The sequence below is a fragment of the Citrobacter sp. Cpo012 genome (assembly GCF_030333015.1).
GTDB lineage: Bacteria > Pseudomonadota > Gammaproteobacteria > Enterobacterales > Enterobacteriaceae > Citrobacter > Citrobacter portucalensis.
Map to the genome: position 1 here is coordinate 460,093 of NZ_JAOWGR010000036.1, position 57,671 is coordinate 517,763.

General features: G+C 51.7%; 51 protein-coding genes, 2 pseudogenes and 1 riboswitch (2 of these 54 only partly in view). Of the genes and pseudogenes, 22 read left to right on the top strand and 31 right to left on the bottom strand.

Translation table 11 applies throughout. The features are described from left to right. A protein-coding gene (locus OGX90_RS08925) for a fimbrial biogenesis outer membrane usher protein (protein WP_167820118.1) crosses the window boundary here: on the top strand, window positions 1-588 show its 3' portion. It extends 1,893 nt beyond the left edge of the window; 588 of the gene's 2,481 nt are visible here — the last part of the coding sequence; the start codon falls outside the window, past its left edge; its stop codon occupies window positions 586-588. Window positions 589-598: 10 nt separating this feature from the next. After that, window positions 599-1,594, top strand: coding sequence for a hypothetical protein (locus tag OGX90_RS08930; protein WP_071444795.1), 996 nt, complete (start codon window positions 599-601; stop codon window positions 1,592-1,594). A gap of 65 nt (window positions 1,595-1,659) precedes the next feature. Here OGX90_RS08930 and OGX90_RS08935 read toward each other — a convergent pair whose 3' ends face one another. Then, window positions 1,660-1,992, bottom strand: a complete 333-nt coding sequence (locus tag OGX90_RS08935) for an RcnB family protein (RefSeq protein WP_003834436.1) — start codon at window positions 1,990-1,992, stop codon at window positions 1,660-1,662. A gap of 234 nt (window positions 1,993-2,226) precedes the next feature. Next, window positions 2,227-2,323: riboswitch (TPP riboswitch) on the top strand. A 31-nt stretch (window positions 2,324-2,354) separates the two neighbouring features. Here OGX90_RS08935 and thiM point away from each other — a divergent pair. Genes thiM through OGX90_RS08950 form a run of 3 tightly spaced genes read left to right on the top strand, consistent with a single transcriptional unit; the run spans window position 2,355 to window position 4,729 of the window. Continuing rightward, complete coding sequence (gene thiM / locus OGX90_RS08940; RefSeq protein WP_234096343.1) at window positions 2,355-3,143, top strand: hydroxyethylthiazole kinase; 789 nt, start codon at window positions 2,355-2,357, stop codon at window positions 3,141-3,143. Further along, on the top strand, window positions 3,140-3,940 hold the full coding sequence (gene thiD, locus OGX90_RS08945; protein WP_103014214.1) for a bifunctional hydroxymethylpyrimidine kinase/phosphomethylpyrimidine kinase: 801 nt from the start codon (window positions 3,140-3,142) through the stop codon (window positions 3,938-3,940). Before thiM ends, thiD begins: the two co-directional genes overlap by 4 nt. A 42-nt stretch (window positions 3,941-3,982) precedes the next feature. Beyond that, a complete protein-coding gene (locus OGX90_RS08950; RefSeq protein ID WP_008785236.1) occupies window positions 3,983-4,729 on the top strand; it encodes a GntR family transcriptional regulator in 747 nt (248 codons plus the stop codon). Here the strand turns inward: OGX90_RS08950 and OGX90_RS08955 are convergent. The 3 genes from OGX90_RS08955 to OGX90_RS08965 are packed head-to-tail and all read right to left on the bottom strand — an operon-like array spanning window position 4,703 to window position 7,943. Continuing rightward, entirely contained in the window at window positions 4,703-5,668 is a 966-nt protein-coding gene (locus tag OGX90_RS08955) for a PfkB family carbohydrate kinase (RefSeq protein WP_008785235.1), read from the bottom strand. The genes OGX90_RS08950 and OGX90_RS08955 overlap by 27 nt on opposite strands. Next, on the bottom strand, window positions 5,665-6,669 hold the full coding sequence (locus tag OGX90_RS08960; RefSeq protein ID WP_008785234.1) for an ADP-ribosylglycohydrolase family protein: 1,005 nt from the start codon (window positions 6,667-6,669) through the stop codon (window positions 5,665-5,667). Before OGX90_RS08960 ends, OGX90_RS08955 begins: the two co-directional genes overlap by 4 nt. Further along, window positions 6,666-7,943, bottom strand: a complete 1,278-nt coding sequence (locus OGX90_RS08965; protein ID WP_008785233.1) for a nucleoside permease — start codon at window positions 7,941-7,943, stop codon at window positions 6,666-6,668. Before OGX90_RS08965 ends, OGX90_RS08960 begins: the two co-directional genes overlap by 4 nt. A 252-nt stretch (window positions 7,944-8,195) precedes the next feature. Here OGX90_RS08965 and fbaB point away from each other — a divergent pair. After that, window positions 8,196-9,235, top strand: a pseudogene (gene fbaB / locus OGX90_RS08970) (class I fructose-bisphosphate aldolase). Between the two features lie 20 nt (window positions 9,236-9,255). Here fbaB and yegS read toward each other — a convergent pair. From yegS to OGX90_RS09005, 7 genes are all read right to left on the bottom strand, one after another. Then, window positions 9,256-10,155 (bottom strand): lipid kinase YegS, encoded by a 900-nt coding sequence (gene yegS, locus OGX90_RS08975; protein WP_181641072.1) that lies wholly within the window; start codon window positions 10,153-10,155, stop codon window positions 9,256-9,258. A gap of 131 nt (window positions 10,156-10,286) precedes the next feature. Continuing rightward, window positions 10,287-11,018, bottom strand: coding sequence for an arginine ABC transporter substrate-binding protein ArtJ (artJ, locus tag OGX90_RS08980; protein ID WP_003027308.1), 732 nt, complete (start codon window positions 11,016-11,018; stop codon window positions 10,287-10,289). Between the two features lie 261 nt (window positions 11,019-11,279). Beyond that, the gene (artM, locus tag OGX90_RS08985; RefSeq protein WP_003840185.1) at window positions 11,280-11,948 is read right to left on the bottom strand and encodes an arginine ABC transporter permease ArtM; all 669 of its coding nucleotides are present in this window, start codon (window positions 11,946-11,948) and stop codon (window positions 11,280-11,282) included. After that, complete coding sequence (gene artQ / locus OGX90_RS08990; protein WP_003027301.1) at window positions 11,948-12,664, bottom strand: arginine ABC transporter permease ArtQ; 717 nt, start codon at window positions 12,662-12,664, stop codon at window positions 11,948-11,950. The genes artM and artQ overlap by 1 nt, the downstream gene beginning before the upstream one ends. A gap of 6 nt (window positions 12,665-12,670) precedes the next feature. Next, window positions 12,671-13,402 carry an arginine ABC transporter substrate-binding protein ArtI gene (gene artI / locus OGX90_RS08995; protein ID WP_003027298.1) on the bottom strand — a complete coding sequence of 244 codons (732 nt, stop codon included), beginning with the start codon at window positions 13,400-13,402 and terminating at the stop codon, window positions 12,671-12,673. Between the two features lie 16 nt (window positions 13,403-13,418). Beyond that, window positions 13,419-14,147, bottom strand: coding sequence for an arginine ABC transporter ATP-binding protein ArtP (gene artP / locus OGX90_RS09000; protein WP_003027295.1), 729 nt, complete (start codon window positions 14,145-14,147; stop codon window positions 13,419-13,421). A gap of 225 nt (window positions 14,148-14,372) precedes the next feature. Continuing rightward, window positions 14,373-14,888, bottom strand: coding sequence for a lipoprotein (locus OGX90_RS09005; protein ID WP_003834409.1), 516 nt, complete (start codon window positions 14,886-14,888; stop codon window positions 14,373-14,375). 520 nt (window positions 14,889-15,408) lie between these two features. Between OGX90_RS09005 and cspG the strand changes: the two genes are divergently transcribed. The 4 genes from cspG to OGX90_RS09025 all read left to right on the top strand — a co-directional run bounded on the left by cspG (window position 15,409) and on the right by OGX90_RS09025 (window position 17,175). Continuing rightward, window positions 15,409-15,621, top strand: a complete 213-nt coding sequence (cspG, locus tag OGX90_RS09010; RefSeq protein ID WP_020996661.1) for a cold shock protein CspG — start codon at window positions 15,409-15,411, stop codon at window positions 15,619-15,621. Window positions 15,622-15,631: 10 nt separating this feature from the next. After that, window positions 15,632-15,820, top strand: coding sequence for a cold shock small protein YmcF (gene ymcF / locus OGX90_RS09015; RefSeq protein ID WP_071692589.1), 189 nt, complete (start codon window positions 15,632-15,634; stop codon window positions 15,818-15,820). A 204-nt stretch (window positions 15,821-16,024) separates the two neighbouring features. After that, the gene (locus OGX90_RS09020) at window positions 16,025-16,348 is read left to right on the top strand and encodes a heavy metal-binding domain-containing protein (protein WP_102190525.1); all 324 of its coding nucleotides are present in this window, start codon (window positions 16,025-16,027) and stop codon (window positions 16,346-16,348) included. Continuing rightward, complete coding sequence (locus tag OGX90_RS09025) at window positions 16,345-17,175, top strand: N-acetylmuramoyl-L-alanine amidase (RefSeq protein ID WP_032943958.1); 831 nt, start codon at window positions 16,345-16,347, stop codon at window positions 17,173-17,175. Before OGX90_RS09020 ends, OGX90_RS09025 begins: the two co-directional genes overlap by 4 nt. A gap of 100 nt (window positions 17,176-17,275) precedes the next feature. On the opposite strand, the gene OGX90_RS09030 is transcribed toward OGX90_RS09025, so the two are convergent. The 4 genes from OGX90_RS09030 to poxB all read right to left on the bottom strand — a co-directional run bounded on the left by OGX90_RS09030 (window position 17,276) and on the right by poxB (window position 22,703). After that, a complete protein-coding gene (locus tag OGX90_RS09030; RefSeq protein WP_060683559.1) occupies window positions 17,276-18,289 on the bottom strand; it encodes a 3-beta-hydroxysteroid dehydrogenase in 1,014 nt (337 codons plus the stop codon). A gap of 97 nt (window positions 18,290-18,386) precedes the next feature. After that, window positions 18,387-19,817, bottom strand: a complete 1,431-nt coding sequence (locus OGX90_RS09035; RefSeq protein WP_048216410.1) for an SDR family oxidoreductase — start codon at window positions 19,815-19,817, stop codon at window positions 18,387-18,389. Window positions 19,818-19,827: 10 nt separating this feature from the next. Continuing rightward, window positions 19,828-20,829: a low-specificity L-threonine aldolase gene (ltaE, locus tag OGX90_RS09040; RefSeq protein WP_079934522.1), complete on the bottom strand. Its 1,002-nt coding sequence runs from the start codon at window positions 20,827-20,829 to the stop codon at window positions 19,828-19,830. 155 nt (window positions 20,830-20,984) lie between these two features. After that, a complete protein-coding gene (gene poxB / locus OGX90_RS09045) occupies window positions 20,985-22,703 on the bottom strand; it encodes a ubiquinone-dependent pyruvate dehydrogenase (RefSeq protein WP_032943955.1) in 1,719 nt (572 codons plus the stop codon). 153 nt (window positions 22,704-22,856) lie between these two features. Here poxB and OGX90_RS09050 point away from each other — a divergent pair, with 153 nt between their 5' ends. Then, entirely contained in the window at window positions 22,857-23,291 is a 435-nt protein-coding gene (locus OGX90_RS09050; RefSeq protein ID WP_003834302.1) for a DoxX family protein, read from the top strand. A 74-nt stretch (window positions 23,292-23,365) separates the two neighbouring features. Here OGX90_RS09050 and OGX90_RS09055 read toward each other — a convergent pair whose 3' ends face one another. From OGX90_RS09055 to aqpZ, 5 genes are all read right to left on the bottom strand, one after another. Beyond that, complete coding sequence (locus OGX90_RS09055) at window positions 23,366-24,979, bottom strand: FAD-NAD(P)-binding protein (protein WP_286623569.1); 1,614 nt, start codon at window positions 24,977-24,979, stop codon at window positions 23,366-23,368. A 179-nt stretch (window positions 24,980-25,158) separates the two neighbouring features. Continuing rightward, window positions 25,159-26,127, bottom strand: coding sequence for an NADH oxidoreductase (hcr, locus tag OGX90_RS09060; RefSeq protein ID WP_234692137.1), 969 nt, complete (start codon window positions 26,125-26,127; stop codon window positions 25,159-25,161). 10 nt (window positions 26,128-26,137) lie between these two features. Next, on the bottom strand, window positions 26,138-27,790 hold the full coding sequence (gene hcp / locus OGX90_RS09065) for a hydroxylamine reductase (RefSeq protein ID WP_008785224.1): 1,653 nt from the start codon (window positions 27,788-27,790) through the stop codon (window positions 26,138-26,140). 155 nt (window positions 27,791-27,945) lie between these two features. Further along, complete coding sequence (locus tag OGX90_RS09070; protein ID WP_103014216.1) at window positions 27,946-28,845, bottom strand: LysO family transporter; 900 nt, start codon at window positions 28,843-28,845, stop codon at window positions 27,946-27,948. 268 nt (window positions 28,846-29,113) lie between these two features. Next, window positions 29,114-29,809: an aquaporin Z gene (gene aqpZ / locus OGX90_RS09075; protein ID WP_003840208.1), complete on the bottom strand. Its 696-nt coding sequence runs from the start codon at window positions 29,807-29,809 to the stop codon at window positions 29,114-29,116. 371 nt (window positions 29,810-30,180) lie between these two features. On the opposite strand from aqpZ, the gene OGX90_RS09080 reads away from it, so the two are divergent. After that, window positions 30,181-31,839: an ATP-dependent endonuclease gene (locus OGX90_RS09080; RefSeq protein WP_003834292.1), complete on the top strand. Its 1,659-nt coding sequence runs from the start codon at window positions 30,181-30,183 to the stop codon at window positions 31,837-31,839. On the opposite strand, the gene OGX90_RS09085 is transcribed toward OGX90_RS09080, so the two are convergent. Next, window positions 31,836-32,783: a VirK/YbjX family protein gene (locus OGX90_RS09085; protein ID WP_234692135.1), complete on the bottom strand. Its 948-nt coding sequence runs from the start codon at window positions 32,781-32,783 to the stop codon at window positions 31,836-31,838. The genes OGX90_RS09080 and OGX90_RS09085 overlap by 4 nt on opposite strands. Window positions 32,784-32,942: 159 nt before the next feature. On the opposite strand from OGX90_RS09085, the gene macA reads away from it, so the two are divergent. Continuing rightward, complete coding sequence (gene macA / locus OGX90_RS09090; RefSeq protein ID WP_008785219.1) at window positions 32,943-34,058, top strand: macrolide transporter subunit MacA; 1,116 nt, start codon at window positions 32,943-32,945, stop codon at window positions 34,056-34,058. Further along, window positions 34,055-36,001: a macrolide ABC transporter ATP-binding protein/permease MacB gene (macB, locus tag OGX90_RS09095; protein ID WP_048215946.1), complete on the top strand. Its 1,947-nt coding sequence runs from the start codon at window positions 34,055-34,057 to the stop codon at window positions 35,999-36,001. Before macA ends, macB begins: the two co-directional genes overlap by 4 nt. Window positions 36,002-36,075: 74 nt before the next feature. Here macB and cspD read toward each other — a convergent pair whose 3' ends face one another. After that, window positions 36,076-36,300 carry a cold shock-like protein CspD gene (gene cspD / locus OGX90_RS09100; protein WP_003036813.1) on the bottom strand — a complete coding sequence of 75 codons (225 nt, stop codon included), beginning with the start codon at window positions 36,298-36,300 and terminating at the stop codon, window positions 36,076-36,078. Window positions 36,301-36,623: 323 nt separating this feature from the next. Between cspD and clpS the strand changes: the two genes are divergently transcribed. Together clpS and clpA are read left to right on the top strand one after the other, a co-directional pair. After that, the gene (gene clpS / locus OGX90_RS09105) at window positions 36,624-36,944 is read left to right on the top strand and encodes an ATP-dependent Clp protease adapter ClpS (RefSeq protein ID WP_003036810.1); all 321 of its coding nucleotides are present in this window, start codon (window positions 36,624-36,626) and stop codon (window positions 36,942-36,944) included. Between the two features lie 30 nt (window positions 36,945-36,974). Beyond that, window positions 36,975-39,251, top strand: coding sequence for an ATP-dependent Clp protease ATP-binding subunit ClpA (gene clpA / locus OGX90_RS09110; RefSeq protein ID WP_003036804.1), 2,277 nt, complete (start codon window positions 36,975-36,977; stop codon window positions 39,249-39,251). A gap of 268 nt (window positions 39,252-39,519) precedes the next feature. Here the strand turns inward: clpA and trhP are convergent, their stop codons facing one another. The 8 genes from trhP to OGX90_RS09150 form a co-directional block, all read right to left on the bottom strand. Continuing rightward, entirely contained in the window at window positions 39,520-40,881 is a 1,362-nt protein-coding gene (gene trhP, locus OGX90_RS09115) for a prephenate-dependent tRNA uridine(34) hydroxylase TrhP (protein WP_111465355.1), read from the bottom strand. A gap of 159 nt (window positions 40,882-41,040) precedes the next feature. Next, window positions 41,041-41,373, bottom strand: a complete 333-nt coding sequence (locus OGX90_RS09120) for a YegP family protein (RefSeq protein WP_048224506.1) — start codon at window positions 41,371-41,373, stop codon at window positions 41,041-41,043. A gap of 128 nt (window positions 41,374-41,501) precedes the next feature. Then, complete coding sequence (gene baeR / locus OGX90_RS09125) at window positions 41,502-42,224, bottom strand: envelope stress response regulator BaeR (protein ID WP_100272146.1); 723 nt, start codon at window positions 42,222-42,224, stop codon at window positions 41,502-41,504. Next, complete coding sequence (gene baeS / locus OGX90_RS09130) at window positions 42,221-43,624, bottom strand: envelope stress sensor histidine kinase BaeS (protein WP_234102673.1); 1,404 nt, start codon at window positions 43,622-43,624, stop codon at window positions 42,221-42,223. Before baeS ends, baeR begins: the two co-directional genes overlap by 4 nt. Beyond that, window positions 43,624-45,036 (bottom strand): MFS transporter, encoded by a 1,413-nt coding sequence (locus OGX90_RS09135; protein ID WP_003834276.1) that lies wholly within the window; start codon window positions 45,034-45,036, stop codon window positions 43,624-43,626. The genes baeS and OGX90_RS09135 overlap by 1 nt, the downstream gene beginning before the upstream one ends. Next, a complete protein-coding gene (gene mdtC / locus OGX90_RS09140) occupies window positions 45,033-48,113 on the bottom strand; it encodes a multidrug efflux RND transporter permease subunit MdtC (RefSeq protein WP_284884106.1) in 3,081 nt (1,026 codons plus the stop codon). Before mdtC ends, OGX90_RS09135 begins: the two co-directional genes overlap by 4 nt. After that, complete coding sequence (locus tag OGX90_RS09145; RefSeq protein WP_286623578.1) at window positions 48,114-51,236, bottom strand: MdtB/MuxB family multidrug efflux RND transporter permease subunit; 3,123 nt, start codon at window positions 51,234-51,236, stop codon at window positions 48,114-48,116. It abuts the gene before it with no gap. Continuing rightward, window positions 51,236-52,483 carry an MdtA/MuxA family multidrug efflux RND transporter periplasmic adaptor subunit gene (locus tag OGX90_RS09150; RefSeq protein ID WP_020996658.1) on the bottom strand — a complete coding sequence of 416 codons (1,248 nt, stop codon included), beginning with the start codon at window positions 52,481-52,483 and terminating at the stop codon, window positions 51,236-51,238. The genes OGX90_RS09145 and OGX90_RS09150 overlap by 1 nt, the downstream gene beginning before the upstream one ends. Before the next feature lie 279 nt (window positions 52,484-52,762). Between OGX90_RS09150 and OGX90_RS09155 the strand changes: the two genes are divergently transcribed. Beyond that, complete coding sequence (locus OGX90_RS09155) at window positions 52,763-52,822, top strand: type I toxin-antitoxin system Ibs family toxin (RefSeq protein ID WP_106672390.1); 60 nt, start codon at window positions 52,763-52,765, stop codon at window positions 52,820-52,822. A 99-nt stretch (window positions 52,823-52,921) separates the two neighbouring features. Here OGX90_RS09155 and yegD read toward each other — a convergent pair. Beyond that, window positions 52,922-53,611, bottom strand: a pseudogene (gene yegD / locus OGX90_RS09160) (molecular chaperone); the annotation flags it as partial. A 43-nt stretch (window positions 53,612-53,654) separates the two neighbouring features. On the opposite strand from yegD, the gene OGX90_RS09165 reads away from it, so the two are divergent. From OGX90_RS09165 to OGX90_RS09185, 5 genes are all read left to right on the top strand, one after another. After that, window positions 53,655-55,241: a recombinase family protein gene (locus tag OGX90_RS09165; RefSeq protein ID WP_286623580.1), complete on the top strand. Its 1,587-nt coding sequence runs from the start codon at window positions 53,655-53,657 to the stop codon at window positions 55,239-55,241. Between the two features lie 262 nt (window positions 55,242-55,503). Beyond that, window positions 55,504-55,680 (top strand): hypothetical protein, encoded by a 177-nt coding sequence (locus tag OGX90_RS09170; protein WP_155675080.1) that lies wholly within the window; start codon window positions 55,504-55,506, stop codon window positions 55,678-55,680. Window positions 55,681-55,868: 188 nt separating this feature from the next. Further along, on the top strand, window positions 55,869-56,027 hold the full coding sequence (locus OGX90_RS09175) for a hypothetical protein (protein WP_191215589.1): 159 nt from the start codon (window positions 55,869-55,871) through the stop codon (window positions 56,025-56,027). Between the two features lie 112 nt (window positions 56,028-56,139). Beyond that, complete coding sequence (locus tag OGX90_RS09180; RefSeq protein WP_191215590.1) at window positions 56,140-56,406, top strand: hypothetical protein; 267 nt, start codon at window positions 56,140-56,142, stop codon at window positions 56,404-56,406. 45 nt (window positions 56,407-56,451) lie between these two features. Further along, window positions 56,452-57,671: the 5' portion of a DEAD/DEAH box helicase gene (locus OGX90_RS09185; protein WP_286623583.1), read on the top strand. It continues 718 nt past the right edge of the window; only the first 1,220 of its 1,938 coding nucleotides appear in the window; it begins with the start codon at window positions 56,452-56,454; its stop codon lies off the right edge, out of view.

Consider the following 57,671-nt stretch of genomic DNA (forward strand, 5'->3'; position numbering starts at 1 on the left):
ACGCTAAACGGCAGCTACAGCCAGTCGTCTAAATATACGCAAGCTGGCGGCAGCATTTCGGGGGGCCTTGTGGCCTGGTCTGGTGGTGTGAATTTAGCCAATCGATTATCAGAAACGTTTGCTGTAATGCATGCACCGGGTCTGGAAGGGGCGTATGTAAATGGGCAAAAATACCGTACCACCAACCGTAATGGTATGGTGGTCTACGATGGGTTGACGCCTTATCGTGAAAACCACTTGATGCTGGATGTTTCTAATACTAACAGCGAAACCGATCTGCAAGGGAATCGGCGTAATACAGCCCCACATCGGGGAGCAGTCGTTCTGGCGAAGTTTGATACTGACCAACGTAAACCTTGGTATATTCGGGCGTTCCGTCCTGATGGTTCACCGCTGACGTTTGGTTATGAAGTAGAAGATATTCATGGACACAATATTGGCGTGGTCGGCCAGGGAAGCCAGCTCTTTATTCGCACTAATAAAGTGCCATCAGAGATAAAAGTAGCTGTCGATAAACAACAGGGACTTTCATGCTCAATCACTTTCGGCAAAACGATTGATGAAAGTAAAGCTTATATTTGTCGGTGAAGGAAGTATTATGAAATTATTTATTTTAACTATTATTTTTTTTAGTTTTAACTCTTTCGCTAATTGCTATATTTCCGATGGTGGAACTGAGTTTGTAGAAAAGAGTGAAACATTAACTCTTTCATCAATGAATAATAATAAATTCGTTTTAAGAGATTTTGGGTTCAAGAAAACACCTATGTGTCGAAATATCTGGAATGCTGGTGTTGATACAGTATTTGATATTGAATTTCCTCCTTCGCCTTATTTCAAGGTCGAGGGTGCAAATGGTCGGTTTATTTACCTAAAAGCAAACTATCCTAGTTCGCCAAAGGAGGTGCCGTATAGCGTAAGTATTTGGGAATTAAGCTATATATCGCAGGATATTAATAAAATAAATAATCAGGTATTAACATTTTCATTTGATGTTATTTCCAGTGACGATCAAATTCCTACAAATGTTAAAAATTTGTCTGAAGGTTTTCAGGTAAAATTTGTGCCTAAAATAAGCTCTCAATCTGGTGCCACACCAAATACAGGACATGCGTATGTTTTTACATTAAAACCTGATATAAGAATGGTCATGAAAACATGTAAGTTTTCTGATGGTGTACTTAACGCTCCAGATGTTACTATTAGGGATTTGAGAGGGAAAGCACAAAGTTTTTTAAGATTAACAAAAACAGCTGGTGAAGTTGCTTTCATTTGCAATGCAGGGTTGTCCTCCAATTCATTTCGATATCATTTCGAATCAAATAATGTAGATGGTAGTATACTGAAAAATGAAGACGAAAAAATATCTACAGGCGCGGGTGATGTCGGATTTGAGATTTCATTGGATGGTGCTGATAGGATAAATTTTGATGATGGTCGTAGTAAAAACTATAATCTTTTAAATTTTAAAGATATTAATTATCTTGAGCAAAAAATCGATCTCGTTTTGTATGGAAAATATGTGGCATATAGTAACGACATTCGTATGGGAAGCGTAAGGAGTTTGGTAAGAGTAGTCGTGGAATATTACTAATTATCTTAGAGTAGTATAATTTTAAATATGCGCTCTCATTTAATTGAAAGCGCGATATCTCTATATTAACGATGATAAAAAATCTCGCCGTCGTAGGCCTTAATGATCTTAGCATCGGCATCGTTGACCAGCACGTATGCGCCGCCCATGTAGGTCCAGTGGGTGCCTGCTGTCGGTGCGGGCAGGTTGCGCAGATTCCACTGTTTAATGGTGTATTCTTCGGTGAGATACAGTGGTGGAACCTTGTCACCGGGTTTGAAATGGGTGAAGTCAGCAATAAAGCTGCTCAGTTCATACTTATCGATACCGGTGGGGGCAGCTGTTGCAGCTGGTGCGGCCCAGACGACGCTGCTTGCAAGCAGAAGTGCACCCAGCAACATTTTATTCTTCATACCCATCCTCTCTACCTCTTCGGGTCATCAAAATCAGTCATGTATCATTCCTGGCATACCGGATGTCTGACAAGCACTATTTTGTGATCACTCCAGTCATTTCGTAAAAAGTGTAAATGAAAGTACAGAATTGCAGCAACCTTGACCAGTAGTTTCACTGCGGGAGTGGGGAGTGCGCCAATTTACATCGTTAAGCACAGACAGTATCCTGTTGCTGAAACCAACATATTACATTTGCGTTTCAACGACTCGGGGTGCCCTTCCTGGTGAAGGCTGAGAAATACCCGTACCACCTGATCTGGATAATGCCAGCGTAGGGAAGTCTGACACTGCTCGTGTCCCTTCTTCGCGCGGGCAGGAGCTGAACCATGCAGCCTGACCTGCACAGCCGCGCGCTCGCGGCTCACACTTTGCACCAATTTAGAATCTTATCCCCGCTCACACACTGTATGACCAATGAGGTCGTGCAAGGCTTTACTGCCAATACATTACTGGCGCTGGGCGCATCGCCTGCGATGGTTATCGAGCCTGAAGAAGCCAGCCGATTCGCCGCCATTGCCAGTGCGTTGCTGGTTAATGTCGGCACCTTAACTCGGGAACGGGCCGCGGCGATGCGTGCCGCAGTTGAGCATGCTCAGAATGCTAAAACCCCGTGGACGCTCGATCCCGTTGCCGTAGGCGCGCTTGAGTTTCGCCGCCGCTTCTGCCTGGAATTATTGTCACTACAGCCTGCTGCTATTCGTGGCAACGCTTCGGAAATACTTGCTCTGGCCGGCATGAACGGTGGGGGACGCGGCGTGGATACAACCGATACGGCTGTCGCTGCGCTTTCGGCAGCGCAGGCGCTGGCTCGTCAGATTGGGACCATTGTCGTGGTGACCGGCGAAGTGGATTACGTCACCGATGGTCAGCGTACCGTTTGCGTGGACGGTGGTGACCCGTTGATGACTCGCGTGGTGGGCACCGGATGTGCTCTTTCAGCGGTTGTTGCGGCCAGTTGCGCTTTACGTGGTGACCGACTTGATAACGTCGCCTCCGCCTGTAGCTGGATGAAACAGGCCGGGCAAATCGCCACCGGGCAATCAAACGGACCGGGTAGCTTTGTCCCGGCATTTCTCGACGCCCTCTATAACCTGAACGCCCAGGAGCAAGCATGAAACGGATTAACGCATTAACGATCGCCGGAACCGACCCAAGCGGTGGCGCGGGTATTCAGGCTGATTTAAAAACCTTCTCGGCGCTGGGCGCTTACGGCTGTTCCGTTATCACGGCGCTGGTGGCGCAAAATACGCGTGGGGTGCAGTCGGTGTATCGCATTGAACCTGATTTTGTCGCCGCGCAGTTGGATTCTGTGTTCAATGATGTGCGTATTGATACGACTAAAATCGGTATGTTGGCTGAGACGGACATTGTCGAAGCTGTTGCCGAACGTTTACGTCGCCATCGGGTACAAAATGTGGTGCTGGACACGGTGATGTTGGCGAAAAGCGGCGATCCGTTGCTGTCGCCCTCGGCGGTAGAAACGTTGCGTACCCGTTTGCTGCCGCAGGTTTCGATTATAACCCCTAATTTACCCGAAGCTGCTGCACTACTCGGGGCATCGCATGCGCAAACTGAGCAGGAGATGTTAGAACAGGGAAGGGCACTACGGGCGCTGGGCTGCGAGGCAGTGTTGATGAAGGGCGGTCATCTGGATAATGCGCAAAGCCCCGACTGGCTCTTTACGCGCGATGGTGAGCAGCGTTTTACCGCACCAAGGGTGATGACCAAAAACACCCATGGCACCGGTTGTACGCTATCGGCGGCGTTGGCAGCCCTGCGTCCGCGCCATAACAGCTGGGCCGATACCGTACAGGAAGCCAAACTGTGGCTTTCAGCGGCGCTGGCACAGGCCGACACGCTGGAAGTTGGCGAAGGAATCGGTCCGGTGCATCATTTCCACGCGTGGTGGTAATGGGTATACTGGCTGCAGAAACGGCGGCCAGGAAAAAGATAAATGGAACAAGCGCATACCCAGCTTATCGCACAACTGAATGAACGTATTTCAGCGGCGGATAACACGCCGCTGTATATGAAATTTGCGCAGACGGTGAAGAATGCTGTGCGCAGTGGGATCCTGGAGCACGGCAATATCCTGCCCGGCGAGCGCGACCTCAGCCAGTTGACCGGCGTTTCTCGGATTACGGTACGTAAGGCGATGCAGGCCCTGGAAGAAGAAGGTGTAGTAACACGTGCCCGCGGTTACGGAACGCAAATTAACAATATCTTCGAGTATTCGCTTAAAGAAGCGCGCGGTTTTTCTCAGCAGGTGGTGTTGCGCGGTAAAAAACCGGATACGTTGTGGGTTAACAAAAGAATTGTGCCTTGCCCGGAAGAGGTGGCACAGCAGTTGGCTGTTGTCGCAGGGAGTGATGTTTTCCTGCTCAAACGCATTCGTTACGTTGACGAAGACGCAGTCTCTATTGAAGAGTCCTGGGTACCCGCACATCTAATTCATGACGTGGATGCCATCGGTGTTTCGCTGTATGACTATTTTCGTAGCCAGCATATTTTCCCGCAGCGTACGCGCTCACGTGTTAGCGCCAGAATGCCTGACGCAGAGTTCCAGGCGCACATTCAAATGGATAGCAAAGTGCCGGTACTGGTGATCAAGCAGGTAGCGCTTGACCAGCAGCAACGGCCTATTGAATACAGCATCAGTTACTGTCGTAGCGATCTATACGTTTTTGTGTGCGAGGAGTAGCTCCTCGCGTGACGGGGCGCAATCGCCGCCGCGATGCCCAACTACCCAGGACGCCACCGCGTTACCTAACAGCACTGAGTCGGCCAGCGTCCAGCCAGATGCCAGCCCAGCCAGCATGCCGCCAGCGTGGCTGTCACCTGCGCCGATAGTATCAACGACCGCCGTTGCAAATGCCGGTACGCAGCCGGATGTCTGTGCGCTGAAATACCATGCGCCGTCTTTATCGTGCCGCACGACCACCGGTGCGGTGAAACGCTGCACCCATTCTGCGCCAAAACCTTCCACATCCTGACTTAATGCAAACCGCTCGGCAGCAATTTCCGCCTCTTGGCGATTGAGGGAAACCAGCGGACGACAGGCCATAATTCTTGCCAGTAAGGGCTCGGGAATGTCGCCGATGCGCGGGCCAAAATCGATAAACGGTGTCACCTCTTCCAGACCTTCCAGCCACTGCACCAGCAATTCACCGCACGGGGACGCTAGCTGATAACCCGAAAGATACACCAGGCTATGACGCGGGATATCCAGCTGTGCCAGCCAGGCGGCATTCCACTGATTCTCAACGCCGCTAAAAGACATAAAGGTACGCTCGCCATCCGGCTCCACCAGCGCCAGACACCAGCCGTTATCGCCTTCGGCATTGTCGATCCGGCTGTGCAGTCCCTCTTTTGCCATCCGGTTGCGGATAATGTCGGCCCACACTCCCTGGCCCAGTGGTAGAGCATTGCAGGCATCGATACCTAAACGCTTAAGCGTGACGGCGATATTGAGTGCACAGCCGCCAACGTTAACACCTTGCTGCTTGAGCTCTATGTCACAGCCGCGCCAGGGGAGGGCATACGCATCGGCAATGACATCAATCACCGCCGCACCCACCACCGTTACTGGCCGCTGTGTACGTAACTGCGAGAGAAGTTGTTGCAGATGCGTGTTGCTCATAGCGCCTCCCGCTGCTCGCGCAGTCGCATTAACCCGTTGGCGTAGTGGGTAAAGTCCAGCTGATTCACCGCGTCCAATTCCTGCTTCAATGCCGGGTTGATCGCGCTCACGCCGTGTAATGCACCACAAATGGCGGTTGCCATCGCCCCGATGGTGTCAGTATCGCCGCCGAGGTTAGCGCACAAAATGGCGCAGCGGTTAGGATCGGTCTGTGCCAGCTCAACCATGGCGATAGCGCAAGGAACGGACTCAATGGTGCTGGTTCCTGCCCCCACAACCTGATACAACTGCTCGCTGGCGGACTCGACGCCGTCGGCGTTACGGACGATTTTCAGCGCCAGTTCAAGGCGTGCACAAAGCGATGCGCTAAAGGTGGTGATTCGTTTTTGCTGCGCATGCAGGGCAATGGCAGGTAGCGCGTCGGCAATCTCTGACCATTTTCCTCCGTCGATGGCGCGCGATACCGCCCACGCGACGACAACGGCTCCCGCGATAGCCAGATCCGATTTATGCGTTGGGCTGGAGGCCAGTGCCACATCATCGATAAAGGCATCAAGATCGCGGGCGGGCAGCAGGCATCCCAGCGGGGAAACGCGCATTGCCGCGCCATTGGTCACGCCGTTGTTTTCCAGTTCGGCGACCGGTTTACCGTCACGAATAGCTTTCAACGCAATTTTCGAGGTCGGGCCGAGCACGTTTTTATTAAAAGCATCAAACTGCTCGGCCCAGGCCAGAATATTGCGACCAATAACGTCTGGCACAATTTCGCCGTCGCACTCAAGCAGGGCATCTGCCAGACACAGTGCCATGGACGTGTCATCAGTGAACTCCGCCTGGTTAAAATAGCAGGCGGCATTATTTTCCGCAGGGCCGGGCAAAAAACGGTCTATCCAACCGAAGTGTGCTTTAACCCGGGTTCTTGGCCACAGTTCCGACGGCATACCCATCGCATCCCCTAACGCCTGCCCATAAAGAGCACCGAGAATACGTTCTGCTTTCATTTTACTTCCCCTTGTTTCAACGCTACATCGCGATCGTCCACCTTAATGGCGGTGATTTCTTTGTCTGATTCGCGAAAGAAAATCATAAACATCACGGCAATGACGGCAATCATGACCGCGCCAAATCCCCACATGCCAGCCCAGTTAAAGGTGAGACCATTAACCGGTTCCTGATAAGCAAACATTTTTTCCATCATTACGCCGCCCAGACGGTAACCGAGCAGGCTGCCGAACCCCTGACAGCAGAGGGTGATAAGCCCTTGCGCTGCGGTGCGCATGTGGACCGGCGCTTTTTTATCGACATAGATGTAAGCCGTGACGTAATAGAAGTCGTAACTGACGCCGTGCAGCAGAATGCCGAGAAACAGCAGGGCGTAAGTGAAATATTCTTCCGCACCGCCGTAAACGAAAAATCCGTAGCGGATCGCCGCAGTAATAAGACCAAGCAACAATACCTTTTTAATGCCAAAGCGTTTGGTGAAAAACGGTAGCGCCAGCATGAAGAAGATTTCAGAGAATTGGCCCAGTGTCATCCAGCCGGTGGCGTTTTTCATTCCGACTTCTGTCAGGTAGCCGTTGGCAAAGATGTAATAGAACGCCAGTGGCATCGCAAACAGGAAAGAGCAAAAGAAGAAGACGAGGAAGTTCTTATCGCGCAGCAGGATCAGCGCATCCAGACCCAGCATAACTTTGAAATCCATTTTGCCGGTACTTTTTGGCGGCGTATCCGGTAAAAAGAAGGCAAAAACGCCTAACAATGCGGAGCTTCCGGCAGTGATAAGCAGGGGAATATTGGTCGGTGAGATGTCGTTATAGCCAAGCATTTGCGGTAAGAAACCGCAGGCCAAACCGGAGGCAATCCAGCCAATGGTGCCCATCACGCGGATGCGCGGGAAATCACGTTCAACATCCGGTACGTTGGCAAAAGCAATACTGTTGGTCAGCGCAATCGTCGGCATATAGGTCAACGAATAGGCCAGTAACAGAGGGAAGAATCCGCTAAAGGTGGTTTGCTGGGCGGCGAAGTACATCAGAATAGCGCCGACGAACATCAACACCGCCAGCACTTTTTGCGCGGAGAAAAAGCGGTCAGTGATTGAACCGACCAGAATGGGCGACAGGATCGCCGCAATGGCGGTGCAGGCGTAGGACCAGCCGATCTCACCGGCACTAAAGCCACTTTTACTCAGCCACAGCCACAGTGGTACAAACCAGGCGCCCCAGATAAACCACTCTACAAACATCATGAACGACAGCTTAACTGTAGTTTTCATCTTTAAATCCTTCATGACAGGTAAGGTACGCGCTGATAGTACCATTCAATAATACCTTTAAAATACCTTTGAGATTAAACTTTGACCGTCTTAACATTATTTTTTCCTGAATCGAGCCAGCAGAAGTTGCTGAAAAGTGCGCTAAAGATGGAAAAAAAGCGCAGTCGGTACCAGGCTTAATGCTGCCCGCAAAAAGGCGGGTCAGGACAATCCATATTCCGGTTTTAAACCGGAACTTACGGGAGCATAGCTATGACTGATATTGCGCAGTTGCTTGGCAAAGATGCCGACAGCCTTTTACAGCATCGTTGTATGACCATTCCTTCTGACCAACTTTACCTGCCTGGACATGATTACGTCGATCGCGTGATGGTGGATAACAACCGGCCGCCTGCCGTGCTGCGTAATATGCAGACGCTGTATAACACGGGGCGACTTGCCGGGACAGGGTATCGGTGGATCAGGGGGTAGAGCATTCTGCTGGGGCTTCGTTTGCAGCTAACCCGCTGTACTTTGATCCGAAGAATATTGTGGAGTTGGCTATCGAAGCAGGGTGCAACTGCGTGGCATCGACTTACGGTGTGCTGGCTTCTGTCTCCCGCCGCTACGCGCACCGTATCCCGTTCCTCGTTAAAATTAACCACAACGAAACGCTCAGCTATCCGAATACCTTTGACCAGACGCTGTATGCCAGCGTAGAGCAGGCGTTCAATATGGGTGCGGTTGCGGTAGGGGCAACCATCTATTTCGGTTCTGAGGAATCTCGCCGCCAGATTGAAGAGATTTCAGCAGCGTTTGAGCGCGCCCATGAGTTGGGTATGGTTACCGTGCTGTGGGCGTATCTGCGTAACTCCGCGTTTAAAAAAGATGGCGTGGATTACCATGTTTCCGCCGATCTTACCGGGCAGGCTAACCATCTGGCTGCCACTATCGGAGCGGATATCGTTAAGCAGAAAATGGCGGAAAATAACGGCGGGTATAAAGCGGTTAATTTTGGCTACACCGACGATCGCGTCTATACCAAGTTGACCAGCGAGAATCCAATTGACCTGGTGCGTTACCAACTGGCGAACTGTTATATGGGACGTGCCGGGTTAATTAACTCTGGCGGGGCGGCCGGCGGCGATACCGACCTGAGCGATGCAGTGCGTACGGCGGTTATTAACAAACGTGCAGGTGGTATGGGGCTGATTCTGGGGCGTAAAGCGTTCAAGAAAACCATGGCCGACGGCGTTAAGTTGATTAACGCCGTACAGGACGTTTATCTAGACAGCAAAGTCACTATTGCCTGATCCCTCGGATCGTCGTTGGGTTAGCGCAATAGCGGACAACCCGGCGGCAGTCTGCAACGTAGCGCAGCGGGCAGGATTTCAATATGAAACTCTTGTCCGCTGAGTGGTTCACCATCGAGATTAAAGGTAATTTCGTGTGGGGCGCGGATATCAAACCACGACGATGCGCCGTCAATAATGTTAGGGTTGTCTTCGGATTGCGTTAACGCCGAAAGCAGTCCTGGCAGTAGTTCCTCGCCGGTAAAAATGCGCAGTTGCAGCAGGCCGTCGTTGATCAGCGCCGTCGGGCAAAGCTGTTGCCCACCACCGGCCTGGCGACCGTTACCGATACCAATCACCAGCGCCTTACCCTGCCAGTGAAAATCCTCCCCACGAATGTCACAGATGTCGGGCTTGAGCGTATCCATGCGCATTAATCCGTGAATAAAATACGATACACCGCCCAGTGCGGCCTTGAGTTTTTCCGGCGTTTCGGTGGTGATGCGAGTGCCAAACCCGCCGGTAGCCATGTTGATAAAACAGGTTTTATCGTTGACCTGTACCATATCGATCGCAGTCGCATTTGCAGCGATAGCCAGCTTTAACGCCTTTTCAAGGTCATCGGGTATACCAACGCTGGTGGCAAAGTCATTCGCCGTTCCCAACGGTAAAATACCCAGCGCTGGAATATTGCCACCCTGCGACTGAATCAGCGCTGTCGAAACTTCGTTGATGGTGCCGTCACCGCCGCCGGCTATCACCGTAGCAACGCCTAGCTGACGAGCTTCATCAACGTAGCGTTGGGCATCGCCTTTTTCCCAGGTCACGCGAACATGGATTTCCACGCCTTCATCGCGAAGCTTCGCAATGGCATCACGCAGGGGGAGATTATCAGCACTTTTTCCATTGAGGATCAGTAAACTGGCAGGGAACGCTATCATCCGTTTGCCTCACTTTTTTTCGTTTTAACAAGTGTATGCCAGGAAAGCGTTTATGGCGTAAGAACTGACTGAAAGCGCAGGCGAAGAGATAAAAAAAGCCGCAGAGCGCGGCTTTTCAGATTGGGCAGACGTTACTGCGGGAACCACTGATCGCTGATTTTCTGGTACGTGCCGTCAGCTTTGATTGCCGCCAGCGCGCTGTTCAGTTTTTCCAGCAGGGCTTTGTTATCTGGGCGAACCGCGATGCCAAGGCCAGTACCGAAGTATTGCGGATCGGTTACTTTGTCTGTGGCTACGCCTAACTGCGGGTTGGTTTTCAGCCATTCGTTAACCACAGCGGTATCGCCAAATACGCCATCAATACGGCCATTTTTCAGGTCGATAATCGCATTCTGATAGCTATCGTAGGCCACGGTTTTCACCTCAGGATGTTTGTCCTGCAGGTATTTCTGATGGGTGGTGCCGTTTTCCATACCGATGCGCTTACCTTTCAGGTCGGCAAAGGTTTTATAGGTGTCTTTTTTCGCAATCACCAGCGCGGAGTTGGCATAGTAAGGCTGAGTAAATGCAACCTGCTTGCTACGCTCAGGTGTGATATCCATTCCGGAAATTACCGCATCATATTTCTTGAATTTCAGCGCGGGGATCAGGCTGTCGAAAGCGTGATTGGTGAAAGTACATTCTGCCTGCATTTGTTTGCACAGCGCCGTTGCCAGGTCGATGTCAAAACCGACAATTTTATTGCTCGCGTCCAGTGATTCAAATGGCGGATACGTGGCTGATACACCGAAACTAATTTTATCAGCAGCTGAGGCGCCAGCGGCGAAAGTAGCAAGTAATGCGGCCAGTACTAACTTTTTCATGGTGGAACTCCCGTCTGTCAATCTTATGATTATTACCGTGTCTGCGGCGTGGAGTAACAATGCCATTTTATGAATTTATATGCAATAAAAATGATTAAGTATTTTTTACAGTATAAAAAAAGACGGACAATTTAGGTTGTTGTCCGTCTTTATTATTTTGCTTTATGCATATTTGCTGGATGGCGGTGCTAGCACCTTATCCGGCCTACAAAAGGTGCATGAACCGTAGGCCTGATAAGCGTAGCGCCATCAGGCATATGCTTAATTCCGGTGTTCAAACGCCAGCGCTTTACGTTCGATTAAGCGCATCATCAGCGTCAGCAAACCGTTGACGATCAGATAAATCACACCTGCCGCACCGAAGACCATAACGTCATAAGTACGACCGTACAGCAGCTGGCTATAGCCCATGACTTCCATCAGCGTGATAGTGTAAGCCAGTGAGGTACTTTTAAATACCAGCACCACTTCGTTGGAATACGAGGAGAGGGCGCGTTTAAAGGCGTACGGCAACAGAATCGCCAGCGTATCCTTTTTGCTCATCCCTAACGCTCCGCAGGACTGCCACTGGCCTTCCGGGATTGCACGGATAGCACCGTAGAACAGTTGCGTAGTGTAGGCTGCACTGTTTAACGACAGCGCAATTAAGGCGCATAACCAGGGTTCAGAGAGCAGATGCCACAGTACCGGATATTCTTGCAATGCTGGAAACTGTCCTGGTCCGTAGTAGATCAGGAAGATTTGCACCAGCAGCGGTGTACCGGTAAACAGCGTGATATACGCGCGAACCAGCCACACCAGCACCGGCGTTTTCAGCGTCAGGATGACGGTGAAGATCAGCGCCAGCACCAGAGCAACCACGATGGAGGCGACTGTCAGCGTCAGGCTGGTATGCAGCCCTTTCAACAATTCAGGTAAATACTCAAGCATTAGCCTGGTCTCCGCTCAAAACGTGTCGCGCGCAGGTCAATGCGTTTGAGAATGTACTGACTCACCAGCGTAATCACCAGGTAAATAGCGGCCGCCACAATGTACCAGGTAAACGGCTCCTGGGTACGGGTGGCAATACTCTTCGTTTGTAGCATCAGATCGTTCACGCTGATAAGGCTGACCAGCGCGGTATCTTTCAGCAATACCAGCCACTGGTTACCCAGTCCCGGTAAGGCATGACGCCACATCTGCGGCATCACCAGACGAAAGAAGATCGCGGCTTTAGACAAACCCAACGCCTGACCTGATTCCCATTGTCCGAGTGGCACGGCCTTCAGCGCGCCACGCAGCGTTTGCGACGCGTAAGCGGCGTACAATAATGACAGTGCAATGACACCGCACAGGAACGGGCTGACGTCGAAGTTTTCGATCTGCATCTGAACCGGGATTTGTACAAACCCGAGATTGATCGTAAAGCCATCGGCCAGCGTCAGCAGCAGTTGTGAGGAGCCGAAATAGATAAACAGAACCACCAGAATTTCTGGCAGACCGCGCAGGATGGTGACCAGGGCCGAGCCCGCCCATGCCACCGGGCGCCATTTTACTGACTCCCAGACGGCAAAAAACATGGCGAGTGCAAGGCCAATGATCAGCGCACAAACGGCAAGGCCGACGGTCATCCCGGCGGCGCTTGCTAAAGGAAAAAATTCATTCATCAAATATTACTTCTGGAACCATTTGTTGTAGATGGTTTCGTAAGTCCCATCTTTCTTCACTTTTTCCAGCGCAGCGTTAAACTTCTGCTGCAGCTCAGTGTTGCCCTGACGCACCGCGATGCCCAGACCCGTACCGAAGTAATCTTTATCCGTCACTTTGTCGCCAACCGCGGCCAGTTTTGGATTGTCTTTCAGCCATTCGGTTACCACTGCGGTGTCACCGAATACACCGTCAATGCGACCGTTTTGCAGATCGAGTTTGGCATTCTGGTAGCTGTCATACGGCACAGTGGTCACTTCCGGATGTTTATCCATGATGAATTTCTGGTGCGTAGTACCGTTTTGAACGCCGACTTTTTTACCTTTCAGCTGGTCAATGCTGGTGTATTTACCCTGCTGGCCCACAAACAGCGCAGAGTTGTCGTAGTAAGGGGTGGTGAACAGCACCTGTTTTTCACGCTCTGGGGTGATGTCCATACCGGCCATTACCGCGTCAAAACGACGGAATTTCAGGCTTGGGATCAGGCTGTCGAAGGCCTGATTGGTGAAGGTACAAGTAGCGTCAATCTCTTTACACAGCGCGTTTGCCAGATCAACGTCAAAACCTACGATCTTGTTATTCGCATCGATAGATTCAAACGGAGGATAAGACGCTTCGGTGGCGAAACGAATGGTTTGGGCTGCGGTAGCGGAAAGACTAAAACCTGCGATTAGCGCGGCAATCAGAACTTTTTTCATTGTATTGTCCCGAATCTTAGTGAGAAAGATAGTTTTTAAACGCTTCGGTTTGCGGGTTGGCAAAGCAGCTCGCATCCCCAAACTCGACGATATGACCGTTTTCCATATACACCACACGACTGGCCGTTTTACGTGCAACTTCCACTTCGTGGGTGACGATCACCTGAGTAATGTTGGTTTCCGCCAGTTCGCGAATGATGCTGACGATTTGGGCGGTAATTTCCGGGTCAAGCGCGGCGGTCGGTTCATCAAACAGCAGCACCTGCGGCTCCATCATCAACGCGCGGGCAATGGCTACACGCTGTTGCTGGCCACCGGAAAGATGTAATGGGTAACGATCGCTGTAAGGCTTGAGGCGCAGACGTTCCAGCAGTTTCTCGGCGCGCGCCATTGCCTGCTCTTTTGTCAGACCGAGCACACGGCAGGGCGCTTCAATCAGGTTCTGCACAACCGTGAGATGCGGCCAGAGATTATATTGCTGAAAGACCATGCCCACGTTCTGACGCAGATCCCGAATGGCTTTATCTGACGGGGTCTTCGTGAAGTCGAAACGGTTGCCCGCAATAGAGAGCGTGCCCGAGCGCGGCATCTCAAGCAGGTTGAGTACGCGCAGCAGCGAGCTTTTCCCGGCTCCACTTGGGCCAAGTAACACCAGTGTTTCACCCTGAGGGCAATCCAGCGTGATATCGAACAGCGCCTGATGTGCGCCGTAGAAGCAGTTAATGCCGTTTAATTGAATACTCATTGACACTCGATACTGGCAGTCTGATAGCTATTGAAGCCGCAGATACTACCTTTGACAGAATAGTTATGCAATATTTATGCGTTAAAAGTTAAATGCAAACCGCATTCTTCTCTAAACATAGCACAAAATAGCGGGGCCACCAGTGGGCAAGAATAAATGTCGGCATTCTATGCAGAATGCCAGACAATTTATGGGGGTTATGATTTAAGCGGGTGAATGGGGCGGTTAGCGGTTTTCGACAGACTGGCGCAGCGTCCCGGCTGGCGCGTGTACGCTGCCGCCCAGATAGCGTACATCATCAACGACCCAGCACTGACCTTCACGGATCATCAGCACTTCATCACGCCAGCTTTGGTCACCCTGTTTCAGCTCTACGCGCAGTGGAATGTTGCGTGCATCACTATTCGGAATAGTCGATGCGCTGGCGACACTGGCGCTGTCTGGTAACGTAGCGCGACTGGAGAACGGATCGCTGTTAAACAGATCGCGGTGTGCATTATCACGGCTGGCATCGGTCAGCAGTTTAGCCAGATTGTCGCTCAGGTACGGACGAAGGGCGGTAATATCATTGTTTCGATGCTGAATACGGTAATCATAGAATTGTTGAGCCACGCTGTCTGGCCCACCTTCTATGCATGAACCACTACGCGTGCCGTTATCTTTATAGACCGGCGTCACGGTCGTACAGGCGCTGAGAAGTAGTGCACATGGAACCAGCAGAGAGAGTTTCGAATAGCGCATAATGATTTCCTTATAAGCTTCCTACTAATTGTGTTCTACGATGAACAATTCGGTCTAACTAAAGATTGTATGATCGATTAACACATTGTTTTTGCTAAAGCAAATTCGCGGACACCCCACCTGAAGTATGTTGGTGGCGCTCGTTGCCAGCTTCAGCTTTAGTATATCAACCTGCAACGGGGCGTTGGCGGCCATTCATGCTTCTTATACTGTATAGACCATCTGAGCATTTGCATGTTCCATTTGCCGCGCTTTACGCATGGCTAAACAAAACTCATGCCGTGTTGTTGGCTATAAGGGACTCCGGATGGCTAAAATAAGAGTTGCTTAATCTCGGTGCCCGTGCGTTAATGATCCGGGCGGTTTGAATAACAGACGATATACAAAGTAGTTTACTCAAGCAATTCTCATTTTCAGGTGTAACCCGTTTATCCCCTCTTTGAGTTTCTTCATTAAGCACTACGAAGTTTCTGTCATAAAAACCAAGCTTGCCGAAAGGCTCAAATTAAGGAATAAATATATGTCTACTAAAATGACTGGTTTAGTTAAATGGTTCAATCCTGAAAAAGGTTTTGGCTTCATTACGCCTGCAGATGGCAGCAAAGATGTCTTTGTCCATTTCTCAGCGATTCAAAGTAATGAGTTTAAGACGCTGAATGAAAACCAGAAAGTCGAATTCGGTGTGGAGCAGGGACCTAAAGGTCCATCCGCAATTAATGTTGTGGCGCTTTGAGGTAACTATTATTACTAATCATATTCACTTTCGCTGTCCATGTTGCCATGGTTCCCAATACAGAACATCAACCTTTGATGTTACTGAGGGAAATCCGTTCGGGGCAAAATGTATTTTTTGTAAATCAAAAATGATTACATTTGATAACGTAGCAATGTACATTCAGTCCGGCCAGGCGCCATTAGATTTTAGAAAATAATAACTTCAGGCCTCCAAACATCTGGGGGCTTTTTTATTTCTGGCGGCATGCCAGTCAAATAAAAATAAAAAACGCACCACCTGAAACCGCTACACATCAACAAGGATAGCAGTTTTATTTGGCGGGCTTTCCTTTGAGTGTCATAGTGTATTGGTTTGATAATGCTTTTGAGATTGTGCTCTTAGCACAAAAAGGAGATTAACCATGCAGTTTTCGACAACCCCTACGCTGGAAGGACAGAGCATCGTGGAGTACTGCGGTGTTGTTACCGGTGAAGCCATTTTAGGCGCGAATATTTTCCGCGATTTCTTCGCCGGCATTCGCGATATTGTTGGCGGTCGCTCCGGCGCGTATGAAAAAGAGCTGCGTAAAGCGCGTGAAATTGCTTTTCAGGAGCTGGGCGAACAGGCGAAAGCGCTGGGTGCTGATGCGGTGGTCGGTATCGATATCGATTACGAAACCGTAGGCAAAGACGGTAGCATGCTGATGGTGAGCGTCAGCGGTACCGCGGTGAAAACTTGCCGATGAAACGTCTGTTGTGTCTGCTGGCATTTACGCTGTTGCTGGTGGGATGTGCTGGCGAAAAAGGGATTGTCGACAAAGACGGGTATCAGTTAGATACCCGCCGTCAGGCCCAGGCTGCTTATCCGCGCATTAAAGTACTGGTTATCCATTACACCGCAGATGATTTTGACTCTTCCCTGGCTACGCTGACCGATAAAAACGTCAGTTCACACTATTTGATCCCCGCAGTGCCGCCGCTTTACCATGGTAAACCGCGTATCTGGCAACTGGTGCCCGAAAAAGATCTGGCCTGGCATGCGGGGATTAGCTTCTGGCGCGGTGCTACGCGTATTAACGATACCTCAATTGGCATTGAGCTGGAAAACCGCGGCTGGCAAAAATCAGCGGGCAGCAAGTATTTTGCGCCGTTTGAGCCCGCGCAGATTCAGGCGTTAATCCCATTGGCGAAAGATATTATCGCCCGCTACGACATAAAACCGCAAAACGTGGTGGCTCATGCAGACATTGCGCCGCAGCGTAAGGACGATCCCGGTCCGCTGTTTCCGTGGCAAGCACTGGCCGCTCAGGGCATTGGCGCATGGCCGGATGCTCAGCGTGTGGCATTTTATCTCGCCGGACGAGCGCCCCATACGCCGGTAGAAACCGCGTCATTGCTCGATCTACTGTCACGCTATGGCTATGAGGTAAAACCCGAGATGACGCCGCGTGAACAGCAGCGGGTGATTATGGCGTTCCAGATGCACTTCCGCCCGACGTTGTGGAATGGCGTGGCGGACGCTGAAACGCAGGCGATTGCCGAAGCGTTACTGGAGAAATACGGGCAGGGTTAACGCAGACACCAATGCCTGATGGCGCTTCGCTTATCAGGCCTACGGTTAATTTGGCAGGATTTTGTGGCGCTTGCGCCGCCACCCTGCAATGGCTATCAGCCTAACGCGGCAGCTTACCGTGGTCGCGCAGCCAGGCCGCGGTACGCTCAATCCCTTCATCCAGCGTCACAACGGGCTGATAACCTAACTCTTCCTGGGCGCGGCTGGTATCCAGCGTAAAGTCAAAATTTAGCTTCGAAACGCCGTAATGCGTAAGCTTTGGCTCTTTCGCCGATTTATTGCCTAAGCGCTCCATGCTGCGGGCAATCATGTCCAGCATCGGGTAGGGCACGGAGCGGATACGGCAATCAATATTCAGCTCGTCGATGAGTTTCTGCACAATACTGCGCAGGGTGCGGTGTTCACCGTTGGTTATATTGTACGCACGACCCGACGGCAGCTTATCGCAGGCTTGCTGACTCGCCAGCCACATCGCGTGAACCGCGTTCTCGTAATAGGTCATATCCACCAGCGCACTCCCGCCGTGCGGCAACAGGATGCTGCCGTAGTGGTACATCATATGGGCGAGGCGGGGAATAAAGACTTTATCGTGAGGTCCGAACAAGCTTTGTGGGCGCAAGACAGTAAAGCGAGTCTGCGGGTTAGCCTGGGCGAGCAGTGCAATCACCTCTTCACCAGCCGCTTTGCTGCGGGCGAATTCGTTGGCGAAGCGATGGGGACGGAAGTCTTCTTTGATATCGCGATGATGGTGATAATCAAAATACAGCGACGGAGAGGAGATATGAATAAAGTTACGTACACCCCAGGCTACGGCCCACTCGCCCAGACGGCGGGTAGCACGAACGTTGGCCAGATCAAATGCTTCCTGAGTTCCCCATGGAGAGGTGAAGCTGGAGCAGTGCCACAGCGTGTCAATGCCGGCCAGCATCACTTTTGCCTGCGAAGAAACCAGCTCGGTCAAATCCGCATGCACAAATTCTGCGCCCATTTTCTCCAGCAGCTTGCCCATCGCTTCGTTGCGACCGGTGGCTCTGACGCTGACGCCTTTGCTGCATAAAAACTCAACCGCGTTTCGGCCCAAGCCGCTGGTGGCTCCGGTAACCAGTACCTTCATATCAATCCACTGTGTTTAAAAAACGTCGTGCGCATTCTTCCGTGAATTACGCCTGTATGCAATGGGAAACATGAAAGAATACAGGCTCTTTTTATCATTAGTCTGTGATTTGTTCTGCAAGTTTGGCTATACGCTTCGCCATCCCCCTGAAAATGAACAGGTGGGCGGGGATCATCAACAGCCAGTAGAAGAGGCCAGGCATACCGTGCGGATGCCACCACGCGCGTACATCAATGCGTCGGTGGTCACCTTTATCTTCCAGTGTGAAGCTCAGGCGTCCCAGTCCCGGCGCTTTCATCCCAAACAGCAGCGTCAGCTGTTTCTCCGGCTCAACGATGATGACTTTCCAGCTATCAACGGTGTCGCCAACCTGCAATAGTGGGTGTTCGGGACGACCTTTTGCCAGCTTATGGCCGACCAGCAGGTCCAACGCCGCGCGCGTCTTCCATAGAATATTGCCAAAGAAATAGCCTTCTTTGCCGCCGAGTCGATTCACAACCTGCCACAGCGCTTTTGTGCTGGCAGAGGTTTCAACGCTAAAGCCAGCTTGTTTGGCGAAATAGCCATATTCTGGACGCCAGCGGGCAAACGCCTGTGCGTCGTAACCCCAGTCGCTGGAGTTGACCAGCTTCTCTTCTTCCTTCAACGTGCTGCGCACGGCGTCATCAAAGGCAATCAGTTTTTGTGGGATCAGCGCACGTAATTCGGTGTCATCGGCCAGCAGGTCGTGTTTTAAGCCCTGGATCAGCGCTTTGGCCGTGGTTGGCGGCACTGACGTAATGACGTTCAAAAACCAGACCGAAATCCAGCGGGTAGGAAAGGGGATGGGGATGAGCAGGCGATGTTTACCGCTGACCGCCATAAAATGCTCGAACTGTTCCTGATAGCTCAACACCTGCGGCCCGGCGGCTTCGAGGACGCGGTGATGTGGTGTGGGATTTTCCAACAATGCCACCAGATAGTACATTAAATTCTCCAGCGCGATAGGCGTGGTACGCGAGCGTACCCAGCGTGGAGGGGTGAGAACCGGTAGGTTGTAAACCATATCGCGCATGACTTCAAAGGCAGCGGAACCCGCTCCCACGATAATGCCCGCGCGCAATTCCGTCATTGGCACGCCTGACTCGCGCAGGGTGTCTGCGGTTATCTGTCGCGCACGCAGATGATCGGATTGTTCATGCCGGGGAGCCTGCAATGAGCTCAGGAAAATAAGCTGTTTAACTGGCGTATTACGCAGCGCATCGCGCACGTTCATCGCCACCTGACGTTCGTGGGCAATAAAATCACCGCCTTCGCCCATACCATGAACCAGATAATAAACCGTATCAACACCCGTCAGCAGCGGGGTGAGGTTATCTGGCCAATTCAAATCGACCTTGTGGCAACTGACATTGGCCAGTTGCTGCTTTTCCAGCCGTTCAATGCGACGTGCCGCAGCCAACACCTGGTGCCCTTGCTGACTGAGCGCCTGTACCAAATGCTGACCAATGTAGCCACTGGCGCCAAGAACCAAAATCCGTTGCGGCACGCCCATCTCCTTATTGGGTTAAAAAAGCGCGCCAGTGGGCGACGACTTCAGCAAGTTGTTCACGTGATACGTCCAGGTGCATCACCAGGCGCACAATCGGGGAGGCGTTAATCAGCACACCTTGCGCTTTCATATACTCGCCCAGCGCGGCAGCGTGCTCTTCGCCAACGCGAACAAACAGCATATTGGTGTCGTGGCGCATGACGTCCGCCCCTGCTTCGCGCAGCTGCTCCGCCATCCAGGCGGCGTTGTCATGATCTTCCTGCAAACGCGCCACGTTATTTTTCAGCGCATACAGCCCGGCCGCTGCCAGAATACCGGCCTGACGCATTCCGCCGCCGGTCATTTTGCGCCAGCGAATAGCGCGTTTGATGTACTCGTGGCTGCCGACCAGCAGTGAACCAACGGGGGTGCCGAGGCCTTTGGAGAGGCAAATGGTGAACGAATCACAGTATTGCGTGACATCTTTAAGTTCACAGCCGTAGGCGACGATGGCGTTAAAAATACGTGCGCCGTCGACGTGCAGGGCAAGATTACGCTCACGGGTGAATTCCCAGGCGTCTTTCAGATACTCGCGCGGCAGCACTTTGCCGTTGTGGGTATTTTCCAGGCTGAGCAAGCGGGTGCGGGCAAAATGGATATCGTCCACTTTGATTTTTGCAGCTACTTTGTCCAGAGGCAGGGAGCCATCCGGTGCGGCGTCGATAGGTTGCGGTTGAATGCTACCGAGCACCGCTGCGCCACCTGCTTCGTAGAGATAGTTATGCGCGCCCTGGCCGGCAATGTACTCTTCGCCACGCTGACAATGGCTGAGCAGCGCCACCAGGTTAGCCTGAGTACCGGTAGGTAAGAAAATAGCGGCTTCTTTACCAGAAAGCTCTGCGGCGTATTGCTGGAGGGCGTTAACGGTAGGGTCGTCTCCATACACGTCATCCCCGACCGGGGCTGCCATCATCTCTTCCAGCATGGCGCGACTCGGCCGGGTGACGGTATCACTGCGTAAATCAATCATGGTGTCTCCTTATTACACTTCATCCTTCAGGCTGCTTCGGCGTTGGCCGCACCCTTAAACCCCAGTCACATAGTATACCTATGTGACTGGGGATTTTCGGGCTAGCCGCCTTGATGCATCATGAATGATTTTGTGTGTGATTTAATAAGGATGTTTTACCTGAGCCAGTTCGTTTTCGCCAGTTCGATCACTTCATCACCGCGTCCACTGATGATTGCGCGCAGCATATACAGGCTAAAACCTTTAGCCTGTTCGAGTTTGATCTGCGGCGGGATCGCCAGCTCTTCTTTCGCCACGACCACATCGACCAGCACCGGGCCGTCAATCGACATCGCTCTTTGTAGCGCTTCATCAACCTCTGAGGATTTTTCCACGCGAATGCCTGTAATGCCGCAGGCTTCGGCAATCCGCGCGAAGTTGGTGTCGTGCAGTTCGGTGCCGTCGGTCAGATAACCGCCCGCTTTCATCTCCATTGCGACAAATCCCAGTACGCTGTTGTTGAAGACAATAATCTTCACCGGCAGCTTCATTTGGACAACCGACAGAAAGTCTCCCATCAGCATACTAAAGCCGCCGTCACCGCACATTGCCACAACCTGGCGTCCTGGTTCGGTCGCTTGTGCACCGAGTGCCTGCGGCATAGCATTAGCCATCGACCCGTGGTTAAACGATCCGAGCAGACGACGTTTGCCGTTCATTTTCAGATAGCGTGCTGCCCACACCGTTGGCGTACCAACGTCGCAGGTAAAGATGGCATCGTCAGCGGCAAAGTGGCTGATCTGCTGCGCCAGATACTGCGGGTGAATGGCTTTATCGCTGGGTTTGGCTAAATCATCCAGCCCTTTGCGCGCCTCGCGATAGTGCTCCAGCGCTTTGTCCAGGAACTGCCGCTCGGTTTTTTCCTCCACCAGCGGCAGTAGGGCACGTAACGTAGATTTAATATCGCCTACCAGCGCCATATCAACTTTACTGTGCGCGCCAATGCTCGCCGGATTGATATCAATCTGAATAATTTTGGCGTCGGTGGGGTAGAACGGGCGATAGGGGAACTGGGTGCCAAGCAGGATCAACGTGTCGGCATTCATCATGGTATGGAAGCCGGATGAAAAGCCAATCAGCCCGGTCATACCCACATCATAGGGGTTATCGTACTCAACATGCTCTTTACCACGCAGGGCGTGAACAATCGGCGCTTTGATTTTAGCCGCAAACTCAACCAGTTCTTTATGCGCACCGGCGCAGCCACTACCGCACATCAGGGCGATATTGCTGGAGTAGCGCAGCAGTTGCGCCAGTTTTCTCAGCTCTTCTTCTTGTGGAGTCACCACCGGGAGCGGCGCATGATACCAGTGCGTGGTGGCGCTTTCAGGTGCAGGTTTTAGCGCCACGTCACCGGGTAAAACCACCACCGAGACGCCACGATTTAATACGGCTTTACGCATGGCAATGGCGAGTACCTGCGGGATCTGTTCTGGGCTGGAAACCAGCTCGCAATAGTGGCTACATTCGCGGAACAACTCTTGCGGGTGGGTCTCCTGAAAATAACCGCTGCCTATTTCACTGGAGGGAATATGCGCGGCGATTGCCAGTACCGGGACGTGGTTACGGTGACAATCAAACAGCCCGTTGATCAGGTGCAGGTTGCCTGGCCCGCACGAGCCTGCGCAGACGGCCAGTTCGCCCGTCAACTGCGCTTCAGCGCCCGCGGCGAAGGCTGCAACCTCTTCATGACGGGTTGGCATCCAGTCAATTGTTCCCATACGATTCAGACTGTCACTCAGACCATTTAGCGAGTCACCCGTTACACCCCAAATGCGTTTTACGCCAGCCTGTTCGAGTGTTTTAGCAATAAAAGCGGCAACCGTTTGTTTCATGGTTTTCCTTCTCCTCTAATGTGATACCGGTTACAAGTTTAGATGAAGATAATAGTTATGCTTCTCATTTCCCCCTTATTTCCGGCAGGTTTCATTTAACCTGTATTAAGCGTAGTTTGTTATTGGACATGGTGAAACAAGGAATAAATTCAAATGGTTATAAAACTATTAAATTCAGTTAACCGAGTACTGACTCACGAAGATTTTGGCAAGTTATTGTTACGCTTTGCCGTCGGTGGGCTGATGCTGTTTCATGGGCTGCATAAACTCTTTGCGGGTATTGATGGCATCAGCGGTATGTTGATAGCGAAAGGTTTCCCAGGCTTTATTGCGTATGGCGTTCTGTTGGGAGAGGTCGTGGCACCGTGCCTGATTATTCTTGGCATCCTGACGCGTCCGGCGGCGTTGGGGCTGGCGTTTACGATGGTTGTGGCATGGCTGATGGTCGGGATGGGGGAAACCTGGACACTGGATAAAACCGGTGCATGGGCGATTGAAAGTCTGGTTTATTTCTTTATCGGCGCGCTGGCCGTGGCGTTTTTGGGGGCGGGGCGTTACTCCGTTGCCGGGAATTCTGCCTGGCGATAGTTACCATCTGAGAGTCAATACCGAGGCGGGAAAGCGTAACATTGCTCCGCCTCGTCGTTCAATTTGTCGCTAATCTATATGTCGTCACTGTTCCATAGTTTGTGCCGACGTCTCAGCGCTCGCTGCGTCAATGCCCTTGCCATCGCGGCGCCTATTTCAGCGCTGACCACCAGTCCCTGAATAAACGGACGATCGTGCATTAACCACGGCAGCCCGCCAAAAGCGATGCGATTGCGGGCGTTTTCCGGCGCTTGCAGCGTGTAATCTTCGCCGATATCCGGGATCTCATCGCCACAGGCCAGCAGTTGATCGCGTAGCGTTGGGAACGGGATATCTTTGCTCTGCAATGCCCGTTGTCCTCGGGCGTCAATAAACACATCAAATTCGCTGCGCTGACCGTGGTGGGAAATTACCGTTATTTCCTGTTCATTCATGCGCTCATAATCTGTGCCGAGCGCGAGGATCTCAATCAGCCAGGCTTCGTGCAGCGCCAGCAGTCGGCGAACTGACTCTGACGGGATTGCCGCATAGTTATCAATAAATACCCGCGCCAGTCCGCGCTTGAAACGTTTTTCGTCGCGGGTATCAAGATGAGGGACTATCTCCTCGATAACCTCGTGCAGGCGCAGCAAGGTATAGCGCCAGGCGACGGTATGTTGTTTCTGCTTGTTGCGCTCAACTTCTACCAGGTTACGTCTCGCCCAGTCAAAAGGGTCATGCCTGAGCCTGTCGGCGAAATAGACTTCGGGGAACGTGTCGGCGTTAAGCGTCGCAAGCGCCACCTGTTGGCACCAGCCTGGCGCTGCGTCTTGCAGTTGTTGCGCCATAAGCTGAAAGATGCGGTCCAGTAATCCGTTTTGGCCATGGGCAATGGCATCTTCAATCGCTTCTGGCGTCGCGATATTCAGCGATTCATACGGAAGGGGGCAGTAAAAATCCGCTTCAGGCAGTACCCCGCTGCGCGACATCAGGGTAAGCTTCAGGTTTTGACTGTCAGATTTAGGTGTGAATTGCAGTGAATGGTCGGTATTGGTAGTGAAGGTGCCATGCTGACTGGCCACAGCCATCGCGGCGTCGATAGCGCTTAGCGAGGTGCCCAGAATCCCTACCCGGCAAGCACTAATCTGCGCGTCCATCAGACCGGTCCACGGACTGGGGAAAAACTTGCGCGCCTGAGCATCCGTTTCAGGCCACAGATGACCAGTGGCGATAGCGGCGAAATCCACCTCAACGGGTTGTGACGCGTGGTTGATCCACAAAGAAACCCCATTCGGGTCTGCTCGCAGGTCGGTGACTTCGCTTGATTCATGTATGCGAATCGTGAAACCGGCTTGTTGCGCTTTCTCGACAATGGCTAAAAAACGATTGCGATAATAGTCGCCGAGGATCACGCGGGGCAAAAATTGCCGCTCATGCAAAGAGGTGCGTTCAATTTGAAACTGGGCCAGATAGTCATCACTTTGATTCTGAAGCCACGTCAGATAGCTGATATAGATCGGTGGGATCTCAATGCTGGCTATATTTGCCAGCATGTGGTCTGCGTTGTTGTCGCTATTGTAAGGCATGCCAACGCCCGCCTCTTCAGCTTGCTCGTAAAGCTCTATTTCCAGCGGTTCACCGCACTCAACCAGGGCATGAAACGTATAAATCCCGGTGGGACCGACGCCGACAATGGCCACTTTTTTCATGGGGATCCTTGTAGAAAGTTCGACGTGCTAGTCGGGGATTATGTTTAATCTGCGCAGGGTAAGTGTGGTCGATAATTTGCGGGGAGAGTGAAAACATCAGAATTTTGCAACGCCTGACAGCATAAAAAAAGGCCACCCGGTACAGCCAGGCGGCCTTTTGCACATCAGATACCGGCCAATTACGCCAGCACTAAATCACCCTGCGGATGACAGGAACAAGCCAGCACATAACCTTCAGCGATTTCTGCGTCGGTCAGCGTCATGGTGCTGCTGACCGTGTAGTTACCGTCAACCACTTTGGTTTTGCAGCAGCCGCAAACACCTGCACGGCATGCGGCGACAACCGGAACCTTGTTGCTTTCCAGCGCTTCCAGCAGCGTACTGCCCACCGGCGCGTAGAACTCTTTCGCCGGCTGTAGCTTGGTAAACTTCAGGCCACTGGTGGCGGCTTCGGCAACAGGTGTGAAGAACTGCTCTTTAAAGAAGCGCGTCACACCCAGCGCTTTGACTTCTTTCTCGACCAGATCCATATACGGTGCCGGGCCACAGGTCATCACGGTACGCGAGGTCAGATCCGGTACGCTTTTCAGCAGTTCGGTCGTCAGTCGGCCGGAAACAAAACCTTCTGTGGCATTGTTTTCAGCAACTAGTGTCACCGGATATTCCCGCCACTCGTCGGCAAAAATGACATCTTGCGGCGAGCGAACGTTAAAGATTACCTGTACATCCACTTGTGGGCGGTACTTTGCCAACCAGCGACGCATTGACATGATTGGCGTAACACCACAGCCGGCGGCCAGCATCAGGAACTTGTCTTCCGCTTTATCTTCACAGGTGAACTCACCCATTGCATCCGACAGCCAGATATAGTCACCGCGCTTCACGTCGCGGGTTAGCCACTGTGAACCTGCGCCATCGTCAATCCGGCGGATGGTCAACGTGATGTACTCGCTAACGCCCGGCGTTGAAGAAATGGTGTAAGCACGCAGCGTATCCGCTGAATTACGTACGCTGACCAGTGCATACTGCCCGGCGCGGTAAGGATAATAATCGTGGCATAGCAACGAAATTGTCCATACATCCGGCGTTTCCTGATGGATGTGGTGAACCTGCATCCGCCATGGGCACTGATGGGTTGGCATTGTCATTCTTTACTCCTTACGCGCTCAGCAGTTGCTTCATGTCTTCTTCAACGGTGGTCACGGAACGCAGACCAAATTTCTCGTTGAGAACTGCCAGCAGATCCGGTGTAAAGAAACCAGGTGCAGTCGGGCCAGTGACGATGTTTTTCACGCCCAGAGACAGCAGGGTCAGCAGAATAACAATCGCTTTCTGTTCGAACCAGGAGAGCACCAGAGACAGCGGCAGATCGTTCACGCCACAGCCCAGTTTCTCAGCCAGGGTTACCGCCAGGATGATGGCAGAGTAAGCATCGTTACACTGACCAGCATCCACCAGACGCGGCAGGCCTTCGATATCGCCGAACTCCAGTTTGTTGAAGCGGTATTTACCGCAAGCAAGGGTCAGGATCAGGCAGTCATCCGGCACGCTGGTGGCGAAGTCGGTGAAGTAGTTACGTTCACCACGTGCACCATCACAACCGCCAACCAGGAAGATGTGACGCAGTTTTTCGCGGCTCACCAGGTCGATCAGGGTATCAGCAGCGCCCAGCAGGGTCTGACGACCGAAACCTACGGTGATCAGGTGCGGGATTTCGCTGTACGGGAAGCCAGCCATCTGCTGTGCCTGAGCGATAACCGGACCGAAGTTGTCGCCTTCGAGGTGGCTCACACCCGGCCAACCGACGATGCTACGGGTCCAGATACGGTCGTCGTACGCGCCAACGGTCGGGTCGATGATGCAGTTAGAGGTCATCACGATCGGACCTGGGAAGCGGGCAAACTCTACCTGCTGGTTCTGCCAGCCGCTGCCGTAGTTGCCGATCAGGTGCTTGAACTTACGCAGTTCCGGGTAGCCGTGCGCCGGCAGCATTTCACCGTGGGTATAAACGTTAACACCGGTACCTTCGGTCTGCTCCAGCAGGTTGTACAGATCTTTCAGGTCGTGACCGGAGATCAGGATGCACTTACCTTCGGTTGCTTTTACGTTGACCTGAGTCGGGGTCGGGTGGCCGTATTTGGTGGTTTCACCGGCGTCCAGAATGCTCATCACTTTGAAGTTCATCTGGCCGATTTCCATTGAACACTCCAGCAGAGCGTTCATATCGGCAGGCCAGGTACCCAGCCATGCCATGATTTTGTGGTACTGAGCGTAGATTTCGTTGTCGTACTGACCGAGAACGTGCGCGTGCTCCATGTAAGCTGCCGCACCTTTCAGGCCGTATAGACACAGCAGACGCAGGCCGAGAATGTTCTCGCCAATGGCTGCTTTGTCTTTGTTCGGGGTAAATTCAGCGGCCTGACGTTGCAGGTCGCCCAGATCGTCGCTGACCAGTTGCAGATCGGCCATCGGGTTGGTGACAGCTGCGTTCGCGTCGATGTTCAGGCATTGCGCTTTTAGGGCGTCGCGCATGGCGATAGCTTCACGGGCATAGCCAACAATACGCGGGGAATCGAAGTTAACGTTAGTCAGCGTGGAGAAGAACGCACGCGGCGCAAAGTTATCAACCTCATGGTCGATGATGCCGTATTCACGTGCTTTAACAGCCCATGCAGACAGACCTTGTAGGGAAGCAATCAGCAGATCCTGCAAATCGGAGGTTTCAGCCGTTTTACCGCACATACCCTGCGCGTAAGAGCAGCCGTTTCCTGCCGGAGTACGGATGGTTTGTTCACATTGCACACAAAACATGGTCACACCTTTTAAAGTTATATTTAATATACATGTTTAAGGTTATGCCTGTGCGCGAAGGGATAAAAGGGATTTCTGCTACTACTTGCAGGGAGATTGATTTAGCGCAATTTTGGCGGTAGCTGACTACCGCCAGAGAGGTATTTGTCCCGGCGTCAGGCGGAGAAAAACGCCATCAGCAGAGGTACTAACAGACTCAGAATGAAGCCGTGGACGATGGCTGCCGGGACCATTTCCAGACCGCCGCTGCGTTGTAAAACGGGCAGGGTAAAATCCATTGATGTCGCGCCGCATAATCCCAGCGCGGTAGAGCGGCTGCGGCCCACCATTCCTGGAATCAACATAATGGCGATCAGCTCACGGGCCAGGTCGTTAAAGAAGGCGGCACTACCAATTACGGGCCCGAACGATTCGGTTAACAGAATACCGGACAGGGAATACCAGCCAAAACCTGATGCCATCGCCAGCGCGGTTTTCAGCGGTAGACCGAGGATCAAGGAATTGATAACCCCCGCCAGCATCGAACTGGCGACGACGACGACGGCCACGATCATCCCCCGACGGTTCAACACAATTTGCTTTAAGGTCATGCCGCTATTGCGCAGTTGAATCCCCACCAGGAACAGTAAAAAGATTAACGTATATTCGCTGGCTTCGGTGGCATGCTGCAGAATGGGAAGCCCAGTGAGGCCGAGCAGGAAGCCGATGACGACGACGCCGCAAAGCTGAAGCGACTCAAGCGCCATTGCAATTCGCGAGGGGAGCTTTTCTTGCTTGTGGTTGTGTCTCCAGGGCAGCGAACGCTCCAGCCAGAACAGCGCCGCAATATTACACAGTATAATGACCGTCACGCTGACCGCAGAATAATGAAGAATGGCTAACAGGTTGCTGGCGAGATTATCCAGAAACGCCAGGCTAATACCCATAAAAAAGAGAATAAGGTAGACGATCCAGCTTAACAGGCGATTGATAAGTTGTAATGCAGCCCTGTGCCGGAGCGGAATAAGGTAGCCCACAATAAGGGGAACCAGAATGATTAACAGCCCTGAAAACATGAAAATCAGATCCTTGCTGAGAAGTAAGACGAAATGCGTCACTATAACCTAAATAATTCAAGTTGCAGGAAGGCGGCAAGGGAGTGAATCCCCGGGAGCGTACATAAGTACGTGACTGGGGGGAGCGAGCGCAGTCAACACATCTGCAACTTGAAGTATAACGGGTATACACACTACTCAATGCAAAGAGGGGAGTAAAGTTGCAAATAAAAGGAAATATAGAGAGGAAAAAAAAGACCTGACTTTCGCCAGGTCTTTTTGTTAGCGATTAATCGCGTTTTTCCAGCAGGGTGCGGTAAATAAGACCGCCGAGAACCCCACCGATAATCGGCATGACCCAGAAGAACCACAATTGTTGCAATGCCCAGCCGCCCTGGAAAATGGCTACTGCGGTACTACGTGCCGGGTTCACGGAGGTGTTGGTGACCGGAATACTGATCAAGTGAATCAGTGTTAACGCCAGACCAATTGCGATAGGTGCAAAACCTGCCGGAGCATGTTTATCGGTCGCGCCGTGGATCACTAATAAGAAACCTGCGGTCAGAATAATTTCAATGACGACGGCAGAAAGCATGGAATAACCGCCTGGTGAATGTTCACCAAAGCCGTTCGAAGCAAAACCACTGGCCGTTGCATCAAAACCTGCTTTACCGCTGGCAATAAGATACAGTGCCGCAGCTGCAACAATACCGCCCACAACCTGAGCAATAACGTAACCAATAACATCTTTTGCCGGGAAACGACCGCCAGCCCATAAACCGAAGGTTACCGCCGGGTTAAAATGCCCACCTGAAATATGACCCACAGCGAATGCCATGGTTAATACTGTCAGGCCGAATGCCAGCGCGACACCGGCAAATCCAATTCCCAATTCCGGGAATGCGGCTGCCAGCACTGCACTACCGCACCCACCAAAAACGAGCCAAAACGTACCGAAGAATTCAGCTGCTAATTTCCTGAACATAACCACCTCAATTAAAAGTTCCGGGTTCGTGTTCCTTGCCCGGTAATTCATCGCTAAAAGGGACGATGATGAAAGAGCGGGTATTTTAGAAAAAAATATCATCCCTTCGCCAGTTAAATTGATGAAAAAATTTGATTTAAGGCAATATGTTGCGATTCCTTTTTGAATCTTGGGTGAATGAAGCATAGTTCAATTAGCGAAAGGACGATGATTAAGTTCTGAAATTATATTCAGGAGAAAACATAAGAAGAATATTCTTATTTTTTTTGCTTTTGCGATTCACGCCAGATTGATATCGGGTGTCCTGAGCGCCCGCTTGCCGTTATACTCCTGATAACTTGAAGGAAAAAGTTAGCATTTCCGGAGGCTATATGATTCTCGAACGCGTTGAGATTGTTGGATTTCGCGGTATTAACCGTCTGTCGTTGATGCTGGAGCAGAGCAACGTGCTGATTGGGGAGAACGCGTGGGGTAAATCCAGTCTGCTGGATGCCTTGACCCTGCTGCTGTCGCCGGAGTCAGACTTGTATCATTTTGTCCGCGAGGATTTCTGGTTCCCGCCGGGTGATATACAGGGCCGGGAACACCACCTGCACATTATCCTGACGTTTCGTGAATCCCAGCCGGGTCGTCACCGGGTGCGTCGCTATCGTCCTCTGGAAGCCAGCTGGACGCCGTGCCAGGATGGCTATCACCGCATTTTTTATCGCCTGGAAGGCGAGTGTGCGGATGACGGTAGCGTTCTGACCTTGCGCAGTTTTCTTGACGGCGACGGCCATCCATTACCTCTCGATGACATTAACGATCAGGCGCGCCACCTTGTGCGTCTGATGCCGGTACTGCGTCTGCGCGACGCGCGATTCATGCGACGGATCCGCAACGGTACCGTGCCGGACTCGGCGGATGTCGAAGTCACCGCCCGCCAACTGGATTTTCTGGCGCGTGAGCTGGCTACCCGGCCGCAAAACCTGACCGACGGGCAGATCCGCCAGGGGTTATCGGCCATGGTTCAGTTGTTGGAGCACTATTTTTCCGAGCAGGGGGCTGGCCAGTCCCGCTACCGTCTGATGCGCCGTCGCTCCAATAACGAACAACGGAGCTGGCGCTATCTGGACATTATTAACCGCATGATTGATAAACCCGGCGGACGTACGCACCGGGTTATTCTGTTGGGCCTGTTTTCGACCTTGTTGCAGGCCAAAGGCACGCTAAGGCTGGATAAAGACGCCCGACCTTTACTGCTGGTGGAAGATCCGGAAACGCGTTTACATCCCATCATGCTGTCGGTGGCCTGGCACTTGTTGAATTTACTGCCTCTGCAGCGAGTGGCGACCACCAACTCCGGTGAGCTGCTGTCCCTTACGCCTGTTGAGCATGTTGTTCGTCTGGTACGTGAATCATCCCGCGTCGCTGCCTGGCGGCTGGGGCCGGGTGGGATCAGTGCAGAAGATGGTCGGCGAATCGCATTTCATATTCGTTTTAATCGTGCGTCATCGTTGTTTGCCCGCTGCTGGCTGCTGGTGGAAGGTGAAACGGAAACCTGGGTTATTAACGAACTGGCCCGCCAGTGCGGACACCACTTTGATGCAGAAGGGATTAAAGTCATTGAATTTGCCCAGTCCGGTCTTAAGCCGCTGGTTAAATTCGCCCGCCGGATGGGGATAGAGTGGCATGTGCTGGTCGATGGCGATGAAGCCGGGAAAAAGTACGCGGCCACGGTACGTAGCTTATTGAATGACGACAGAGAGGAAGAGCGTGAGCATTTGACCATGCTCCCCGCGCTGGATATGGAACACTTTATGTATCGCCAGGGGTTTGCTGACGTCTTTCACCGGGTGGCGCAAATCCCTGAGAATGTGCCTATGAATATGCGCAAAATTATCTCCAAGGCGATACATCGTTCGTCAAAACCGGATTTAGCCATTGAGGTGGCGATGGAAGCCGGGCGGCGGGGCGTTGATGCGGTGCCAACGCTGCTGCGAAAAATGTTTTCCCGCGTGCTGTGGCTGGCACGCGGCAGAGCGGATTAGTGGCGAAACATCGACGACAGCTGCGAATGGATGCTGTCCAGTAGCTGATAGCGGCGGCGGTATTCTGCGCGTTTTTTGCTCGCAATATCCGCCTCGCTTTTTCGCGCCAGCGTGCGTGGAATATGATAGTACCCGTTGCTGTCGCACTCACCGCCAACCGACTCCCAAAAAGCGTTGTAGTCAGAATGGATCACCTTGTTTTTATCGTGGTAGCGTTGACTGCGAAAGATATGCTGTTCATTACTTACAGCCATAACTTTTTCAATATTCAACTGTTCGGCTAAACGGCAAATGGTTTCCATCACAATACGTTTTGGGAAAATTCCATGGCAGGACTTCGTTGCTTTTTGGATTGCTTCGTGTGGTAGTTGCGCATTGCCCTGCACACCGCCAATAAATAATGTACTTTTCCCATTATATTCGCAGAACGTAAACGTCATTTTGGTTAGCACGTCTCCGTCACCATTGCGCACCTGAATGGTGGCTTCACCCTCTTTATCCAGTACCGGAAACATCATCATGGTGATGGTAAATATATCGCCGTCTTTACCTTCGGTTTGCGCCAGATGTAAGCCGTCATTGCTTAATAAGGCGTTAAATTCAGCGGATAAGAATGCGTGGCGGATAAAATGGTAATGAAAACGCACCGCATCTAAACGCATTTTGCGGGAGAAGTTTGCCGCAAGATAAGGACGGTGCAAACGAACCGGCAGTCGGGGTTGACGGGCGAGCAGGGGGCCAAGATCCGGCCATTGGGCCAGTTCAGTCATCCATTCCTGAGTGAGACGGGGTATCAATAATGAACGCCAGATAAACTTACGACGAAAGCTCCGTTTATCCCAGCAATGTGCGGGCCGTAAATGACCGCTGCTCAGGCTGAAAAAAAGGCCAAAACGCGTGACTGGTTTGGTGGAAAGAAAAGTGCTTTCAGTTAGTTGACTCATAATATAAATCCGATTGATACCCTTGTACTAATTTCAGCACAGCGGATCTTAACCATTCATCAATAACTCTGTTATTCTTGCGCTTTTCAACGGCGATTTATTTAACGTTGATGATTAGCACTCCACTCTGGTGGACGTATTGGGGGTATTGGGACATTTATGAAGCTCAAGGGAAAAATCAAAAAACGCTATTTTCTGTTCGCCGTCATCCTTATTGTGGCGGTAATTGCACTTTGGCGAACGCTTAATGCGCCTTTACCTCAGTATCAAACATTAATTGTTCGACCTGGCGATCTGCAACAAAGCGTGCTGGCGACCGGTAAGCTGGATGCGCTGCGTAAAGTTGACGTCGGGGCACAGGTCAGCGGGCAGTTAAAAACGCTGTCGGTTGCGATTGGCGATAAAGTGAAAAAAGATCAGTTGCTCGGTGTTATCGATCCTGAACAGGCGCAAAACCAAATCAAAGAGGTTGAAGCGACGCTGATGGAATTGCGCGCCCAGCGTTTACAAGCCGAAGCTGAGTGGAAGCTGGCGCGGGTCACTCTCTCCCGCCAACAACAGCTGGCAAAAACTCAGGCCGTTTCACAGCAGGATCTCGACACGGCGGCCACCGAAATGGCGGTCAAACAGGCGCAAATTGGCACAATTGACGCGCAAATTAAGCGTAATCAGGCCTCTCTCGATACGGCAAAAACCAACCTTGATTACACCCGCATCGTTGCGCCAATGGCTGGCGAAGTAACACAAATTACTACCCTGCAGGGGCAAACCGTTATTGCCGCCCAGCAGGCACCTAACATTCTGACCCTGGCCGATATGAGCACCATGCTGGTGAAAGCGCAGGTTTCTGAGGCTGATGTAATTCACCTGCATCCTGGGCAAAAGGCCTGGTTTACCGTGCTGGGCGATCCGCAAACACGCTATGAAGGTAAGCTCAAAGATGTTCTTCCGACGCCAGAGAAAGTGAATGATGCGATTTTCTACTATGCCCGCTTCGAAGTTCCCAACCCGAAAGGGATCCTGCGTCTGGATATGACCGCGCAGGTCCATATCCAGCTCACTGATGTCAAAAATGTCCTGACCATCCCGCTGTCGGCGCTGGGCGATCCTATTGGCAACAACCGCTATAACGTCAGACTACTGCGTAACGGCGAAACCCGCGAACGTGAAGTGGTTATCGGCGCGCGTAATGACACCGATGTGGAGATCGTGAAAGGGCTGGAAGAGGGGGATGAAGTCATTACCGGTGAGGGCAACGCTGGAGCTGCAAAATGACAGCATTGCTTGAGCTGAGCCATATCCGCCGCAGCTATCCGTCAGGCGAAGGCCAGGTTGAGGTGTTGAAGGACGTATCCTTGAGCATTCAGGCCGGGGAAATGGTGGCGATTGTCGGGGCGTCGGGTTCGGGTAAATCGACGCTGATGAACATTCTCGGCTGTCTGGATAAGCCAACCAGCGGTACGTATCGCGTTGCCGGACGTGATGTCTCTACGCTGGATAGCGATGCGCTAGCGCAACTGCGTCGTGAGCATTTTGGTTTTATCTTCCAGCGCTATCACCTGCTGTCGCATTTAACCGCCGCACAAAACGTTGAGGTACCGGCGGTCTACGCGGGCACTGAACGTAAGCAGCGCCTGGCGCGTGCGCAGGAATTACTCCAGCGGCTGGGGTTGGGTGACCGGGTTGACTATCAACCTTCCCAGCTTTCCGGTGGTCAGCAGCAGCGGGTCAGTATCGCGCGTGCGCTGATGAACGGGGGGCAGGTTATTCTTGCCGATGAACCCACCGGCGCACTGGATAGCCATTCCGGCGAAGAGGTGATGGCGATTTTGCATCAGTTGCGCGATCGCGGGCATACGGTAATTATCGTTACTCACGACAGCCAGGTCGCCGCGCAGGCCGAACGGGTCATTGAAATTCGTGACGGCGAGATTGTGCGCAATCCACCGCCACAGAAACCCTCTGGCGGACGCGATATCGCGGAGCCAACGGTGAAAACGGCATCCGGCTGGAGCCAGTTTGTCAGCGGTTTTCGTGAAGCGCTTACCATGGCCTGGCTGGCAATGGCCGCGAATAAAATGCGAACGCTACTGACCATGCTTGGGATCATTATCGGTATTGCTTCGGTGGTGTCGATCGTGGTGGTAGGCGATGCGGCTAAACAACTGGTACTGGCAGATATTCGCGCTATTGGTACTAACACCATTGATATCTATCCAGGCAAAGACTTCGGCGACGACGATCCGCAATATCAACAGGCGTTGAAGTATGACGATTTGACGGCGCTACAGAAGCAGCCCTGGGTCAGTTCAGTAACGCCTGCGGTGTCGAAGAACCTGCGGTTGCGCTATGGCAATATCGACGTTGCTGCCAGTGCTAATGGCGTTAGCGGCGACTATTTCAACGTCTATGGCATGACATTTAGCGAAGGGACCACCTTTAACGCCGAGCAACTGGCGGGGCGCGCTCAGGTGGTGGTGCTCGACAGCAATACCCGTCGTCAGTTGTTCCCCAATAAAGCGAAAGTTGTTGGCGAAGTCGTGCTGGTGGGGAATATGCCTGCCACGGTGATTGGTGTTGCAGAAGAGAAACAGTCGATGTTTGGCAGTAGCAAGATCCTGCGTGTCTGGCTGCCTTACAGCACTATGTCCGGGCGCATTATGGGACAGTCGTGGCTGAACTCGATCACCGTGCGGGTGAAGGATGGTTTTGACAGTGCCCAGGCCGAACAGCAACTGACCCGACTGTTGACGTTGCGCCACGGTAAGAAGGATTTCTTCACCTGGAATATGGACGGCATCTTGAAAACCGCCGAAAAGACCACACGTACATTACAACTCTTCCTGACGCTGGTGGCGGTGATTTCGCTGGTGGTCGGTGGGATTGGCGTGATGAATATTATGCTGGTTTCAGTAACCGAACGAACGCGTGAGATTGGTATTCGTATGGCGGTTGGCGCTCGCGCCAGTGACGTGCTGCAACAGTTCTTAATTGAAGCGGTGTTAGTGTGTCTGGTTGGCGGCGCGTTGGGCATTAGCCTGTCGATGCTGATCGCTTTTACGCTACAGCTATTTCTGCCGGGCTGGGAAATTGGATTCTCACCCGTAGCGCTGTTGACGGCGTTCCTGTGTTCGACTGCAACCGGTGTGTTGTTTGGCTGGTTACCGGCGCGGAATGCGGCACGTCTGGATCCAGTAGATGCTCTGGCGCGGGAATAATGCCACAGAGATAAAAATGCCAGCCGCAAGGGCTGGCATTTTGACTGCGGGATGTACACAATGAGACAGAAGAGCTATGCGACAGCTTCTGCTTCAATGACAGGCACGATGACACTGGCATGATTGCCTTTTGGCCCCTGGTGGACATCAAACTGGACAGACTGTCCGGCTTTTAGCGTTCTGTAACCATCCATCTGAATGGTGGAGTAATGGGCGAAAATATCTTCGCCGCCGCCTTCGGGGCAAATGAAACCAAACCCTTTGGCGTTGTTGAACCACTTAACAGTACCCGTTTCCATACTTCGACATCCTTCGTAAATCTTATATAAGTAAGATGGAATGAACCGGTGGCGGAGTGGGGGCTGTTCAAAACCTCGCCAACTCTCGAGACTACAATTTAGAGAAATCAGGCGGGGCGTCAAGCGCCATGCAGACGGAATAGGGTAAAAATGCATCAAAATTTGAAGCAGTTAACGCTATTGTCGGTTATGTGACAGATGTCGCGGATGGCACTAATAGATGATAGTTATCTAATACTTGAGGTAGATTGATTGTGCGCATAGGCTGCTTGTCAGCGGCAAGATTTTCTGCCGGAAACCGTAACTGAAGATGACGACTGACAATGGGTAAGACGAACGACTGGCTGGATTTCGATCTGCTGGCGGAAGACAAATTGCGCGACGCGCTAAAACCGCCATCTATGTATAAAGTGATATTAGTCAATGATGATTACACTCCGATGGAGTTTGTTATTGACGTGTTACAAAAATTCTTTTCTTATGATGTAGAACGTGCAACGCAACTGATGCTTGCCGTTCACTATCAAGGCAAAGCTATCTGCGGTGTGTTCACTGCCGAAGTGGCTGAAACCAAAGTAGCGATGGTGAACAAATATGCGAGGGAGAACGAGCATCCGTTGCTGTGTACGCTGGAAAAAGCCTGAATGCAGGCATAAACATTGGGGGAGGTGCCTATGCTCAATCAAGAACTGGAACTCAGTTTAAACATGGCTTTCGCCAGAGCGCGCGAGCACCGACATGAGTTTATGACCGTCGAGCACTTGTTACTGGCGTTGCTCAGTAACCCATCGGCCCGCGAAGCGCTGGAAGCGTGTTCTGTGGATCTGGTGGCGCTCCGTCAGGAACTCGAAGCCTTCATTGAACAGACCACACCTGTATTGCCTGCCAGTGAGGAAGAACGCGACACGCAGCCAACGTTGAGTTTTCAGCGCGTACTGCAACGTGCGGTCTTTCATGTTCAGTCCTCCGGGCGTAATGAAGTTACCGGCGCAAATGTGCTGGTCGCTATCTTCAGCGAGCAGGAATCTCAGGCGGCTTATCTGCTGCGTAAGCATGAAGTGAGCCGCCTTGATGTGGTGAATTTTATTTCTCATGGCACGCGCAAAGACGAACCCAGTCAGTCTTCTGACTCTGGGAATCAGCCAAATAACGAAGAGCAAGCTGGCGGGGAGGACCGTATGGAAAACTTCACGACTAACCTTAACCAGCTTGCCCGAGTGGGTGGAATTGATCCGCTCATTGGCCGGGACAAAGAGCTGGAGCGCGCCATTCAGGTACTGTGCCGTCGCAGAAAAAACAACCCGCTGCTGGTGGGAGAGTCTGGTGTCGGTAAAACCGCCATTGCTGAAGGCCTCGCCTGGCGTATCGTCCAGGGGGATGTGCCTGAAATCATGGCTGATTGCACCCTTTACTCCCTGGATATCGGCTCGCTGTTGGCTGGCACCAAATATCGCGGTGATTTTGAGAAACGCTTTAAGGCGCTGCTGAAACAGCTGGAACAGGATACTAACAGTATTCTGTTTATCGATGAGATCCACACCATTATCGGTGCGGGTGCGGCATCGGGCGGCCAGGTGGATGCGGCTAACCTGATCAAGCCGCTGCTCTCCAGCGGTAAGATCCGTGTGATAGGGTCCACGACCTATCAGGAATTCAGCAATATCTTTGAAAAGGATCGTGCGTTAGCGCGTCGTTTCCAGAAAATCGATGTCACTGAGCCATCGGTAGAAGAGACCGTGCAGATAATCAACGGTCTGAAGCCGAAATACGAAGCGCACCATGACGTCCGCTATACCGCCAAAGCGGTGCGTGCAGCGGTCGAACTGGCGGTGAAATACATTAACGATCGTCATCTGCCGGATAAAGCGATTGACGTGATCGATGAGGCGGGCGCGCGTGCGCGTCTGATGCCGGTCAGCAAGCGCAAGAAAACCGTCAACGTGGCGGATATCGAGTCCGTTGTGGCCCGCATTGCGCGGATCCCGGAGAAGAGCGTTTCGCAGAGCGATCGCGACACGCTGAAAAACCTGGGCAACCGTCTGAAAATGCTGGTATTCGGACAGGATAAAGCCATTGAGGCGCTGACTGAAGCGATCAAAATGAGCCGTGCCGGTCTGGGACACGAACATAAACCGGTCGGTTCGTTCCTGTTTGCCGGACCAACTGGCGTCGGTAAGACCGAAGTCACGGTGCAGTTGTCCAAAGCACTCGGCATTGAACTGCTGCGTTTTGATATGTCCGAATATATGGAACGCCACACCGTCAGCCGCCTGATTGGTGCGCCTCCGGGGTATGTCGGTTTCGACCAGGGCGGTTTGCTGACCGATGCTGTTATTAAGCATCCGCATGCGGTGCTGCTGCTGGATGAAATCGAAAAAGCGCACCCGGATGTCTTTAACCTGCTGCTGCAAGTGATGGATAACGGCACGCTGACCGACAATAACGGGCGTAAAGCGGATTTCCGCAACGTGGTGCTGGTCATGACCACCAACGCCGGTGTGCGTGAAACTGAGCGTAAATCGATTGGGTTGATTCATCAGGACAACAGTACTGATGCAATGGGCGAAATCAAAAAAGTGTTTACGCCGGAATTCCGTAACCGCCTCGACAACATTATCTGGTTCGATCATCTCTCTACCGAGGTGATTCATCAGGTTGTTGATAAGTTTATCGTCGAGCTTCAGGTTCAGCTGGATCAGAAAGGTGTCTCTCTGGAAGTTAGCCAGGAAGCACGTGACTGGCTGGCAGAGAAAGGCTACGACCGCGCAATGGGCGCACGTCCAATGACGCGTGTGGTCCAGGATAACCTGAAAAAACCATTGGCTAACGAACTGTTGTTTGGTTCGCTGGTGGATGGTGGCCAGGTGACCGTTGCGCTGGATAAAGAGAAAAATGAGCTGACCTATGGTTTCCAGAGTGCGCAAAAGCACAAGCCAGAAGCTGCACATTAATCTTTAATCACCTAATCAGCCGGGCGTAATGCCCGGTTTTTTTTCGCCTGATAGAAGTGATTTGAATTGGGATATTCAGGGAGTTTAAACGGCAGGCAAAAAATAAGCCTGCGTAAGGGAGATTACGCAGGCTAAGGAGGTGGTTCCTGGTACAGCTAGCATTTATGGGTTATGTTTTTCAGCGGAGGGGATAATACCCTTAATGAACGAAACGGTATGTGATCGATTTCTAAGAATCTTCCGAACGCTGAAAAATAACCGTAATTAACTACTTAGCATGTGGGTTGCGCGTGGACTCATCGGTAAAATTACGCATCAACAATGCATAATTCAGATCGATATCCTCTGGTACTGGCATCCACACGGTGTAACCATCGCCCGGCGCAACCGGCATGGCTTCACCTTTCGCGTTTTCCATCTGTTCGAGGGTAAAATTGATGTTTCCCTGTGGGGTCATCAGCTCCAGGCTGTCGCCGACGGTGAATTTGTTTTTCACCAGTACGGCTGCCAGTTCACCTTTACGTTCGCCGGTAAACTCGCCGACAAACTGCTGACGCTCGGAAACAGAGAAGCCGTATTCGTAGTTCTGATAGTCGTCATGCGTATGGCGGCGCAGGAACCCTTCGGTGTAACCACGATGCGCCAGGCCTTCCAGCGTTTCCAGCAGTTGCGGGTCGAACGGTTTACCGGCGGCAGCATCATCAATGGCTTTACGGTAGACCTGCGCGGTACGTGCACAGTAATAGTACGATTTGGTGCGGCCTTCGATTTTCAGGGAATGCACGCCCATCTGCGTCAGGCGTTCAACGTGGGCAATGGCACGCAAATCCTTTGAGTTCATGATGTAAGTGCCATGTTCGTCTTCGAACGCGGTCATATACTCACCCGGACGCTGGGCTTCTTCAATCATAAAGACTTTGTCTGTCGGTGCGCCGATACCCAGCGTAGGCTCAACGTTTTGTACCGGAATAGGCTCGTACTTATGCACGATATTGCCCACCACGTCTTCTTTGCCTTCCTGCACGTTGTATTCCCAGCGGCAGGCATTGGTGCAGGTACCCTGGTTAGGGTCACGTTTGTTGATATAGCCAGAAAGCAGGCAACGGCCGGAGTAGGCCATACACAGCGCGCCGTGAACGAAGATCTCAAGCTCCATATCCGGCACCTGGGTGCGGATCTCTTCGATTTCTTCCAGCGACAGCTCGCGGGAGAGGATCACGCGGGTCAGCCCCATCTGCTTCCAGAATTTCACCGTCGCCCAGTTTACGGCGTTAGCCTGTACTGAAAGGTGAATGTCCATGTCAGGGAAGTTTTCGCGCACCAGCATAATCAGACCAGGGTCTGACATGATCAGTGCGTCCGGCCCCATTTCCACCACCGGTTTCAGATCACGAATGAAGGTCTTCAGCTTGGCATTGTGTGGGGCAATGTTAACTACCACATAGAATTTTTTACCCAGTTCATGGGCTTCATTAATGCCGAGCTGCAGGTTTTCGTGGTTGAATTCGTTGTTGCGTACGCGCAGTGAGTAACGCGGTTGGCCCGCATACACAGCGTCAGCGCCATAGGCGAAAGCGTAACGCATGTTTTTCAGCGTTCCCGCCGGGGAAAGGAGTTCCGGTTTAAACATAATTTTCTCGTTCTGATGACAGGTCAGACTCGCCTCACTCAATGAGGCGGTTAGGGGAGTGCCCCCATATTAAGGGCGGGCATTGTAGCGCTGCGAGGAAGTCAGGTAAAGAAAAACGCCGGGTGACAGCGTTGCGTTACCCGGCTGAGCAAATAATTATCAGGTCTTATCTTTTATCGTCTGACTGACACCATTGGTCTTCACTGAAGCAATACCGGTCTCGCGTGACTGTTCATTCGCATACAGTTGACTGCTACCAATAATCTGGTGGTTTGCAGCTTTCAGGTTGAAATGTAATTTGCCATTAGACGCTGTTTTTTTCTCATAACGCTCATCCAGAGGGCTGTTAGCCTGGACAGATGCGATCCCTTTTTCTGCAGCGCCTTTTGTAGTGTAAAGCTCACTGGTAAGGATTATTTCCCCGTTCCCAGCTTTAAGAACAAAGCGGTACTGATCATCGCTACTCTTACTTAATTCAAACCAACCAGCCATATGAACTCCTTGATTAAAAGTTTTATATCAAACAGTTATTGACGACAGTATTGTCAGAAAGAGTATGAGCGATATTTGGAGAGTTACCAGGGCTCACGGAGCAGCGGAGCCCTGAAGGGCAGGAGAGTTTAAGTAATTCGGCAGGCGTCGGCTTCCCAGCGATACCCCACGCCATAGACCGCGCGGATAAACGACTGCTCGGCATCCAGCGACTCCAGCTTGCGTCGCAGGTTCTTAATATGGCTGTCGATGGTGCGGTCGGTAACGACGCGGTAATCGTCATAGAGATGATTGAGCAACTGTTCACGGGAGAACACTTTTCCCGGCTCATGTGACAACGTTTTAAGTAAGCGGAATTCGGCGGGCGTTAAATCGAGCATCTTCCCACGCCAGGAGGCCTGAAAACGGCCTTCATCGACGATAAGCGGGCTGTCTGCATCCATTTGTTGCAGTTCGCGCTGCGGTTTGCAGCGGCGTAGAATTGTTTTCACGCGAGCCACGACTTCGCGCGGGCTGTAAGGTTTACAAATATAATCATCAGCACCGATCTCCAGCCCCAGCAGGCGATCAATCTCTTCGATTTTAGCGGTTACCATCATGATGGGGACTTCTGAGAAGCGGCGGATTTCCCGACACAGAGTCAGACCGTCGGTACCGGGCAGCATCAGATCCAACAAGATCAGATCGGGCGGCGTTTGGCGCACGTAAGGCAGAACCAGGTCGCCGTGGTTGATCAGCGTAGGGGCATAGCTCGCTGCCCGCAGGTAGTCGATCAGCAGTTGCCCCAGCTTAGGCTCATCTTCCACGATCAGAATACGCGGTGTGTTTTCATCAATGGGTAACTCAGTCATACATCTCTCTGTAAATCGCGTTCCAGCGGTAACTCTACTGTAATGCTAACCCCACCAAAAGGCGAATGGGCGGCACGAATCAGACCATTATGCGCTTGTACGATATTGACGCAAATCGCCAGCCCCAACCCGGAACCTCCACTGGCGCGGTTGCGCGAGCCTTCGGTGCGATAAAATCGTTCAAACAGCTTCTGTAACTGCTCGTCACTTACGCCGGGAGCGGAATCTGCGAAGGTTAATAACACCATGCGTTCGCGTTGTTCGGCGCTGATATGCAACCCGCCACCGCTGTCGGTGTAGCGCAGGCTGTTTTCCAGCAGGTTGTTGAACAGCTGCATCAGACGATCCCTGTCACCAAATACCGTCATGCTGTCGGGGAGTGAAAGCTGTATGGTCAAGCCACGGCTGGCAAAGCGCTCACGAAAGGCTCCGCTTGCCACTTCCAATAGGGGGATGAGGTCCAGCGATATTTTCTGGTAGGCCAGCGCGCCTTCATCTGACATGGAGAGCTGATGAAGGTCGTCAACCAGTTTGGTGAGCGTACCCACTTCAGCCTGCAACGAGGCAACGGAGTCAGGGGTAAACTGGCGTACACCATCCTGAATGGCCTCCAGCTCACCGCGCAACACCGCCAATGGCGTACGCAATTCGTGAGAAATATCGGCCATAAAGTCACGACGCATCTGCTGGTTTTTTTCCAACGTACTGGCGAGCTGGTTGAAGTCCTGCGCCAGCTTGCCCAGCTCATCCGTACTGGTTGGCGTAACGCGAGTGGTGAAATCGCCCGCTGCCAGTTTGTGCGTGCCTTCCACCAACCGCTTAACCGGGGCCAGCAGGCTGCGCGCCAGCGTAAACGTCGCCAGCGCGGCCAGGATCGTGGAGAGCGCAACGATAAGCCAACTGGATCGTCTTTGCTGCATGTCGAAATTGATATCCGTATTCCGCGTTAAACGTTCCACGGGAGAGGCGATCACGGCGCCCACTTCGCTACCGTTAACGCGTATGGGATGGCGCATGCCGTCGCGAGGAACTGGGCCGCGCGGGCCGACAAGCACACGGGCATTTTGGTCGACAACCCAAAACTGTGTACGCCAGCCGTGCGGCGGCATGCCTGGACCCGGTTTATCATCGTCGTTGTCGTGTTCAAAAGAGCGCAGGATCTGGAAAACAAAACGATCGTTATTGCGTAAGAATCGCCAGTTGCCGTGCTGCTCGTACTGCTCGCTTAATGCGTCGCTGAGCATTTGCAGCCGCTGCTCGTTGCCGTGCTTGATATAGTCAATAAAACCACGTTCGAAGCTAATGCGTACGGCCCAGTGCATGCTGATCAGCAACACAATGCAGGTGGCGAAAATCGCCAGAAACAGTTTGCCGGTGATACCGGGCCGCCAGAACTTCATCAGGTGCTCCTTTTGCGCCGTGAAATCACCGCGTTGGTTTGCGTGTCGTTCGGCACGCGGGCAAAAATAATGGCGGGCAGCGCAATAATGAAGGCGATGCACAGCCAGGTATACATAAAGACGGTATGCGTACTTCCGCTGTCGATGGCGATATGCTGTTGGCCGAACATGCCCAGCAGCAGGCCAGCGATGGTCACACCAATACTCATCGATAGCTGCATGATCATCGACAGCAGGCTGTTACCGCTGCTGGCCAGATCGTCAGGCAGATCTTTTAACGTAAGCGTGTTCATGGATGAAAAACGCGTTGAGTTGACCATTCCCTGTAAAAACAGCACGAAGGGCAGGGCGTAATACCAGCCCAGCAGTGCCGTGGTCATTAGCAACAGACTGACCAGCGACAGGCCAAGCGTAGTGGTAATCAGCACACGACGGTAACCAAAGCGGTTAACGACCTGCACCACAATGCGCTTCATGCCCATACTGCCCAGCACCATCGGGATCATCATCAGCCCGGCATGAAAAGGTGAAAAACCGAGGCCAATCTGTAAAAACACCGGTGTCATAAACGGCAACATGCCGCTGCCGATGCGTCCGGCAAAACTGCCGAACAGACCTAGCGAGAAGGTTGGTGTGCGAAACAGATTCAGGCTGAATAGCGCACGCGGATTACGATGGGCGTGTTTCAGATACAGCGCAATAGCCAATACCCCGCAGATAACCAGCGCCGCCAGCGTGATACTGGAGAGGCCGGTTCCTTTGCTGCCATCGAGCGCCAGCGTCAGTACCGCCATGCCGACCGCCAGCATCGCGAACCCAGAGAGGTCGAAACGTCGGGTTTGCATGGTGTAGTTGGGCATCAGCATTAACGTCGCTATTGCGCCGACAATGCCTACCGGAATGTTAATCAAAAATATCCAGTGCCAGGAGGCGTATTCAACCAGAATCCCGCCTAACGCTGGGCCCAGCAGCGGGCCGATTTGACCGGGTAAAGTGACAAACGTCATTGCCGCCATATATTGCTCACGCGGGACGATTTTCATCACCGTTAGCCTGCCGACCGGCACCATCATCGCGCCGCCAACGCCTTGTAAGACGCGCGCCATCACCAGCTCGTTGAGTGTGCTGGACCCGGCACAAAACAGCGAGCCAAGCGTAAACAGGATGATGGCGGTGAAGAAGATATTACGCACGCCAACTTTGTCCGCCAGCCATCCGCTGGCGGGCAGCATCACGGCAACAGTTAAAACATATGACACAATGACCATATGCATGTGTAACGGGCTTTCCCCGAGGCTTGCCGCCATCGAGGGAAGCGCGGTGTTAACGATGGTGGTATCCAGCGACTGCATAAAAAAGCCAAATGCCACAATCCAAAGTTGCCAGCGGGTGCTGTCGGGAAGTTCTGTCATAACTCTGCTACCGGTTTGCTGTTTTTACGCGAAAAACGCAGACGCAGACGGTCGAAAAAGAGATAGACCACGGGCGTGGTGTACAGCGTCAGGAGCTGGCTCACGACCAGCCCACCGACAATGGTTATCCCCAAAGGCTGACGCAGTTCAGAGCCATCGCCTGCGGATAACACCAACGGCAACGCGCCAAACAACGCCGCCAGCGTGGTCATCATTATTGGGCGAAAGCGCAACAAGCAGGCCTGGAAAATAGCTTCTTCCGGCTGTAGCTTGCCGTTTCTCTGCGCTTCCAGCGCAAAATCGACCATCATGATGGCGTTTTTCTTCACAATGCCAATTAATAGCATGATCCCTATCAGGGCGATTAGGCTGAATGGGGCATTGAACAGCTCCAGCGCTAACAACGCCCCGACGCCAGCCGAAGGTAGCGTGGAGAGAATGGTCAGCGGATGGACATAGCTTTCATACAGCATACCCAGCACGATATAAACCGTGGCGATGGCGGCGATAATCAGGATCACCTGCGAATTCATGGTGTCCTGAAATACCTGTGCGGTACCGGCAAAGCTACCGCGAACCGTGGAAGGGACGCCTAGCTGGGTCATGGTTCTGTTGATGGCCTCTGTCGCTTCTGACAGTGAAGAACCTGTCGGCAGGTTAAACGACACGGTTGAGGCGGCAGACAAACCCTGATGGTTCACAGACAGCGGCGCATTCGCCGGCTGCCATTTAGCAAAGTACGATAACGGGATCGCTTTACCGTCATTGTTGATGACGAACATTTTGTCCAGTGCGCTGATGTCCTGGGTGTAACGTCGATCGACCTCCATCACCACTTTGTACTGGTTCATCGGCTGATAGATGGTAGAGATCTGTCGTTGTCCGAAAGCATTATTCAACAGGCTGTTGGCGGCTGCCACGTCGATCCCCAGACGAGACATGGTGTCGCGATCGTAAATCAGATTCATCTCCGCGCCATTGTCCTGCTGATCGGAGTTAACGTCTGCCAGTTGGGGCAGGGCGGCAAGCGCCTTACGGATTTTCGGTTCCCACTCACGCAGCGCCGCGAGATCGTCGGACAGCAATGTGTATTGATAGCTGGCGTTGGCCTGGCGTCCACCAACGCGAATATCTTGCACCGCCATTAAAAACAGATTCGCACCTGGCTCTTTTGAAAGCGCGACGCGCAGGCGGTCGATCACTTGCTGAGCCGTTTCATGGCGCTCATCACGTGGCTTGAGGGTAATAAACATCATCCCGCTGTTGACCCGTGAACCACCGGTAAAACCGGTGACGTTATTCACCGCCGGGTCGTCGCGGATGATCTTCATAAAGTCCTGCAGTTTGCCGCGCATGGCCTGAAATGAGATGCTCTGGTCGGCCTGGATCCCACCCATCAATACACCCGTATCCTGCTCCGGGAAGAAGGTTTTGGGGATGGAAATATAAAGCCAGATATTCAGCGCGATGGTACCGAGTAACACCACGCCTACCAGCCGCGTATGGCGCAGCACCCATTTAAGCGAGGTGCCGTAACTCTGTTGCAGCGCCACCAGCACACGACCAAAACCCCGTTTACGAGACTGTTCGCGCGGGGAACTGGATTTGAGCATCCAGCCGCACATCATTGGCGTTAATGTCAGCGACACCAGCAGCGAGATACCGATAGCAACCGACAGCGTGACGGCAAATTCGCGTAGCAAGCGCCCAGGCAATCCGCCCATTAACAGCAGTGGCAGGAACACCGCCACCAGCGACAGGCTCATGGAGAGCACGGTGAATCCCACTTCGCGCGTACCCTGTAACGCCGCCTGGAGCGGCTTCATTCCTGCTTCCAGGTGGCGGGCAATATTTTCCAGAACCACGATGGCGTCATCGACGACAAATCCCGTGGCAATGGTTAACGCCATCAACGACAGGTTGTTCAGGCTGAATCCACACAGATACATGGCGGCAAAGGTACCGATCAGCGAGACCGGAACTGCTACTGCGGGAATCAGCGTCGCACGCCCGGAGCGCAGGAAAATAAAGACCACCAGGATAACCAGCGCCACGGAGATAATCAGCGTCTGTTCGACTTCTTCCAGCGAGGCGCGAATAGTCGGCGAGCGGTCCTGGGCGATTTGCAGATCGATAGCGGCCGGGACCAGCGTTTGTAGCTCCGGCAATTTGGCGCGAATGCTGTCTACCGTCTGAATAATATTGGCTTCCGGTAGCTTGCGGATCATCAGCAGAATGGCCGGTTTGGCATTGGTCATCCCCGCGTTGCGTACGTCTTGCACCGAGTCGGTCACAGACGCAACGTCGCCCAGTCGTACCGCCGCGCCGTTATTGTAGTGGATGATAATCGGCTGGTATTCGGCGGCGGTTTTCAGCTCATCGTTGGTTTGGACCTGCCAGCGGTGGGTATCATTCTCGATAGCGCCCTGCGGCTTACGCACGTTGGCGTTGTCAATTGCGCTACGTACGTCGTCCAGCGACACGCCCTGGTTAAACAGCGCCTGCGGATTAAGCCCTACACGCACCGCAGGCAGTGAGCTGCCTCCAACGTCCACGTCGCCCACGCCGTCGATCTGTGCGATGGTCTGCGCCAGTTGTGTTGATGCGAAATCGTACAATTCACCTTGCGAGTACGTGTCCGATGTTAGCGTCAGGATCATGATTGGCGCATCGGAAGGGTTGGCTTTGCGATACGTTGGTCGGCTCGGCATCCCGCTGGGTAGCAGACTTTGCGCGGCGTTAATTGCGGCCTGAACGTCCCGCGCCGCGCCATTGATGTCACGGTCGAATTTGAATTCGAGAATAATACGCGTACTGCCAAGTGAACTGCTCGAAGTCATTTCGTTCACGCCCGCAATGCGCCCCAGCGAGCGCTCCAGCGGAGTTGCGACCGAGGACGCCATCGTTTCGGGTGAGGCACCCGGTAACGATGCGCTGACCATGATCACCGGAAAATCCACCTGCGGTAGCGGAGCGACCGGCAGCAGACGAAATCCGAGTATGCCGCACAGGGTGATGGCCACCGAAATAAGAATGGTCGCCACCGGACGATGAATGAAAAGCGCGAAAAATTTCATTTACGCTTCCTCTTCCTGACGCGGGAAGCGGCTTTTCACATACAGCGACAGACGGTCAAACAGCAGATAAATCACCGGGGTGGTAAACAGGGTTAATACCTGACTCACCAGCAGCCCACCGACCATGCCAATACCTAATGGACGACGTAACTCTGCGCCCACGCCGGTACTTAACATCAGTGGCAACGCGCCGAGCAGTGCCGCCAGTGTAGTCATCAGGATCGGGCGAAAACGCAGCAGACAGGCCTGGAAAATGGCTTCGCGTGGTGACATTCCCTGTTCGCGCTCCGCGGCAAGGGCAAAGTCGATCATCATGATGGCGTTTTTCTTAACGATACCGATGAGCAAAATAATGCCGATAATCGCGATGACGTCCAGTTCGCTCCCGGCAATCATTAACGCCAGGAGCGCCCCGACGCCCGCCGTCGGCAACGTGGAGAGAATAGTAATTGGGTGAATAAAGCTCTCATACAGCACGCCGAGGACGATATACATCGCGACAACCGCAGCCACAATCAACCAGATGGTATTTCCCAGCGCGGCCTGGAAGGCGAGCGTGCTGCCCTGGAACTGGGTGGTAATATTGGCGGGCAGGTTAAGCGTTTTTTCGGTATCCAGAATGGCCTGCACCGCATCACCCAGCGACCACTCGTCTGGCACGTTGAACGAGATGGTGGTGACCGGGAACTGATCGAGGTGGTTAATCGACAGCGGGGCAAAACGCTGTTCAACACTGGCGATCGCGCTGAGCGGTACTATGCCGCCGTCGCTACTGGTCAGACGTATTGTATCCAGTGCCGCAAGCCCTGGCGTATTGTTGGTGTCATGTTCTAACACCACGCGATACTGATTTGCCTGGGTGTAGATGGTTGAAATCAGTCGCTGGCCGAAGGCGTTGTACAGGGCGTTGTCGACATCTGACATGCTGATGCCCAAACGGCTGGCGCTGTCGCGATTGACGTTCACATACGCTACCAGCCCTTTGTCCTGCCAGTCGCTACTGACATCGGACAGTTGCGGTAGCTGATTTAGTTTTGCTATCAGCTGTGGAACCCAGGTGCTGAGGGCATCAAGGGATGTCGCTTGCAGCGTGAACTGATATTGCGTCCGGCTGACCTGAGTATCAATCGTCAGATCCTGAGTGGGCTGAAGATAAAGGTCAACGCCGGGAACTCTGTCAACCGCATCCTGTAGGCGGGCAATCACTTTCTGCACCCGATCGTCGCGTTCATCCAGAGGCTTAAGGTTGATTTGTAAGCGCGCGCTGTTCAATGCCGTATTAGTGCCGTCCACACCGACAAAAGCGGTCAGGCTTTCTACCGCCGGATCTTTCAGAATGACATCTGAAACCTGACGCTGGCGCTGGGCCATGCTGGCAAATGAGCTGGACTGCGGCGCCTGCAGCGTGCCCTGGATAATGCCGTTATCCTGGATCGGAAAGAAGCCTTTGGGGATAAAGACCCATAGCATAACGCTCAGCGCCAGCGTGCCGAGCGCAACGCTCAGCGTGAGCCACGGATGGTTGAGCACTTTCGCCAGCCAGTGGCCGTACCCGGCAATAACGCGATCAAACATGCGCTCTGAGGCACGGGAGAAGCGGTTTTGCTTACGCAATGAGGCCTGATTCAGCATACGCGCGCACATCATCGGCGTAAGAGTGAGCGAGACAACGGCGGAAATCAGAATCGCCACGGCCAGCGTCACAGCGAACTCCCGGAATAATCGACCTACGATATCACCCATAAATAGCAGTGGGATCAGTACGGCGATCAGTGAAAATGTCAGAGAGATGATGGTAAAACCAATCTCGCCCGCGCCCTTCAGGGCAGCAGTCAGCGGTTTTTCGCCTTTTTCGATATAGCGTGAAATATTCTCGATAACCACGATAGCGTCATCCACCACAAAACCTGTCGCAATGGTTAGCGCCATGAGGGTCAGGTTGTTGATGGAGAAATCAAGAAATACCATCACCGCGAAAGTACCGATTAACGATAACGGTACGGCGACCGCAGGAATAATGGTTGCCGGAATATTGCGCAAAAACAGGTAGATAATCATGACTACCAGCGCAATCGCCAGCATCAATTCAAATTGGGTATCCGCTACGGACGCACGAATATTGGTTGTACGATCGGAAAGTACGCTGACCTTAACCGATTTGGGCAGGCTCTCGGTGAGCTGCGGTAGCATCTGGCGGATACTGTCTGCCGTGGAGATGATGTTTGCGCCAGGTTGGCGCTGAACATTCATTACTATAGCTTGTTGCTTATTGGCCCATGCGCCCAGCCAGCTGTTTTCGGCCCCTTGCTCAACGGTGGCGACATCGCCCAGACGAACCGGTGCCCCGTTTTTATAGGCAACAATGAGCTGACGATATTCATCCGCGGACTGCATCTGGTCGTTGGCTGAAAGGGTAACGGCACGCGTTGGACCATCAAGACTCCCTTTTGCCGAATTGACGTTGGCACCGGTAATGGCCGTACGGATGGTTTCGCTGGTCAGACCGAGTGCGGCAATGGCCTGAGCGTTAAGCTTCACGCGGACCGCCGGACGTTGCCCACCGGAAAGTGTTACCAAGCCCACGCCGGATACCTGAGAGATTTTCTGCGCGACGCGGGTTTCGACCATATCTTCCACCTGCGTCATCGGCATGGCGCTGGATGTGACCGCCAGCGTCATGATCGGTGGATCTGCCGGGTTTACCTTGCTGTAGACCGGAGGGTTAGGGAGATCGCTGGGTAATAAATTGGTGGCGGCGTTAATCGCGGCCTGAACTTCCTGCTCGGCAACATCCAACGGGAGCGTCAGTTGAAACTGTAACGTAACGACCGATGCGCCACCGGAGCTTTGTGATGACATCTGTTTTAAGCCAGACATCTGTCCAAACTGGCGTTCAAGCGGCGCGGTTACCGCCGAGGTCATGACGTCCGGGCTGGCGCCAGGGTAGAGCGTAACGACCTGAATCGTGGGGTAATCCACTTCAGGTAAGGCGGCGATTGGCAGGAAGCGATAACCGATAATTCCGGCAAGCAAAATCGCGACCATCAGCAGCGTGGTGGCGACGGGGCGCAGAATAAACAGGCGCGATGGTCCGCCTGTGTTGTCCGGAGGTAACACCTGCATCAGGAGTTAGCTCCTTTTTTGCCGTATCCGCGTGGCGCTGTTTTCTCGTCGGAAACAGAGGCGTCGTGCGCCTCAACGACTTCGACTTTTGCGCCTTCCGTCAGACGGTCAATCCCGTCGGTCACGACCCGATCGCCCGCAGAAAGCCCGGCGGCAATCACCACTTTTTGGCTATCCTGAATACCCGGTTTAACCAGGTGTTTGCTCACTTTATTGTCGCTATTCAGTACCCAGACAAAGTGGCCTTCGTTACCCATTTGCAGGGCGGCAGTTGGGATCACAACGGCATTTTGTTGTGTGTCGACCAGCATGCGGGCGTTAACGAACTGGTTAGGGAATAAAGCATCATCCTGATTGTTAAAACGAGCCTTTACTTTGATTGTTCCGGTGGTGGCATCAATCTGATTGTCGAGACTGAGCAGGACGCCTTCGCTCAGCTTTTGCGAATTGGTTCGGTCCCAGGCTTCGACCTTCAGCTGGCTCCCCGATTTTTGTGCCTGCAACACGGTAGCAATGTCGTTTTCAGGCAACGTAAATATCAGGTCGATGGGATGCGTTTGCGTAATGACGACGATTCCGGTGGTATCGCCGCTGGATATTTGGTTACCGACATCGACCTGTTTCAGGCCGACACGACCATCGACAGGTGCGGTTATCCGGCTCCAGTCGAGCTGCAACTGAGCGCTGGCGACGCTGGCTTCATCTGCTTTGATTGTGCCTAACGTCTCATTGACCAGCGCTTGCTGTGCGTCCAGCTCCTGGCGGGAGACCAGATTGGTTTTAACCAACTGTTGATAGCGGGCAAGATCGCGACGGGCATTCGCCAGCGTGGCTTTATCTTTTGCCAGTTGTCCCTGCGCCTGAGCCAGAGCAACTTTGAACTGGCTGGGATCTATCTCTGCCAGCAGGTCGCCGGCTTTTACCTGTTGTCCTTCCTCAAAGTGTAAGGCGATGAGTTGACCATCCACCCGACTACGCACCGTGGCGGTATTTGCGGCAGTAACGGTCCCCAGCCCTGTCAGGTAACGTGGCACGGCTTCCTCGGTGGCGGTGGCAGCCTGCACGGGAGCCAACGGTCCGGAGCGCATTCCACGCCGTCCTGACCCCGCCGTGTGCTGCGCGGGTTTGGTTGCGCCCGGTGCGGTTCCCTGGGATGCGCTACGGCTTTGCCAGAACCAGATGGCGGCGACGGCGGCCACGACGATCACGATTGCTATCACCCAGCGGGATTTATTACTGCCTTTCATTGTTATGAGTTTCTCATCCTGAAACGATTCGCGGAATGATACTAGTTTAGCCAGCGAACAAGGGAGAAAAATGGAGGAATTATGAAACACTGTCGGGATTCGTCTGAATGCTGACGCGGCTTTGCGAGGCGTTACGCAACAATCGGTGGTGAAGATAGCGAATACGCAATTGTGCGATAGAGTGCTGACAAGGCAAAAAGGAGGAAAGCCAGAGATTTCAGCGGGACGCTGGAACGGGAAAGCCCCTCCCGAGGAAGGGGCCAAAATAAGGAAAGGGTTATGATGAAGTACGTCATCATACTGGTGATACTCTTAGTCATTAGCTTACCGGCTTACTAAGACACCAGGGGGAGGGGAAACCTTCCCTAACCCTCACTCCTGAAAATAAGCCACAGCAAGGATGATGTCAATACGCACACTTTTCAGCATGCGAGCGGCTTAGCGGAAAACAACGTCAGCCCAGCGGGCCAGTCCGGCGGTGACAGAACCGAAGTCATCGCCACCCGCGATAGGGATCCCGGGAAGCTGCTGGGCGAGGGCTTTTTTAATCAGCGGCGAACGCGCGCTGCCGCCGGTCAGATAAATCACGTCTGGTTTTTCCTGTGCGTTGTCCAGCGCCAACTGGACCTGCTCGAGAATACGCGCCAGGGGCTGATTGAGCGCAGCTTCCAGTCCGTGTTGACTGATATCGGTTGCCAGCGTGTCGCTGATAAACGGTATCGCCGCCGTTACAATCGTCTGGTCGGAGAGTGCGATTTTGCTCTCTTCTGCACTGCGCACCAGGCGATAGCTCAGACGCTCGCGCCAGACTTTAAGCAGCAGAGCGACTTTATCGGCTTCTCTCGCGTCGCGGACAAGATCGTTGAGCAGTCGACCGTTGGCGCTGCTATAGAAATCACTTTGCGCGGGAACGTCGTTGATTGCGACCGCGTTCCACCACGGGAGAATCGGTAAGGCGATACCTTTTTCTGTCTCACCGCCCATACCTAGCAGTGGCATCAGGTGTTTAAACGCCAGCGCGATATCCAGATCGTTCCCGCCTACGCGGCAGCCACTGTGTCCCAGCAGGCTGTTTTCGCGATCGGCACGCTGATGCCATTGCGGCCCCATCAGCAGCAGTGAACAGTTGATGTATAATGTACGCCACAGTAAGTAACGAGAGAACAAGAAGATGAAAGTACCCGTATGGAGCTACGCACGTGTATCAACACTGAATCAGGTTGATGGTTTTGGGATACAAAGGCAGGTGAACACGATAAACCAGTTTATTCAATATCTGGTACTTGATCACCGCCTCCCATACGTTCTAGACACGGACAACATTACCCAGATGGTTGCGGAAGGGCGATCCGCTTTCAAGGGGAAGAACTGGAACCCCAAAACTAAGTTAGGGCAATACCGTAAAATGGTAATGGATGGAGTAGTACCCGATTCTGTTTTGATAGTTGAGAACATCGACCGCTTAACACGTCTTGATCCGTTCCAAGCAGTAGAGATCATTTCTGGTTTAATTAACCGTGGTACTACTATTCTGGAAATTGAAACGGGTATGACATATTCCCGCTACATACCAGAAAGCATTACTGTACTAACGATGCAAATCAACAGGGCTAACGGTGAATCTAAACGTAAGTCAGTAATGATGAAGAAGTCACACCAGAACCGCTACGGTAATGTATCTAAGGTACGTCCAAGATGGTTCGATGTAGTAGAAGTTGATGGTATTAAACAATACCGTACTAATAACACGGCAAAGGCGATACAGCGTATGTATAACGATTATGTAAATGGTATTGGTGCGGCACAAATAGTACGCACATATGGCGATACAGATAATGGTAAACCGTGGACACTTGTTACTGTATTAAGAGCGTTAAGTGATAAACGCGTAGCAGATGATGCCCGTTACCCTTCTATTATCGATAAGGCATTATATGAACGTGTACAGGCAATGAAATTATCCCCATCTAAGGGGAATACACATCAAAAGTACATGCTTAATTTATTTGCGGGTATGAGTCGATGCCCCCTATGTGGACAGGCCATAATAACGAAGCGTAACAGCCACGGAGGACTTTTTACAGTCTGTTTAGGTAAGCGTACCGATAAGACCTGTACGGCTCGTAGCATTGCTTATAATGCGTTAGAACGCCCCCTATTGAACGCAATTGTAGGACTTGATTTTAGTGAAGTGTATGGTCAGGAAGAATCAAACGTACTAACACTGCGTGATCAGTGGATTCAGAATGAAAGGGATATAGCGGCATTTCGTGAACGTCTTACAAAGGCAAGCAGGCATGAAAAGTTTGCGATTCTTGATGAACTGGAAGTAATGAACCGTGAACAGGATGAACTAACCATACGCCTTAAATCAGTAGATGCCCCAAAGGACATTACCCTAACTTATGATGATGACAAGTTAGATATGAACGTAGAGTACCGAATTGAATTAAACAACCGTATGAAGAAGTTAATACAACGTATCGATATAGTACGGGAAGATGTATCCAAAACTAACTACAAGATCTTCTGTAGTATTAAGTACTGGACAGAGTTACTTACTCACTTAGTGATCATTGATGTAGATGTACAGCGTATTGGCAGGGGCGGTACTAATCAACTCACAACTACCCTACGTTCAGTGAGTAGTTTAGATCTGGAAGGGAACATAAAAGGCAATCCAGATATGGAAGCTCTGGAGTATTGGCAAAGCGTGGTATCGAAAGCCACACAAAAAGCTATCGAAAGTTTGACATAGGGTATGTAATGACTTAATCTAAATTCTCTAACAGGTCTTACCAAAGTATTGATACCTCATTTCGTGATGTCGCAAATGGGGTATTTTTTATTTGACACGCGGTATCAATACTGGTACTATGATCCACTTGGGGGCAATCCCCTTATAGTAAGTTCAAGTTTAGTACCCCCTATCGCAAATAATTTGGTACACACCCTTCCATTTGGAGGGGTTTTTTTCATGTCTGTACTAAATAAGTATGTAGTTTAGATAAGGGGAAAACATGAAAACAATACTACTATTCTTAATCGGATTCTTTGTAATGGTTACTGGCTTAATTGAATGGCTCTTTTTAGGCTTTTTAGTGTGGTTAGGACTATGCTTGGTGGCTGAAGTGATAAATAACATTAGAAAACAGCAAGTTGTAAAAAATCAAGCAGATTTTTGGGACAAAACGTAAAAATGTTCTATAATATGGGTATGAGAAATAGAAATATCCATTTTTAACCTCATTTCGCATCGCTTTCAATTCATTCTGATAAATAAGTACATAGAAATTCATAATCTCCTCCTTAATTAAGAAGCCCCTTGTGACATTGGGGCATCTTTATACTTGGATAAATCAACAAAACGCAATAAGGAAAAATAATGGCAGCTAAAAAAGAAAACAAAGACAAAACAATTTATGTGCGAATTTCACCAATTGCGGAGAAATGGTTACAAGAAAAAATAGAATCAGGTCAATTCAAGAATAATAGTGAAGTCATAAACCACTTCCTACAGCAACAGATGATTATGGGGCGGTAAAGGTACACGCCCCAATTTTAGCTAAAAATGTTTACCATTTTCGCAATAAAAAAGGCCGCTATTGGAAGTAGCAGCCTATGTACCATAACATAACATGTATAAGGAAAACGCGATGTTATATGAAGTAATAAATGGAAAAAATATTCTATTAGAATCTGGTGTTGGTTTTTATAACATCAGATGGGTAGAGGATGAAAACTTTCAAGAGGTGATGATCTGCTCTTTCGCAGTAGCTCATAATGGAATTGTGAGTGAGTATCACAATCAGGAAGTAAATCGGACGTGGTTCAACAGCCTACGGTCTAAATACGCCGTACTAAGCCTTTTCAAAGGGGTAAGGTATGAGCATATTATGCCAGTTCTAAAGCAAGTTTTATAATCAAAAAGGGGGAAAGGAATTCCCCCAAATCTAAAAGGAATTTACATGAATATTTATAAAGAGTTTACACTCACACAATCACAGTACATATCAGATATCGCCCATGAAATGGATTTACAGGATGGAATAAATCTTATAATTGCCGATGTTGGAACGGGTAAGAGTCACTACTTTTCAAAACTAACTAATACAGCTTTTAGTGCTCCACTGGTTAGTATTGTATCTTCAATTGATGGTACTAACGTTCAAACATGGAACGCCCTTGTAGCTCGTTTCCATGCTACCAGTGATAAAGGTACTTTCAAAAATGAAACACTTGTTATTGATGAGTGTCACGGGTTCTATACTGACTATAGTTATAAAGCCAGTGTGATCCGTGATCTTGTAGCAATCTTCCCCTATTTCAAGTCTGTAATTCTAATGTCCGGTACTATTAAAAAAGAGTACCTAAACAGTGTTCAGATAGATCGCGTTTATCGCATACGTAAGCCATCCCAGGCGACGAAGGAAGTATTTAGATACAATTACGCATCTAAGGGTAAGGCAGTCTTAGAATCGCTTATAACGCGTAATAAGGGCAAGCGTAAAGCCATAGCACTCGTGAATGATATCAAGCTATGTAAACGCATTGCTAAAAGCTATGGTGATAAGGCGTTAGTAGTTTCCAGTGAAGTAAAGGAAACAGAAGAAGTACAAGCATTCTTTCAGGCTAAACGTATGGATGATTATGAATTGATTATTGGTACTGACTCAATACGTGAAGGACTATCCATTGAAGATAAGTTAGATGAAGTTGATATCTATATCTATGGTCATACAGATCCAGATGGTATTGAACAATTTACTAACCGTTTCCGTAACGTAAGCAAAACTAAGACATTACACTATATAACGCCTGTACGCGATTCTAAGAGCATGAAAGATTTTGATGTACAAAGTTATCTTGATGATGCTGAACGCTTTGTAGAGATGATTACAGGGGCGTATAGAGCATTCAATGATGATAACTTTCGTGAACATTTCCGTACTCAATACAACCAAGATATAAAAGGTAGTCATGTTAGATATAATAAAGATTTTGATGGATTCATTATTGATAAACTAAGTATTGACGCAGTATACGCAAACTATAGAGCAAAACAGTGTGAACATGATCCGGTACTATGGCATATGCGAATGGGTGAGTATGATTTTGTTAGACGTTCAACTACCTATGTAGATGGTAATGAAGTATTAGCAAATGAGATACTAAAAGATATGGCACG

Coding starts and splice junctions, on each gene's coding strand:
- artJ (WP_003027308.1), bottom strand. CDS start 11,018: ATGAAAAAGTTAGTACTGGCCGCATTACTTGCTACTTTCGCCGCTGGC.
- cspD (WP_003036813.1), bottom strand. CDS start 36,300: ATGGAAACGGGTACTGTTAAGTGGTTCAACAACGCCAAAGGGTTTGGT.
- OGX90_RS09135 (WP_003834276.1), bottom strand. CDS start 45,036: ATGACAGAACTTCCCGACAGCACCCGCTGGCAACTTTGGATTGTGGCA.
- OGX90_RS09020 (WP_102190525.1), top strand. CDS start 16,025: ATGCAGTTTTCGACAACCCCTACGCTGGAAGGACAGAGCATCGTGGAG.
- OGX90_RS09120 (WP_048224506.1), bottom strand. CDS start 41,373: ATGGCTGGTTGGTTTGAATTAAGTAAGAGTAGCGATGATCAGTACCGC.
- ltaE (WP_079934522.1), bottom strand. CDS start 20,829: ATGATTGATTTACGCAGTGATACCGTCACCCGGCCGAGTCGCGCCATG.
- OGX90_RS09080 (WP_003834292.1), top strand. CDS start 30,181: ATGATTCTCGAACGCGTTGAGATTGTTGGATTTCGCGGTATTAACCGT.
- OGX90_RS08955 (WP_008785235.1), bottom strand. CDS start 5,668: ATGAGCAACACGCATCTGCAACAACTTCTCTCGCAGTTACGTACACAG.
- hcr (WP_234692137.1), bottom strand. CDS start 26,127: ATGACAATGCCAACCCATCAGTGCCCATGGCGGATGCAGGTTCACCAC.
- OGX90_RS08930 (WP_071444795.1), top strand. CDS start 599: ATGAAATTATTTATTTTAACTATTATTTTTTTTAGTTTTAACTCTTTC.
- OGX90_RS09070 (WP_103014216.1), bottom strand. CDS start 28,845: ATGTTTTCAGGGCTGTTAATCATTCTGGTTCCCCTTATTGTGGGCTAC.
- hcp (WP_008785224.1), bottom strand. CDS start 27,790: ATGTTTTGTGTGCAATGTGAACAAACCATCCGTACTCCGGCAGGAAAC.
- aqpZ (WP_003840208.1), bottom strand. CDS start 29,809: ATGTTCAGGAAATTAGCAGCTGAATTCTTCGGTACGTTTTGGCTCGTT.
- artI (WP_003027298.1), bottom strand. CDS start 13,402: ATGAAAAAAGTTCTGATTGCCGCGCTAATCGCAGGTTTTAGTCTTTCC.
- OGX90_RS09050 (WP_003834302.1), top strand. CDS start 22,857: ATGGTTATAAAACTATTAAATTCAGTTAACCGAGTACTGACTCACGAA.
- trhP (WP_111465355.1), bottom strand. CDS start 40,881: ATGTTTAAACCGGAACTCCTTTCCCCGGCGGGAACGCTGAAAAACATG.
- artQ (WP_003027301.1), bottom strand. CDS start 12,664: ATGAATGAATTTTTTCCTTTAGCAAGCGCCGCCGGGATGACCGTCGGC.
- baeS (WP_234102673.1), bottom strand. CDS start 43,624: ATGAAGTTCTGGCGGCCCGGTATCACCGGCAAACTGTTTCTGGCGATT.
- artP (WP_003027295.1), bottom strand. CDS start 14,147: ATGAGTATTCAATTAAACGGCATTAACTGCTTCTACGGCGCACATCAG.
- OGX90_RS08960 (WP_008785234.1), bottom strand. CDS start 6,669: ATGAAAGCAGAACGTATTCTCGGTGCTCTTTATGGGCAGGCGTTAGGG.
- OGX90_RS09165 (WP_286623580.1), top strand. CDS start 53,655: ATGAAAGTACCCGTATGGAGCTACGCACGTGTATCAACACTGAATCAG.
- thiD (WP_103014214.1), top strand. CDS start 3,140: ATGAAACGGATTAACGCATTAACGATCGCCGGAACCGACCCAAGCGGT.
- OGX90_RS09055 (WP_286623569.1), bottom strand. CDS start 24,979: ATGAAAAAAGTGGCCATTGTCGGCGTCGGTCCCACCGGGATTTATACG.
- OGX90_RS09025 (WP_032943958.1), top strand. CDS start 16,345: ATGAAACGTCTGTTGTGTCTGCTGGCATTTACGCTGTTGCTGGTGGGA.
- cspG (WP_020996661.1), top strand. CDS start 15,409: ATGTCTACTAAAATGACTGGTTTAGTTAAATGGTTCAATCCTGAAAAA.
- OGX90_RS09030 (WP_060683559.1), bottom strand. CDS start 18,289: ATGAAGGTACTGGTTACCGGAGCCACCAGCGGCTTGGGCCGAAACGCG.
- clpS (WP_003036810.1), top strand. CDS start 36,624: ATGGGTAAGACGAACGACTGGCTGGATTTCGATCTGCTGGCGGAAGAC.
- clpA (WP_003036804.1), top strand. CDS start 36,975: ATGCTCAATCAAGAACTGGAACTCAGTTTAAACATGGCTTTCGCCAGA.
- OGX90_RS09085 (WP_234692135.1), bottom strand. CDS start 32,783: ATGAGTCAACTAACTGAAAGCACTTTTCTTTCCACCAAACCAGTCACG.
- OGX90_RS09005 (WP_003834409.1), bottom strand. CDS start 14,888: ATGCGCTATTCGAAACTCTCTCTGCTGGTTCCATGTGCACTACTTCTC.
- artM (WP_003840185.1), bottom strand. CDS start 11,948: ATGCTTGAGTATTTACCTGAATTGTTGAAAGGGCTGCATACCAGCCTG.
- baeR (WP_100272146.1), bottom strand. CDS start 42,224: ATGACTGAGTTACCCATTGATGAAAACACACCGCGTATTCTGATCGTG.
- OGX90_RS08935 (WP_003834436.1), bottom strand. CDS start 1,992: ATGGGTATGAAGAATAAAATGTTGCTGGGTGCACTTCTGCTTGCAAGC.
- poxB (WP_032943955.1), bottom strand. CDS start 22,703: ATGAAACAAACGGTTGCCGCTTTTATTGCTAAAACACTCGAACAGGCT.
- macA (WP_008785219.1), top strand. CDS start 32,943: ATGAAGCTCAAGGGAAAAATCAAAAAACGCTATTTTCTGTTCGCCGTC.
- OGX90_RS09145 (WP_286623578.1), bottom strand. CDS start 51,236: ATGCAGGTGTTACCTCCGGACAACACAGGCGGACCATCGCGCCTGTTT.
- thiM (WP_234096343.1), top strand. CDS start 2,355: ATGCAGCCTGACCTGCACAGCCGCGCGCTCGCGGCTCACACTTTGCAC.
- OGX90_RS09150 (WP_020996658.1), bottom strand. CDS start 52,483: ATGAAAGGCAGTAATAAATCCCGCTGGGTGATAGCAATCGTGATCGTC.
- OGX90_RS09175 (WP_191215589.1), top strand. CDS start 55,869: ATGGCAGCTAAAAAAGAAAACAAAGACAAAACAATTTATGTGCGAATT.
- mdtC (WP_284884106.1), bottom strand. CDS start 48,113: ATGAAATTTTTCGCGCTTTTCATTCATCGTCCGGTGGCGACCATTCTT.
- OGX90_RS08950 (WP_008785236.1), top strand. CDS start 3,983: ATGGAACAAGCGCATACCCAGCTTATCGCACAACTGAATGAACGTATT.
- macB (WP_048215946.1), top strand. CDS start 34,055: ATGACAGCATTGCTTGAGCTGAGCCATATCCGCCGCAGCTATCCGTCA.
- yegS (WP_181641072.1), bottom strand. CDS start 10,155: ATGATAGCGTTCCCTGCCAGTTTACTGATCCTCAATGGAAAAAGTGCT.
- OGX90_RS09180 (WP_191215590.1), top strand. CDS start 56,140: ATGTTATATGAAGTAATAAATGGAAAAAATATTCTATTAGAATCTGGT.
- OGX90_RS09170 (WP_155675080.1), top strand. CDS start 55,504: ATGAAAACAATACTACTATTCTTAATCGGATTCTTTGTAATGGTTACT.
- OGX90_RS08965 (WP_008785233.1), bottom strand. CDS start 7,943: ATGAAAACTACAGTTAAGCTGTCGTTCATGATGTTTGTAGAGTGGTTT.